Origin of the sequence: Arsukibacterium sp. MJ3 (assembly GCF_000987765.1) — a bacterium.
In the GTDB taxonomy this organism is placed as follows: domain Bacteria; phylum Pseudomonadota; class Gammaproteobacteria; order Enterobacterales; family Alteromonadaceae; genus Alishewanella.
Genome location: NZ_LAHP01000015.1, coordinates 57,672 through 104,086 on the forward strand (window position 1 = coordinate 57,672; position 46,415 = coordinate 104,086).

The window sequence follows — 46,415 nt, forward strand, 5'->3', positions numbered from 1 at the left end:
CGCCTCAGATCAATGTTTTCAGTCTTTGCCAGGGTATTGCCGTTGTCAGATATTGCGCAGTTTTAACAAGCAGGTATGATAAGGAAAATTATTATTATCAGGATTTAAACTATGTCACTATTTCGCCTAACTACTTTAGCTTATTACTGCGCTAATGCCCTGGTCGTAGGGGGGGTGTTACTCGCGTCGCCAACCTTGATAGCTCACCAAAAAGACCAGCCTCATCAGCATGAGCATCAGCATGAGCATGACGATGACTTTACCAGCCCTGGTACGCATGTGCATGGCTTGGCAACTTTAACCATAGTGCTGGAGGGCAACGAGGCGATGGTGGCGCTGCAGTCGGCTGCTTACAACATTGTGGGTTTTGAACATGCGCCTAATAATAACGAACAACACCAGGAAATAGCCGCTGCGCTAGACATATTGCGCGAGGGCAATTGGTTTACCATTAACCCGGAGGCGGGCTGTGAGTTAAGTGAAGCGGATGCTAATACCGACTTAACGGCTAAAGTTAGCAGCAAACATGCTGACTTTTACGCAAATATTAGTTTAATTTGTCAGCAGCCAGCACGTTTTAATGAACTGACAGTCGGGTTGTTTAATTTGGTGCCGAGCTTAGAAAAAATCACAGTGCAATGGGTTATTAATGGCCAGCAGGGCGCAACTGAACTGAGTTTGGCGGGTAATGCTGTTATCTTTTAAACTCATTATTTCTTATAAAAAAGCCCCAGCGGCCTGTGGCATAGCGGGGGCTTTTTTTATAATAACTACCGGTAATAATTAGTAGGTGTATTCTTCAATAACATCCGCTTTTAAACTATAGGCGGCATTAGCAAGATCATGACTCATCGACTGAGTAGTAATGGTGCCAATTATCCAAAAGGGTGAGTAAATCATGTCGGCTTTCAGATTTTTAGCGCCGCTGACAAAAATAATCTGGTTCGGTGGTGGTGGTGGTACATGAATACAGGCCCCAAAGTAGGGTACCAGGAAAAAACTGGTTACATTTTGCTCATCGTCAAATTCCAGCGGCACAATAAAGCCTGGAATACGTACTTTGGTGTTATTAAATTCTTCTTTCACTTTGGCTGATTGTAAAATTTGTTCCCACTGTCCAGCTGCAGGATCGTCACCGTTGTAGTTATCATCAAACGGCGAAGACTGACTATAATCATGCTGCACTTCTGGCATCGCCATCAGCAACGCTAAATCCTCTTCCGGCATTAAATCAGTCCATTCGATAGTTTTTACTTCGTTGGCACTAAGTAACAAGCTAAAACTTGCGACCAACAGCATAGATAACGTAACAGATAACTTATTAAGCATTGGAGCTTACCTTCTTTATTTTGCATAATAGACACCAACTGATTTTGTGATCATAACATGACCGGGAATAAACCTGTGACTGACAAGCCGAAAATTCCTGCTATTGAACTCAAAAACGTGCTGTTTTATTACCAGCCGACGGCTTGGCAACTTAGTCTGCCACAGCTGATATTACAGCCCGGGCAGCATTTGTTTATCAAAGGCGCATCGGGCAGCGGAAAAACCACCTTACTTAACTTACTGGCGGGTATTATTGCCCCCAAGCAAGGCGACATTATACTTGGTGGTGCGCCATTTAGTCGTTTATCCGCAGCTAAACGCGACACGTTACGAGCAAAAAATATTGGCGTGGTCTTTCAGCAGCTCAATCTGATTTCATATTTATCGGTATTGGATAATGTGCTGCTAAGTGCCCATTTCGCCGGTATCAAGCCAGCAAAAAGCCGGCAACGTGCCAAGGTTTTATTGCAAAGCTTGGGATTAACAGCAGACATGCTTACTCAAAAAGCCGCATTACTTAGTGTAGGACAGCAGCAACGGGTTGCTATTGCCCGTGCGTTGCTAACGCAACCGGCCTTGTTAATAGCAGACGAGCCAACCTCTGCGCTGGATGCAGATAATCGGGATAGCTTTATGCGAATATTACTGGAGCAAGCTAATGCTTGTCAGACTACCGTGATTTTTGTCAGTCATGATGCCAATTTACGTCACTATTTTAACTTACAACTGGATATGCAAAATCTGGCAGCAGGAGCACAGCCATGTTGATGAAACTTGCTCGGCAAAGTTTGTTAAATCGCCGTGGCACGGCGTTGATGACTATATTTTCATTGGCAATCAGTTTGGTATTGTTATTTGGGATAGACCACTTGCGCAAAGAGGCCCGGCAAAGCTTTACCAGTACTATTGCTGGCACAGACTTAATTGTCGGCGCCCGTTCTGGTCAGCTTAATTTATTACTGTACTCGGTATTTCGCATAGGGAATGCTACCGCCAATGTTAGTTGGGATACTTATCAGCGTATTAGCAAACATCCGCAAATTAGCTGGACTATTCCGTTATCGCTGGGCGATTCACACCGGGGGTACCGGGTACTGGGTACCAATCAGGATTACTTTGAGCATTATCGTTATGCCAATAAGCAAACGTTACAGTTTGCTCAAGGCCAGCCTTTTAGCCACGTTTATGACACCGTGCTTGGCGCAGAGGTTGCCAGTAAACTAGGCTACCAGTTAGGTGACAATATTACATTGGCCCACGGTATAGGTGTAGTGAGCTTTAGTGAACATAAAGATAAACCTTTTACGGTTACCGGTATTTTAGCGCCGACGGGTACTCCGCTTGATCAAACTGTTCACGTTAGCTTAGAGGGAATTGAAGCTATTCATCTGGATTGGCAGCAAGGTGCACCCATGCCCGGGCGAAAAGTAAGTGCAGAACAAGCGTTAACGCAAGATTTAACCCCTAAAGCCATTACCGCTTTTATGGTTGGGCTGCAATCCCGGATGGCAACTTTTGTAGTGCAACGGCAAATCAACGAGTTTCGTGGCGAGGCGTTATCGGCAATTTTACCGGGTGTGGCATTAGCTGAACTGTGGCAAATGCTTAGTATGGTAGAGAATTTATTGTTATTAATAACCTTGTTGGTATTGGTAGCCGGCTTAGTGGGTATGATGACAACATTACTGGCATCGATGAAAGAGCGGCAACGTGAAATGGCCATTTTACGTGCGGTAGGGGCGCATCCCTGGTATTTGTTTGTGCTTATCCAGTTAGAAGTATTGCTCTTAACGCTAACCGCTATGTTGCTGGCAGCCATTACCTTAGTGATCGCGTTATGGGGGTTGCAAGATACCCTGGCCAGCCAATATGGTTTGTTTATTAAAATTAATCCGTTTAGTTTGCAAACTCTTTACTGGGCCGGCGCTATTGTATTAGCCAGTGCGGTAATGGCTTGTATTCCGGCGTTTACTGCCTATCGGCGGGCACTAAATGATGGTTTAGCTATTCGGTTGTAAGCAAGGTTAATGGCCGCTAGCCGGTCATGATCAGTTGTTGCTGCATCCAGCGTAAGGTAGTGCCCATGTCATAAGCGCGTGGCAACGCTTTTGCAGGCATACTAGCATCGGCGGTTACCTGAAAAGTAAAGGCATAATTTTCGCGCAGTCCCATTCGCAAATCACTAAGGATTAAGTTGTCTCCTTGTTGCTCTAAACCATAGAAACCATGACTAAACGCGGCAATGCGCGCTATATCAGGGTGTGACGCATGGCGCTGCCGCAACTCGATGTTTTGTGGATAAAACTGATACTGAATATCCCGTGTACCATTAAGTAAACTGTAAAAACCTTCATAGTATCCGTGCTCCGTCATAATCAAAATACGCCACAGTAGCGTGTTGAAAGGGGTCGGCGTTACCAGCACACGCTGTGTTATGGGTAAGTTCTGAGAACTCTGCACTGTCGGCGCTGGCAGCAACGCCTTGGCGCGTTGCAGTACCATTTGCTGGGCACTAAAACTCCACAGTAAATACAGTGATGACACGGTAAGGCCCCATGCCGACGCTTTAATGCTCCGTTTGGGTTTGCTCATAGCGAAAATCAGGCCAGCCAATAGCGGTAAGGTGTATAACGGGTCAATAATAAAAATACTGCCAATCCCAAATGGGGTGTCAGTAAATGGCAAGCCAAGCCTTGTGCCATAAATGGTCATAACATCCAATAACGGGTGAGTGATTAGTACCAGGCTAATAGCCAGTAACCAACGCGGATAAAGTTGTTGTTGCCGCTGAAGAATACAGACTAACCAGGCAAGTAGCGGGCTGAACAAGGCTAAGTAAAAAGGGGCGTGGGTATGAGCACGATGGCTAACCATGTTAGCTATTGCATCACCAGCGTCGAACAAGACATCGAGATCAGGTAAGGTGCCAGCAACGGCTCCCCACAGCATTGCTTGTTTCAGCGGTACGCTACGACCCATAAACAATGTGCTTACTGCTGCACCTAAACAAATCTGACTTAATGAATCCATAACAGCTATCTGTTAATAAAAGATCAATAGTATACGCTGTGTATCAGGCGCTGGCCCACTGTACATCGGCATCGTCATTTAACTGTTTGGTTATAATCGCTTGTTCGGGCACAGTTAACAACTGGAGACTTAAGGTTTGCATAAGTTGCCGGTATTCAGGTTGTAAATTGGCAATAACTTGCCGGCCATCTAAATAATAAGGGGCTCGCTTACCATTAAACTCGATTATTTCACCAATAAGGGTAAAGTTAATACCAATTCGTTGCAGTATTCTGGCAAGGCTCGGCTCAATGCTGACAAAACCATGGTAATAACCTTTTTCTAAGCATAGTGCAGTTGCCATCAAATAAAGGCCTATAGCAATAAAACGGTTAAAAGGTTGACTGATACTATTTAAAGCGGGCAAATCTTTAGCTGTGGCGTCTTTCAGGCGGCGCCTAAACTTGGCAGCCACCGCTAATCGTGATATTTCACAGACATGTTGCCGTGGAAAACATTGCGGCATTAAATGGGGGGCAGTAAAGCGACCAGCAAAGTACTGTTCAATGGGCAACGGTGCCGGTTCTTGCTCTTGTTCGCAATGAATTAGCCTGACAGTGCCGGCTATTTCTCCGCTATGAGCTTCCGCCAGACTGCAATGTAATGCCCGTGTGTCAAAAGCATCCTGCTCCAAGCCGGAAGGTTGGCAAGGTTCAAAGCGAAGTTCTTCACAATACACTTTGTGGCGTAATTGAAAAACTTTATGCTTTTCCTGATGGCAAATGGCTTGAGAGGCTTTAAAAAAAGTACTGAACTCAGATAAGTCATGTTGTTGAACCGGACGCTCTGGTGATATTTTTGGTACAAAAATTTCTTGCTCCGGCTTTTTAGACGTCGGATTAAACCCTGTCATCGTTATGCCCTAAAAGTGATAGTGTTTTTAAGCCTATCAACTAAAGTTACGGTTTATGTTTATTTATGCTTTGCCTGATAAGACATAACAGTCCGTGCTAAAGTATCAGGGCACTTCATTGTGCTCAGGTGTAATAACTATGCAGATGATAAAGCGATGCGTCAAATCTGAAATACGCCAATTTGTTTCAATTACAGCTAATTTCGTAATAGTTATTTGATTTTACAGATGTTAATTTTGAATTTTTTTTTATTCATTCTAGGGTAATAAACTAAGTTTTAGCGTATCAAACATTACTTTAAGCAATAAATGGTAGGAAAACGTGGCAATTACAATATCAAGCAGTGTCAGCATCGCGGACAGCGAATTGGAGTGGCAATTTATCCGTGCCTCAGGCGCTGGCGGTCAGCATGTTAATAAGGTGGCGACTGCAGTGCAAATTATATTTGATATTGTGGCGTCTACACTGCCTGAATTTTATAAGCATCGGCTGCTAAACCGGAGTGATCACCGTATCAGCAAAAGCGGCAAAGTAATTATTAAGTGCCAGCAAAGCCGCAGCCAGGAGATGAACCGCGAGATGGCGCTGGCGCAATTTATTGAGTTGGTGCAGTCGGTTGCCAAGGTTCAGAAAAAACGGGTAGCAACTAAGCCCACCTTCGGCAGTATGCAACGCCGTTTAGAAGGAAAAAAACAGCGCAGTAAAACCAAAGCGTTGCGCCAAGGCAAGCCAGAGCAGTAAATTGCGTCTCATTTTTTAAAGCAGAAAAGACAAAGGCTACCTCGCAGTGGCCTATGGCTTTGTGTGGTGGCGCTATATGACTTGCGTAATTTAAAATGTTGTTAGTTGGCTTGATGCACAAATGGCACATCAGTGAAGGGTTTAATGCCAAATTCAGGATAAACTTGAGACGGAAAATAAATCTGTCCATCTTTAGATACCATTGATACGCTTTTAATTGCGCGTAAGTCGTCTAATGGATTGCCCGGTACTAAGAAAAAATCGGCTAGTTTGCCTACTTCAATACTACCTAATTGCTCACCGTAAGCTAAGTAGTTAGCCATGTCGTAAGAAGCTCGGCGTAAAACCTGCGCATTTGACATACCTATCTTTGAGAACAATTCTAACTCACGATGTAGCTCAAATGCGCCGCCTAAATCTGTGCCGGGAACGATAAAAATACCGCGTTTGTGCATTAGGCTTAAAGTAGCCAGGATTTTATCAAAAGCTGCTTTATAGGCTTTGTCTTCTGAGTCATCCGCTACATTCAACAGTGCTTGTTTGGCTGAGCGCTGCACACCAATAGGCATGTTATCAACGTAATCAACCATGCCAATTCTCGTTTCGCCGTTTCGGCCGGTGAGCCCAAATTCATGTATCACCATAGTTGGGTCGATGGCAATTTTTTTATCGACCATAATATCAAGAGAGGTTTTAACCGCTTCGCTATCAAGATCTAAATCTGCAAAGCGTTTCATGCCGGTGATCCGAAATAAGGTACGGGTGTCTTCTTCTCTATCCAGAACCCAGCTCAACATAAGCTGATTAATATGCGTTATTTCGTCGTAGCCGCTGAGCATCATTTCATCAACTTTGGAAAATGCTGGAATGTGACCTGCCACCCGCATGCCGTGTTTTTTAGCTTCAGCCACCATTGCTGGCACCCACTCACCTTTAATGGAGCTATAAATTTTAATCTGATGATAGCCGCCGCGTTCAGCATACATTTTAATTAGATCTACCGCTTCTTGTTCGGTTGAAGCCAGCTCGCCAGTGGCGTTAGAAAATGGGCTTTTACCTTCGATAAATGCACTTTTTGTGATGCGGGGACCAATTAAAATATGGCGTTCGATTTTATCTTCTAAGGCTTCAAGTACTTCCTTTTCATTGCCCATATCACGGACGGAGGTAATGCCGGCCATTACATTTAGCAATGCGTCATCGTCACTCATGTGAGCGTGCATTTCAAACAAACCTGGAATAAGTGTGCCACCATTGCCTTCAATTACTACTTCGTCCGGAGAAGGTGTTTGCACTATTGCCTCAATTGCAGCAATTTTGTTTTGGTTTAACAGCACTGATTTAGGCGGGGAAAGCGATAACGTCTGTGGTTCAAAAATCCGTACATTATTGATGCGCACCGGTTTATCAAATATATTGGTGGCGCGCTTTGCAATCTTTTCAAAGCGAGATGCATTTAAGTCTGCTGCCAGTTCACGTAGTTTCTGGTCTTCACTGAGCAAGTCATTTTGAAGAAGCGTGAAGCGAGGAGTCAAATATGCAAGCATTTGCCCTTCGCTATTAAGTGCAATATAGCTGGGGTCTAAGTTAATACCTGAAATTGCATAAATGCTGGCGTCGATAGGCGTGTCTGTTTTTGTGCTTTGTAAAGCAATCGTATCAAGTTTATCTATTCTAAGCTCTCCGCCAGGTAACGCTGGCAATGTATTGTCCTGTCTATTTAGCAGGGCATTCGCATAAATATAAAGCGAATAAGGGCTTGCATTTTGTGCGACATAAATCGAGTTACCTGAGAAGGTTGCTTTACCACCGCCAGCTGCATCTTGCCAGGATGCGCTAGCGTCACTGGCAACAAAAAATTCATCAACGGTATTACCAAACACGGTTTTGCCAGTAATTTTCCATTCTAAAGGTAATCCGTCGTCAGAAAGCCGAAGGGTCTCTACGCTACTGGCACCGCGACCGTTGTTGCTAAATCCATAATCAATACTTAGTTCATTATTCAATCTTTCTATTTTGAGTGCACCAACATTGTTGCCGCCAATTAACACAGCATAGTGTTCACTGCTTTGTTTTGACACTTGCGCACTGTCTTGCGCTACCGGCTTATTTGAAGGTGAGCAGCCAAATAAGCTAAAACACAATATGCTTAGCATAATGTACTTAAACATAAGAACAGCCTGTAGTAATGTTTATAATTGTCCAGTATTGCACAGCTTTTCAAAAAGACAATAAGCAGAATTAGCAATAAATTCACTACGATTCAATGCTTAAGCTATTTTTAGTTAGCAGATAATCGCTTGCTAAAATGGTTTTTTAAAAGCAGAAAAGCAAAGGCCACCTTGCGGTGGCCTTTGCTTTGTGTGGTGGAGCTGGGGGGAGTTGAACCCCCGTCCGAAAAACCTACATCGTCGGTACTACATGCTTAGCACATTCATTTAGTTAACCCTCTGAGCGCCGAATGGCAGGCTATCGTCGGGCGAGCCTGATTGGTTTTAACGTGTTGTCTCCAGGCGAAGACGCTACGCGATTCTGTTAGGGGTGATCTTCCAGAGTCTCAGCTTACAGACATGCATAAGGGGAAGAGCTCTCTACTGCCTATTAAGCAGCGAGTGCGTAGTTTTCGTCGTTTGCGACTAGTTTTTTGCGGTTTTTTTACGAGGCCTACCGCACCTCGGCATGCACCTAGGAGTTCGTGAATCCCGTCGAATCCAGTATCAGCCCCGAATTCTTTGGTGTTACACTTACACATTAGTGTTTCAAGATTATACGCTTGTTACCTGTTTATCACAAGGACCTATCGCATGGAACTGTTAAAAAGGTAAAAGCACTTTTACTCGTTATAATGTCATTAACACTGTAACACAGCCATTAGATGGGGTGGGGCAATAATAGTTTCAACCATAATATAAAAAATGTTTAACGCTTACTGTGTTTCATCATCCGTTCTTTTTCACGCGACCAATCACGGTCTTTAATATCATCGCGTTTATCATGCTGCTTTTTACCTTTGGCCAGATGAAACTCTACTTTAACCCAACAGGCTTTCCAATACATAGCAGTAGCAATCAGGGTGTAGCCATCACGTTCTTTCAAACCGATAAGCTTCATTAATTCACGTTTGTTAAGCAGTAGTTTGCGACTGCGATCCGGATCACAAATGACATGGCTGGAAGCGCTTTTTAACGCTTGAATTTGTGCACCAAACAGAAAGGCTTCGCCATCTTTAAGAATAACGTAAGCGTCAGACAAATTTACTTTGCCTTCGCGGATACTTTTTACTTCCCAGCCCTGCAAACTAATACCTGCCTCGTACCTGTCTTCCAGGAAATATTCATGGCGGGCTTTTTTGTTTTGCGCGATGGTGCCGTCTTTATTACTTGATTTTTTTTTGCTCATAATTCGCTATTTCTGCTCAGGCTAAAACCGGGTACGCTGCTCTATATCCCGATACGGCCATGCAATGCCGGCCTTGTTGCCTCGCGTTATTCTGTTACAATCAGCAGCGAGTTTAAGGGGAGTGAGTATGCCACAAATTGAGCGCAGTTCCTTGGTTTTTTACAGTGCGCAGCAAATGTTTGACCTGGTAAATGCCATACCAGATTACCCACAGTTTTTGCCTGGCTGTACATCAGCTGATATTTTAAGCCAGTCAGATAATGAGATGGTGGCGAAGTTGCAGGTTTCCAAGGCGGGTATTGGCCAATCTTTTACTACCCGCAATATTTTATACCCCCATGAACGAATTGAGTTACAGCTGGTCGATGGTCCTTTTAAGCGATTGCAGGGTAACTGGCACTTTTCGCCAATTAACGAACATTCTTGTAAAGTAATATTGCGTCTTGAATTTGAATTTACCAATGGGCTGGTGCAGTTTGCTTTTGGTAAAGTGTTTTCTGAACTGGCGGCGGCCATGGTGAATGCTTTTTCACAACGGGCGAAAGTGGTTTACGGGGCCAATCATGGCTGAACCGCTAACAATAGAAGTGGCTTACGCTCTGCCTGCACAGCAAAGTTTGCTTACCCTGGCAGTAATGCCTGGTAGCACGGTGCAGCAGGTTATTGAGCAGTCTGGTATTTGCCAGCAGTATCCTGAGATAGATTTAACCAGCCAGAAGGTGGGGGTGTGGAGCCGGCCGGTTAAGCTTGATGAGCAGGTTAAAGACGGTGATAGGATTGAAATTTACCGACCGTTAATTGCTGATCCAAAAGACTTACGTCGCCGCCGGGCTGAAAAAGCGAAAGATGAAGGCCGGGCAGACAAAGTGACGGGTGGGCGTAAGCAAGAACATTAATAAAGTTTACTAAATCAGATTACCCATAACGACACGTCTTAAGCCTTTCTATGGCGGCTCGCTTCAGCCCGTCAGCGGCTTCAACGGTCGTTTTAGGGTAAACTTATTCTTTGTTAGTGTTTTTGTAACGTAGATTTATTAAATGTCCAGTGGCGTGCTGAAATCGGCAGACTTTTCAAAATCACCAGATATATCAAGTAATTTATCGTCTTTAAACTCAACAACTAATTGTTTTTTGAAGTTATTACCACGGCCGCCTTTTAAAGAATAAAAATAATGCCAGGTATCATTATCAAAGGCATTTTCAGCAACCGGGCTACCTAGTACAAACTTAACTTGCTCTTTGGTCATCGCAACCCGCAATTTATTGATATCTTTTTGCTCCAGAAAATTACCCTGAGGCACATCAATCCGGTAAATCACGTTAGAGCATGCGCTTAGGCTGGTTAGCAAGCCTATTACTACTAAAAATTGTACTACTGTTTTCATCGTTTTCGTCTGTTAAGTCCGGTTATCGCTATCATACCCTATGACAGCCTTGCTGAAAAATCTTCTTTCAGACTGCCGGGGCGCATAAAAGTTCGCGGGCATTTGCTAACGCGCTGGCACTAATATTCTCTCCAGCCAGTAGGCGGGCTATTTCGCCAATACGTTGTTCATCATTTAAGCAGCGCATCCGGGTTTCGGTTGCCTGGCCATCGGTATATTTTTCAACGAATAACTGCTGATGACCCTGGCTGGCAACCTGAGGTAAATGTGTAACACAAATGATCTGGGTAGACTCACCTAGTTGGCGCAATAACTTACCTACTCCGGCTGCCACCGGGCCGCTGATGCCCACATCCACTTCATCAAAAATCAGCGTGGGCGTGGTAATTTTATCAGCCAGAATAACCTGTACTGCCAGGCTGATGCGTGACAGCTCTCCGCCTGAGGCCACTTTAGCCAGCGGCTGTAATGGTTGGCCCGGGTTAGTTGAAACACTAAAACTAATGTGGTCTGCGCCATGGCTACTGGCTTGCTCTAAGCTAAGCGCTTGCACGCTAATTTCAAAGCGGGAATTGGCCATGCTTAGCTCATGCATACTGCTAACAATTAACTGGCTCAGCTTAGTGGCCGCTACTTGCCGTTGCTGGTGTAGCTCAGCAGCAAACTGTTGGTAATGTTGCTCAGCTTCGGTTAACTCTGCTTCCAGTTGCACCAGTCGTTGGTCATTGCCAGTTAATTCGGCCAGTTGGGCAGATAATTGCTGATGAAACCCAGGCAGTTGTTCAAACGTAACCTGATGTTTGCGGCTAAGGTTTAGCCATTGGCCCATCCGCTCATCAATTGCTTCTAGCCGCTCCGGGTCAAGTTCAACTTTTTCGGCATAGCGGCGCAATTCACGGCTGGCTTCTTCGGTTTGCATTAATGCATCAGCCAGCATTAACTGTAGTGGGGTTAAGCTGGTATCCAGCAGGCATAGCTGCTGCAATTGTTGGTTAACCGCTGACAACGCCTGATAAATTGAACCGTCGTCATTGTCATATAGTTGATCAATACACTGTTGGCTCTGGCTAAGCAAAGTCTGGCCATGGCTTAAGCGGCTTTGCTCGACTTCAAGTTGGGCAAATTCATCGGTTACCGGTGCAAACTGATCCAGTTCTGCTACCTGATATTCCAGTAATTGGCGCTGTGCATCGCGTTGCTGCTGGCTTGTCTCAAGCTGCAGGTATTCCTGCTTTAATGTCTGCCATTGCTGATACTGCTGTTTTATGTTGCTGCGCAGCGGCGCATTGTCAGCAAAGGCATCCAGTAATTGACGTTGATAATCAGATTTTAATAGTTGCTGGTGGGCATGCTGGCCATGAATGCTCAGTAAATATTGCCCCAGTGCTTTTAATTGCTGCGCCGGAACCTGTACACCATTAATATAACCGCGCGAGCGACCTTCATTGTTGATTACCCGGCGCACTATACATTCGCTACCCATAGCTAAATCTTGTTGTTCAAGCCAGAGCTGTGCCTGTGGTAGCTTAGCAATATCAAAGGTGGCAACAATATCGGCTTTGTCTGCACCGGGGCGAACTACCGTGGCGTCGGCGCGTTCGCCTAAGCAAAGCGATAGGGCATCAATAGCGATAGACTTGCCGGCACCGGTTTCGCCGGTAATCGTTGACATACCGGTTTGCCAATCTATTTCTAATGCCCGCACAATAGCAAAATTACTGATATGAAGGTGGCTTAGCATGCTGTAACTCCTGTCAGGAAAAAGTACTGCTTAAACTGTTTTTATATACAGTGTAAATTTATACAGTAATTGTCCATTTTGCAAGCCTCGTTTTTATGTAAGGAAATATACCCTAGTAGAGTTTTGCGCCCCAACCGAGTTTATTGCGCAGCACATGGAAGTAACTGTAACCGGGGGGGTGCACTAATCGTAGTGGTGTCGGGTGTTTACGAATGTAAATTTCATCGCCAGGCATTACAGCCAGAATGACATGGCTGTCACAGCTGATCTGTAGTTGTGCATCATTACTTTCTGCTACTTTTAAACAAATTTCGCTATTACCAGCTACCACTAGCGGCCTGCTACTTAACGTATGAGGAAACATGGGCACCAGGCACATGGCGTCAAGATCCGGGGTAAGAATAGGCCCGCCACCGGATAACGAGTAAGCAGTAGAGCCGGTTGGCGTGCTAACAATTAACCCATCTGAGCGCTGGCTGTAGACAAACTCATTGTTGATGTAAGCTTCAAATTCAATCATATGAGCAACTTTGTCGGCGTGCAGTACCGCCTCGTTTACCGCACTGTTACTGCTTTTTATGCTGCCATGACGATGGACGGATATTTCCAGCAGGTTTCTTTTTTCTGTAACAAAATTTCCGTCTAACACATCGGCTAAAGGTTGTTCAAAAAACTCCGGCGCTAAATCGGTTAAAAAACCAAGATTGCCCCGGTTTACTCCCAGTACGGCAACGTCGAAGCGGGCCAATACTCTAGCGGCACCTAGCATATTGCCATCGCCGCCTACTACAATGGCGAGATCGCAGGTTTTACCCAGGTCAACTAAGTCGAGTATCTTAGCATCGGCCAGCGCCAGCGATTGCGCTACCCGTTCTTCAACAAATACGTCGAGGCCTTTGGCCGTAAGAAAATGATACAGACTTACCAGGGTATGATTAGCGCCTTGGTGGTTAGGTTTACCGATCAGTCCAATTTTCGTGAATGCATGGCTCATAGTGAGCTCCTTGGCTGGCATTGTTTGAGTATAGCGGTGTCGCAAGCTGGCGACCAGCATCTGCGCTATTTTACTGAGGTATCAACTTGATATTACTATTTTAACCCCCAGATCATTTAACAACACTGGACAAGGTATTACGCAGTATGGCGGTGGCGCTAAGCAGGGCAGAACTGATATTAAAGCTGATAGTAGAACAATACCTGGCCGATGGCTTGCCGGTATCCAGTAAACTTATTGCTGAAAATCAGGCGTTAGCCGTTAGCTCAGCGACGGTACGTAACACCATGGTGCAGTTAGAGCAGCGGGGTTTTATTCGTTCTCCTCATACTTCTGCCGGTCGGGTACCTACTACCAGCGGAATTAGATTGTTTATTGACAAAATGCTTACCATGCAGCCATTAAGTAGCCGCTGGCAAGCTGAAATACAGCGCCGCTTGGTACCTACTTTGCCGGTGTCATTGCTTTGCCAGCAAGCGGGCCAGTTGTTAACTAATCTTACCGGTTGTGTCGCTATTATCAGCCCGCCAAAAGCCAGCGGCCGTGAAGTGCGGCAAATTGATTTGGTTCGCCTTGCCAGCGACCGTTTATTATTAGTGGTTATTGATGAAGACGGCGATATTTTGCATCGGGTAATCGACTGCGCTCAAAGCATCGACAGCGCCACGCTGGGCAAGGTACTGTGTTTATTAAATGCGGCGTTGGCGAATGGCCAATGGCAAGACGGCATTGCCCGCCTAGCCAGTATTGTTAGAAGCGAAAGTGGCTGTAGCCAACTACTAATTAACACTGTGTTGGGGCAGCTTAGTCTGGATGAATTTCAGCAGCATCAACCGCTTATATTCGGTCAGCATCAATTGTTATTAAGCCCTGAGTATCAGAATAGCACAGCATTACAACAGGTTTCCCAGCTACTGGAGCAGCCAGCTGGCCTAATCAATTTGCTGCAGCAAGTGACTACCGATGATCACCCTAAACTTATTCTGGGTAAAGAGTCTGGTTTTGTTGAACTGGCACCGGTGAGCCTTATCAGTCAGCGTTATCAAACTCAGCCGCACCGTTTTATTGCGTTGTTAGGGCCGCGCCGGATGAACTATGCTAAATTAGTACCTCTGGTAGAAGCATGCGCTCATCGTTTAAATTTAAACTTGAATCGACAGAATCTATCCCCATAATAGTCCTACTTTCATTTGGAGTAGTTAGCATGACAGAGCAAGCAAAGCCGAACGAGCAGGCAGAAGATAGCAAACAAGATAATTCTTCAGCACAGCAGCATAACAACCATGCCGACACCGTTGAATTATCGGGTGAGCAGGCCATTATTTCGAAACTTGAAACAGAGTTAACCCAAGCTCAGGCTAAACTTGCTGAGCAGCAAGACGTAATGCTGCGCGTCAAAGCGGAAGCGGATAATGCCAGGCGACGTGCCAGTCAGGATGTAGAAAAAGCCCATAAATTTGCGCTGGAAAAATTCGCCGGTGATTTATTGCCGGTAGTAGACAACCTAGAGCGGGCACTGGCCTTTATTAACCGTGACGATGACGCTTTTACCGGCATTATTGAAGGGGTTGAATTAACCATGAAGAGCTTCCTGGATACGGTAGCTAAATATGGTGTGCAGCAAATTGATCCCCAAGGTCAACCATTTAATCCTGATCAGCATCAGGCAATGACTATTCAGCCATCGGCTGATGTGCCACCTAATACGGTTACTTTTGTGATGCAAAAAGGCTATGAATTAAATGGGCGTTTATTACGTCCGGCGATGGTGGGTGTGTCAAAAGTTCCTGAATAAGCTTATTGTGTAATACTAAAACCGGCGTAACGCCGGTTTTAGTATTTTAAGCAATGCATCCTCTGGCAGCAGGCATAGCCAAAACCCCTAAAATCTGTTACTACATAGCCATAGTCGTATCTTCAGGAAACCATGCCGTGACGTTACCTGTTGCCTTTAGTCAACGTGCCCGCCAGCTTATACCCACCGAGCGCTACTTTGACGACCCCATTGCTACGTTGGCCTATGGTAGCGACGCCAGCTTTTATCGTTTACTGCCTAAATTGGTACTTAGGGTAGAAAGCGAGGCAGAGGTGGTAGCACTGCTTAAATTAGCTAATCAGTACCACGTTGCCATTACTTTTCGGGCTGCCGGTACCAGTTTGTCAGGCCAAGCGGTAACCGATTCGGTATTGCTAATGCTAGGCGAGAACTGGCAACAACGTGAAGTGCGCGGTTTAGGTGAGCAAATCCGGCTGCAACCCGGCGTTATCGGTGCGGCCGCTAACAGCGTGCTAACAAAGTTTCAGCGAAAAATTGGCCCGGATCCGGCCTCTATTAATAGCTGCAAAATTGGCGGTATCGTTGCCAACAATGCCAGTGGCATGTGCTGCGGTACTGCCCACAATAGTTTTAATACCCTGGCGGCGATGCGGCTGGTGTTATTTGACGGCACGGTATTGGATACAGAAGATACAGAAAATGTGGCCGCTTTTCGGCAAAGCCATGCTTTACTGCTGGCAGAATTAGAACTGATTGGTCAGCAAACCCGCAATAACCTAGAACTTAGCGAAAAAATCCGCCATAAATATCGTTTAAAAAATACCACTGGTTTTTCGCTAAACGCCTTAACCGAATTTACCGATCCTATTGATATCCTAAGCCATTTAATGGTGGGTTCTGAAGGCTGTTTAGGCTTTATCAGCGCAATAACCTATAATACGGTTCCCGATTACCCACACCGGGCCAGTGGTTTACTGGTGTTTCCATCGGTGCAAAGCTGTTGTCAGGCCGTTACCTTGTTAAAACAGTTACCGGTATCAGCAGTGGAGTTACTAGACCGGCGCAGCCTGCGCTCGGTAGAGCATAAAACCGGTATGCCGGCTTGGGTAAAGCAAGTATCGGTAAACGCCTGCGCCTTGCTGATTGAGACCACGGCGGTGTCTGCCAGTGTCTTGCAACAGCAATTGGCTATGCTTCGTGCAGTGGTACAAGGTTTTACTTTAGAGCAACAGGTCGATTTTAGTACCGATCCTGTGGTATATAACCAGTTGTGGGCTATACGCAAAGGCACTTTCCCCGCGGTGGGTGCGCTGCGAAAAACCGGCACAACAGTAATCATAGAAGACGTGACTTTTCCGCTGGCGCAACTGGCCGAGGGCGTGGCACGGCTGCAACAACTTTTCAGTAAATATGCTTATGATGAAGCCATTATTTTTGGCCATGCGCTGGAAGGTAACCTGCATTTTGTCTTTACCCAGGGCTTTGACCAACCGGCTGAGGTTAGGCGCTACGATCATTTTATGCAGGACGTTGCACACTTGGTGGCGGTGGAGTTTGGTGGTTCATTAAAAGCAGAGCATGGCACTGGCCGCAATATGGCCCCCTTTGTTGAGCTGGAGTGGGGGGCTGAGGCTTACCAGCTAATGTGGCGCTTGAAAAAACTGCTTGATCCAAAACATATTTTAAACCCCGAGGTGGTGTTAAGCCATAACTCGCAGTTGCATTTGCAAAATTTGAAACCGCTGCCAGCGACTAACCCGTTGGTAGATAAATGCATTGAGTGTGGCTACTGTGAGCCGGTTTGCCCGTCCCGCACGTTAACGCTAACTCCGCGCCAGCGTATTGTTACCATGCGCGAAATTTCCCGTTTAAGTGCAAGTGCTGAGGATCCAAAACGGCTTAAAGCTCTTAACAACGCCTATCAGTATGCTGGCAATGATACCTGTGCGGCCTGCGGTATGTGCAGTACCGCCTGCCCGGTTGGCATAAATACCGGTGATTTAACCCGGCAGCTTCGGGCAGTAAATAATCAGCGTTGGCAGGGGCTGGCTGCTTTTACGGCGCGCCATTTCGCCGCAATAAGTGCCATGGCGCGTTTTGGTTTGAGTATGGGCCAGCGGTTTAGCAAGGTGTTACCAGGCTGGCATAGCGCTATGCCTACAGCCAACCGAGCCACGTTAACCGCTGCTGATATTACGTTAACCCCCATCATCTATCTGGCTAGCTGCAGCAGTCGGGTAATGGCACCACAGGCCAATAGCCATGATAGCCGCAGCGTATTGCAGGTAAGTACTGCTTTACTGGCTAAAGCGGGGTACCGTCTTATTGTGCCTGAGGGGATAGAGCACCAGTGCTGCGGTATGCCGTTTCAATCGAAAGGCCAGTTTGCGGCAGCTGATCAAAAACAACATGAATTAACACGTTGGTTGCTTAAAGTTAGTAATAATGGCCAAATCCCCATTTACTCTGATAGCAGCCCGTGCAGTTTAACTGTGAGCGGCAAGCTCGATCCGCGGCTGACGATTATCGACAGTGTCGATTTTTTGCATGACCACATTTTGCCAAAACTTATCTTTACTCCACTTAAGCAGCCCGTTGCTTTGCATGTTACCTGCAGTGCCAGCCAATTAGGCCAGAGCACTAAGTTGTCACGTTTAGCCAGCGCCTGCACTAAGCAGGTGGTGCGTCCAGAGGGCATAAGCTGTTGTGGTTTTGCCGGTGATAAAGGATTTATGCTGCCAGAGCTAAATGCTGCGGCGTTATCGGGTTTAAAAGCCCAGGTAAGTGGTTGTGTGCAGGGCATATCGACCAGCCGTACCTGTGAAATAGGTTTGTCGCACCACAGTGGCATTGAGTACCAGCATGTGGTGTATTTATTGGACCAATGCAGTACTAGCGTTGGCTAACCGGGCTGGCAGTAAACCATTTGGTTTGCTCCAGACTCGTGGGTTCAAGTGGTTTACTAAAATAATAGCCTTGAAAATACTGACATTTTTCTTGCTGAAGCAGCGCAAATTGCTGCGGTTGCTCAACGCCTTCGGCAGTAATCTGCAGGTTCAATTCGTGCGCCAGATGAATGATCGCCAAGGTCAGCCGGCGGGCCTTGGCATCATCCAGTTTATTGATAAAGCTGCGATCAATTTTCAGAATGTCTACCGGGTAGCGGTCTAAATAACTCAGCGATGAAAAGCCGGTTCCAAAGTCGTCCAGCGCAATGCTGGCGCCAAGCGCTTTTAGCCGGTTTAGTTGCTGGATCACCATCACGCTGTGTTCAAGCAAAATGCTTTCTGTAATTTCAATGGTTAAAGCTTGTGGTGGTAACTGATGTTGCAATAGCAAAGCTGTTAATTGGCCTATTAAGTCGGGGTTAGCAATATCGGGGGCGCTAAAATTTACGCTAAGCCGAAGCCGGGGCAGAGTGCGGCGCCATTTTGCTAATTGTGCAATACCTAATTCCAGCATTTGCTTGGTTAATAAGGTGATTAAGCCTTCTTCTTCTAACATGGGTATAAAAACAGTGGGGCTAATAAATCCTTGTACCGGGTGTTGCCAGCGGCTGAGCAGTTCAACACTGTATATTTCACCATTAGCATCAACAATGGGCTGATAAACCGGATAAAAGGTATTTTGTTGTAAGCCTTGCTTAATACTTTGCTGCAATTGATAACGTTGGCTTAGTGCAAATTGCATAGCGCTGTTATAACAACGGATCTGATAGCCGACCGCTTTTTTAGCGTCGTGTAACGCAATGTTGGCCTGTTGCATCAACGTATCGGCTGACTCCAGGTGTGTTTGCGGTTTACAAATACCAATACTGGCAGACAGCGCAATGTCAGTTTCTAAGGTTCTGGATTGTTTTAGTACTTGAGCGATAAGCCTTTCAGCCAGTTTTTGCACATGGTCAGCGTCGGTGTTTTGTAATAGTAACCAGAATTCATCGCCATTTTGCCGATAAAGTTTATCGGTTGCTTCCAGTTGCTGCGCCAAGGTCCAGGCAACAGTTTGTAATAACAAATCGCCGGTGCTGTGGCCATACACATCATTTACCAGGTGAAACTTATTTAAGTCCAACTTAAGCAGATAAAAAGATCGTGCTGTTTGTTGCAATGTGTTGATGTCATTATGCAGTTGCCACAGTGTGGGTAATGCCGTCAGGGTGTCTAAGTGTTGAACCAGTTCTGGCTGGCGCATCAATTGCTGCCGTTGCTGGTGCAACATTCTGCTGCGTTTTACTCGGGCCTCAACCACCATTAGTAAACGCCAGGGCGCAATAGGTTTATGAATAAACTCATCCCCGGCTAACCTTACTGCGGCTAGCTTTGCATCGATTCGTTCATCGGCTGACATAAATACCATGGGAGTATCAATCAACTCACTGTGCTGGCGAATAATTTGACCAAGTTCAAGGCCATGGCAATCGGGCATATCTAAATCAATCAGCACCAGTTCTGGTTGATGCTGCAACATCATCTGTAATGCTTGTTGGGGGTTGTTGCAGCAGTAAACCTGATAGCCGGCCATTTGCAATGCCTGACGATAAAAACGCAGCACGTCGTTGTCATTATCTATCAGCATTACCCGATAAGGGTCTTGTTCCGACTTTTGCAAAAAAGTTGACAAGATTTGACAAAGCATTTTTGAGCTAACCGGCTTAGCCAGAAAATGACTACTGCCCGCGCGCACTGCCGCCAGCCGGTTCTTAAAGCTATCTATAGTGGAAATAAACAACACTGGGAAAGCGGCGCCTTGCTGTTGTCTTACTTGTTGTAAAAAGTCAGCGCCGGCGGTTTCACCTTCAGGAAAGGCCATATCGCAAATTGCCGCCAGCGGTTGATGTTCAGCGACAGTGCTAGCTAAGGCTTTAATATCTTGTAACGGAATAACATCATAGCCTGCCTCTCGCAGTGCTTCGCTGTAATACAACAGCAAGTCAGCATCGTCATCGACAAACACAATTTTGTGTTTGGCGCTGGCAGATGCTATTGCCTTAATAGCAGTGTGTCGCAACGGTTGCGGCGTAGCGTGTTTTTTCCCAAGTTCATTTAGCAATGCGGTTAACGCAGACTGGATTGCCTCGTTGTGGGGCCCGTGCCGTGGCTCGTCAGTTTTTAACAGATAACTTAACATCCGGGCCAGTCGGGATACTTCCGGAAAACCATAAATGGCGCCAGAGCCGCTTAATTGATGACAAATTCGTGTAAATTCAGCAATGGCATCGGCATGGGTATCGTGGCAGAAAAGTAACCACAGTTGCTGCAATACCGATGCTTTATGGCTTAAATTCTGTCGATATTGCAATTGCATTGCACGCCATTTGTTGGTATCAGTGTTTTTCATTGCGCAAGGCTTACATAAGAACAGTATAGTGGAGTTACAGTAGCAAAAAACCGTAACATTTATAAGCGTCTTGATTAAATAAAGGAACATGGCAACGTCTTGAAAAGTTAGTACTGTCGGTAATAAAAGTCGTATAACAACTGAAGTGCTGGCAAGATGCCTAATATTATACAGTGATAACCATGGGGATATCTGATGCCATTGCAACGTATTATGCACGTAGAAGACGATGAATCGATTAGAGCTGTAGCTGAAATTGCCCTTACCGATGTTGCCGGGTTTGAATTGCTTAGCTGCGGCAGCGGCCAAAGTGCCATTAACCAGGTAGAAGCCTTTGCCCCGCAGCTTATTTTGCTGGATGTGATGATGCCGCAAATGGACGGTTTGCAAACCCTGGCGGCATTAAGGCAGTTGCCTGGAGTAAAAACTATACCTGTCGTATTTATGACGGCAAGGATCCAACAAGCAGAAAAGCAGCATTATCTGGATGCCGGTGCTATTGCGGTAATTGATAAACCATTTGATCCAATGCAACTTGGCGATACATTACACCGTTTGTATCAGCAACAATTAGACAATAACTAGTGTTGCATTACTGCACTTTGCAAAGCCAATAGGTTACATCAGAATTATAATTTGTGGAGAGTGTATGCAGCAGCCTTTAACCCCCGAAAATGAGGCAGAGCGTTTGCAGGCTTTGCTCGATACTGCCTTGCTTGATACGGCTGCTGAACCACGATTTGACCGCCTGACGTCTCTGGTGCAGCAATGTTTAAGCACTGACATTGTGCTGGTGTCACTTATCGACAGCAATCGGCAGTGGTTTAAATCACGCCAAGGTTTAAGCGCCTGCGAAACCGGTCGGGACATTTCCTTTTGTGGCCATGCCATTTTAGGCGCTGATATTTTTGAAATTTGTGATGCCAGTACAGATGCACGCTTTGCCGATAACCCGCTGGTAACCAGTGCGCCCTATATTCGTTTCTATGCCGGTGCACCGTTAACCATTGCCGGCCAACGAATTGGTACTTTGTGCCTTATCGACCCTAAGCCCAGACAGTTAGATAACAGAGAACGTCAGATATTGCGCCAGTTTGCGGATGCCATTGAGCAAGAAATTACTGACCGGTTACAGCAACAGGCTGAACGAGAACTTAAAGCCAGCCAAGATCAATTTCAAACGCTGGTGGCTAATATTCCGGGTATTACTTATCGTTGTAAGGCAGATAGTAACTGGACCATGCTGTACATGAGCAGCAGTATAGATCCCTTATCCGGTTATCCGGCCAGTGATTTTATAAATAATAGCGTGCGCAGCTACGCCAGTGTTATTCATCCTGACGATCGTGACTGGTTAGATAAGGACGTAGCCACATCGATTGAAACCAAGCAAAGCTGGCAGCTGAAATATCGGGTAATACATAAAAATGGTAACTTACGTTGGGTGGAGGAGCGAGGCCGGGCTCAGTATAACGATTTCGGCGAGGTTACCTTTTTAGACGGTTTTGTTCTGGACATTACGGAAGAGAAAAAACTGCGGCAACAGTTACTGACGTTAACATCGCAGTTACCCGGAGTGGTCTACCAATATCAGCAATGGCCAGACGGTCGGGCTGCTTTCCCTTATGCCAGTAATGCTTTTGAAAAAATTTACGGTGTAACAGCAGAGCAGGTGAAAGAACATGCCGGCGCGGCATTTGCCACCATTTACCCGGAAGATTTACCTGCCCTGGCTGAGAGTATTGCGGCATCCGCAAAAAACCTGTCGCTGTGGCAGCATCAGTACCGGGTGCAGCGTGATAATCAATTAGCCTGGCTGTCAGGCCGGGCGACGCCTGAGGCTATGCTAGACGGAAGCACCTTATGGCACGGTTATATCGAAGATATTACCAGTTCTAAACATTACTATCTTGAACTGGAGCGGGTGAATAAAACGCTGAAATTAACCCAGCAGCGGCTGGACATGGCCAGTGAAAATGCTTTAATAGGTTTTTGGCAGGCATCTTTAAAAAGTGGTGAGTTGTCATGGTCGCCGGTTATTTATCAGATTTTTGGTTTTAATGACAGTATTACTCCCAGTGTGGCTTTGTTTAAAAGCACTATTCATCCACTAGACCGGTTACTCGTTCAGCAAAGCGAACAACGCGCGATTGAAACCGGTTTACATGACGTGGTGCACCGGATAATTCGGCCCGATGGCAGTATTCGCTGGGTGCACGAACTGGCCAGAATGTTACCCGAGGCAGAAAACCCGGAGCAGGTGTTGATTGGTTCAGTACAGGATGTTACCGAACGCATGCAGCTGTCACAAATGAAAGATCAGTTTATCGCCACGGTCAGCCATGAGCTGCGCACCCCGCTTACCTCAATTAATGGCGCACTTGCCTTATTAAACTCCACTGCTTTAGGCCAGGTTCCTGCCAATATGCAACGCTTGTTACAGGTGGCTTTAAGTAACAGTGAGCGATTAACCCAGCTGGTAAATGACTTACTGGATATCGAAAAACTCAGTGCCGGCAAAATGCCATTTACTATTCAGCCACTGCCAGTAGAGGCAGAACTTTATAAAGCGGTTGAGAACCTGCAAGTTTTTGCCAACCAACATCAGGTGCAATTGCAGATTGTGCCGCCTGAAGCCCCGTTGGTGGTGCTGGCCGACAGTTTGCGTTTACAGCAAGTACTCACTAATTTGTTATCGAACGCGATTAAGTTTTCGATTAAAGACGGCATGGTCAGCCTTGGCGTCTGGCAAAAAGATAAGATGATTCGAATTGAGGTAAAAGATACCGGTAACGGCATACCGCTGCAATTTCAAAGTCGGGTGTTTGAACGATTTGCTCAGGCCGATGATTCAAATCAACGACAAAACCGTGGTACGGGTTTAGGCTTGGCGATTAGTAAGGAATTGTTGGAACAAATGCAAGGCGACATCGGCTTTACCAGCGAAGTAGGGCGAGGTACCACGTTTTATTTTGATTTGCCGCTTGCCTCAGTTATTATCGATAACAGTTAGCGCTAATATGCACATTAAGCTTATTAAAATAGTTGGTATGTGAACGTAATTCATTTTTTTTGTATTTGATGTATTTGATGTATTTGACGGTGACATAATGGAAAACAGCAAACTTAAAGTGAATTTGCCTGCGGCTTTTGGTGCAATAAGGCAACGCTTTGAACAAAACCTGGCCCAGCGCGTTATTGGCTTGCAACAAATACAAACGGTTGCTGATGTAAAAGCTTTAAGTTTACTGCCTGAGATTATCAGAGAAACCCATAAACTGGCGGGGGCTTGTGGCACTTTTGGCTTTGCCACACTGGGCACCATGGCAAGGCAAATTGAGCAGCTGACATCAGCAATACTGAATAAACCCGTGACAGAGCAACTGCACACCCTTACTGAATTAAAGCGTTTGCTGCAAGAATTTGACAGCGCGGTGAACGTGGTACTCAGTTCTGCTGATGCAACGCCAGCTGAGCAAATGCTACCGCAGCCTGAAAGTAACAGTGTGTGGTTGCTGTTAAATAATATGCCGTTAACCGCTGAGTTAACTGCGCAGTTAGCCGCATTTGGGCATGACGTAGTGCAGTTTACCGATTTTGACTCTTGCCTGAAAAAACTGCAGTTTACTGCACCAAAACTATTATTCAGCGCTACACAGCTTAGCAACGGCAGCGCGTTATTTAAACAGAAATTACTATTAGATTTGTTGATTAAAAAACACATCAGTTTAATGGTGTTTTCAGAAATCGATAACTTCGAGCTACGCATTCAGGCATCACAGTACCGGGCGCGGGAATTTTTTATTTCGCCGCTTGACGTGCCGAATATGCTTACTGCCAGCAGTGAACTGTTGGAGCAGCGTACGGGAAAGTCTGGCCGGGTATTTATTGTTGATGATGACAGATTACTGGCAGAGCATTACGCCTTAGTGCTAAACAGCGTTGGCATCGAGACCCAAATTATTGGTCGGATCCACAATATTATTGACGAGCTAACCCGCTTCCAGCCTGATCTAATTTTAATGGACATGTATATGCCTGAGTTCTCAGGCGCTGAGGTTGCGGGTTTAATCAGGCAGTACAAATCATTAAAACGGTTGCCCATAGTGTTTTTATCATCTGAAACCAATAAAACACTGCAAATAAGAGCAATGGCTCATGGTGCTGATGACTTTATTACTAAGCCTATCGATGATATTCAGCTAATTCAGGCGATAAAAATTCGGCTGGCTCGTAGTTTACAAATTAAAAACTTAATTGAAAAAGACAGTTTAACCTCGTTAATAAAACACAGTGCTATAAAAGAAGCGGCAGATCTGGAATATGAACGTAGTGAACGAACGGGCACCCCGCTTAGCGTGGTAATGTTGGATATTGACCATTTTAAAAACGTTAATGATAAATATGGTCATGCAGTCGGCGATTTGGTGATTACTTCGCTCGCAACCTTATTACGTAAGCGTATTCGTAAAACCGATCGGGCCGGGCGTTATGGCGGTGAAGAATTTATGCTGGTGTTGCCAGAGTGCTCGGCGGCGCAGTCTAGGTTGCTGGTAGAAAAAATACTGGCGGCATTTGCCAGTTTACAGTTTCAGGCAAATGACGCCCCCTTTGCCTGCACATTCTCGGCTGGAGTTGCCTGCACCGTGGATAACCACTTTACCAGCTCCACTCAATTAATTAACGCTGCTGATGGTGCATTATACCGCGCTAAGCATGCTGGACGAAACCAGGTTTGCTAATTTAGGCCGCAGGTTTGGTTTTTCAGCCGCCCTTCTTAAAATTTTTTAACTAATAACCTTGAATCGATTAGGGCTTATCCCCATTAATTGCTCAACGCAATTGTTAATTGTTCAGAATATAAGTGGAGAGCCGTAATGGGTAGAATAATCGGTATTGATTTGGGTACCACCAATTCATGTGTTGCTGTATTAGATGGTAACAAACCTCGGGTTTTAGAAAATGCAGAAGGTACACGTACCACGCCTTCAATTATTGCTTATGCTGAAGATGGCGAAGTATTAGTAGGTCAGCCGGCAAAACGGCAGGCGGTAACTAACCCTAAAAATACCCTGTATGCGATTAAGCGTTTAATTGGCCGTCGCTTTGAAGACGAAGAAGTACAGCGTGATATTAAAATTATGCCGTTTAAGATAATTAAAGCGGATAATGGCGATGCCTGGGTTGAAGTAAAAGACAAAAAACTGGCTGCACCACAAATTTCAGCTGAAGTGCTGAAGAAAATGAAGAAAACTGCTGAAGATTTCTTAGGCGAGCCGGTAACTGCTGCGGTAATTACCGTACCTGCCTATTTTAATGATGCGCAGCGCCAAGCCACTAAAGATGCAGGCCGCATTGCTGGTTTAGACGTAAAGCGTATTATTAACGAGCCAACCGCTGCGGCACTGGCTTATGGTATGGATAAAAAGAAAGGCGACACCAAGATTGCGGTATATGACTTGGGTGGTGGTACTTTTGATATCTCTATTATTGAAATTGATGATGTAGATGGCGAGCAAACATTTGAAGTGTTATCTACCAATGGTGATACTCATTTAGGTGGTGAAGACTTCGATAACCGGGTAATTAATTATTTGGTTGAAGAGTTTAAAAAAGAGCAAGGCATGGATCTGCGTAATGATCCATTAGCTATGCAACGGTTAAAAGAAGCAGCTGAAAAAGCCAAGATTGAGCTGTCATCTGCTTCGCAAACTGAAGTAAACCTGCCTTATATTACGGCAGATGCTTCAGGGCCAAAACACTTAAATATTAAAGTTACCCGCGCCAAACTTGAGGCGTTAGTAGAAGACTTAGTACAGCGTACCTTAGAGCCGCTGAAAAAAGCGTTAGCTGATGCTGATTTAAAAGTAACCGACATTGATGAAATTATTTTGGTAGGTGGGCAGACTCGGATGCCAAAAGTACAGGAAGCGGTAACGGCTTTCTTTGGCAAAGAACCTCGTAAAGACGTTAATCCTGATGAAGCGGTAGCGGTAGGTGCAGCAATTCAGGCTGGCGTACTGTCGGGCGAAGTGAAAGACGTCTTGTTGCTGGACGTAACGCCATTGTCTTTGGGTATTGAAACCATGGGTAGCGTGATGACCGCCCTTATTGAGCGTAACACCACGATACCAACTAAAAAGTCGCAAGTGTTTTCAACTGCGGATGACAACCAATCGGCAGTTACCATTCACGTGCTGCAAGGTGAGCGTAAACGCGCCACTGATAATAAATCGCTGGGCCAGTTTAATTTAGAAGGTATTCGCGGTGGTCGTCGTGGTGAGCCGCAAATTGAAGTGACTTTCGATTTAGACGCTGATGGTATTTTACATGTGTCTGCAAAAGATAAAGATACCGGTAAAGAGCAGAAAATTACCATTAAAGCGTCTTCAGGTTTGTCAGAAGATGAAATTTCGGCCATGGTGCGTGACGCTGAAGCCCATGCTGAAGATGACAAAAAGTTTGAAGAGCTGGTGCAAACCCGTAATCAGGCTGATGCCATGGTGCATGCCACCCGCAAGCAGTTAGAAGAAGTGGGTGACAGTTTAGCCAGCGAAGACAAAGTAGCCATCGAAACGGCGATTAACGAGCTGGAAACAGCGTTGAAAACCAGTGATAAAGCAGAAATTGATGCAAAATCACAGGCGTTAGTACAAGCGTCGCAAAAGCTGATGGAAGCAGCACAGGCTAAATCCCAACAGGGTGGTGCTGATGCTGGTCAGCAGCAAGCAGCTGGTGCAGATGATGTTGTCGACGCTGAGTTTGAAGAAGTAAAAGACGACAACAAATAAAATAGGCCCGGGCTGTAGTATACTGCAGCCCTTTGATTAAGAAGTAAGCACTAAATTTATGTCAAAGCGTGACTACTATGAAGTATTGGGTGTCGCTAAAGGCGCCGATGATAAAGACATCAAAAAGGCTTATAAACGCCTCGCTATGAAATTTCACCCTGACCGAACGCAGGGTGACAAAGGCATGGAAGAGAAGTTTAAAGAAGTCCAGGAAGCCTATGAGGTTTTATCAGACGAGCAAAAACGCGCTGCCTACGATCGTTTTGGCCATGCCGGGGTTGATCCTAACCGTGGTGGTGGCGGTGGTGCAGGCGGAGCGGGTGCTGGCGACTTTGGTGATATTTTCGGCGATGTATTTGGTGATATCTTTGGTGGCAACGGCCGCGGTGGTCAATCGCGGGCGCAGCGTGGCTCAGACTTACGTTATAATCTGGAATTACACTTAGAAGAAGCAGTGAAAGGTAAGTCGGTTGATATTAAAGTGCCTACTTATGTTAGCTGTGACAGTTGCGACGGTTCAGGTGCTAAAAAAGGCACTTCGGCAAAAAGCTGTAACACTTGTCGCGGTGCTGGGCAGGTAACCATGCGTCAAGGTTTCTTTGCAGTGCAACAAACCTGCCCAACCTGTAATGGTCGTGGCAAAATTATTCCAGAGCCGTGCAGTAAGTGTCATGGTGAAGGCCGGGTTGAAAAAACCAAAACCTTGTCGGTAAAAATTCCAGCAGGAGTCGACACCGGTGATCGTATTCGTTTAACCGGCGAAGGTGAAGCCGGTATGCATGGTGCGCCGGCGGGCGACCTTTATGTGCAGGTAAATGTAAAAGCGCACGCTATTTTTCAACGCGACGGCAATAACCTGTACTGCGATGTACCACTAAGTTTTGCCACCGCTGCACTGGGTGGTGAGATTGCTGTGCCAACGCTTGATGGCAGAATAAAACTGAAAATACCTGCCGAGACGCAAACTGAAAAAATGTTTCGTTTGCGTGGTAAAGGGGTGCAGTCGGTGCGTGGTGGCGGTGTTGGCGATCTGGTGTGTAAGGTTGTTATTGAAACCCCGGTTAACCTAAGCGATAAACAAAAAGAGTTGTTGCGTCAGCTGGATGACAGCATGGCTGGCGAAAGTGAAGCTAAGCATCGACCAAAGTCGAAAGGTTTTTTTGATGGTGTTAAAAAGTTCTTTGATGATTTAACCGGTTAAATACCTTAAAAACCACCTTCGGGTGGTTTTTTTTTCAGTTCCCGATACAATTAACCGCAAGGTTTTTCCTCCGTGGATTTATATTAATAAGGATTTTGTTATGCTGAAGACGTTTTCACTGGCGGCGGTTGCTGCAATGGTTTTAGTAGCGTGTGCGCAATCTCCCACCGGGCGCAATCAGATAATGCTATTTGATGATAGCCAACTAAGCAGCATGGGCGAGAAAACGTTCGACATCATGAAAGCTGAAACGCCCATTAGCAAAGATGCTAAAACCAATAATTACGTGCAATGCATAGCCAGTGCATTGCTCAGAGTAACCCCGGAGAAATACCTGACTAACCCTTGGGAAGTTGTGGTGTTTGATAGTGAGCAAGTAAATGCGTTTGCTTTGCCCGGTGGTAAGATAGGCGTGTACACTGGCCTGTTAAACGTAGCTGAAAATCAAGAGCAATTAGCCGCCGTAATTGGCCATGAAATTGCGCATGTGATTGCCGGTCACAGCAATGAGCGTTTATCCACTAACCAGTTTGTGCAGTCTGCTTTAGCGCTGGGTGATGCGGGTACCAAAGCCTATGGAGTACAGTATCAGCAAGAAATAATGACCGCGCTGGGATTAGGCGCTCAGTTAGGGGTAACACTGCCTTTTAGCCGTACGCATGAATCTGAAGCAGATATTGTAGGTTTAGATTTAATGGCAAAAGCTGGTTTCGAACCACGCCAGGCGGTGAACCTGTGGCAAAATATGGCGGCTGCTAGCAGCAATAGCATGCCACAATTTTTATCCAGTCACCCGATACCGCAAAACCGAATTACTGATTTACGGGCCAAAATGCCAGAGGCGATGGCCACGTTTAACGAGCGAAAAAAAGCTGGCCGTTTACCAAATTGTAGTCGATAATTAGTATAAATTATGGTGGTTGACGTCAGATTAATTTACAATTTTGCATTTTTTTGATGGTTTTACTTCTATATAATGTATTATTTCAATCGATTACAGCTTTGGTTTAAAATTTGCATATCATATTCATAATGCCTAGCAGTAAGCTGAACCAACAGGACAAGGGTGATAAAATTTATGGACAATAAGGATATTAATGCAACCAGTGGTCGCCGTAAATTTTTAGTGCGAGCGGGCATGGGCTCTTTACCCGTACTAATGGCGTTAAAAAGTAAAGGTGCCTGGGGCTATAGCACTCAAAACTGTAATTTAAGTGCCTCCATGTCAAAAATGCAATCGGTGCAAGCAGAGCAATTTGAAACCTGCCGGGCTGGTTTTTTATCGCATGGTGGAGGCAAACAATATTTTGATCTTGGCTCTGGTAACGAGCGCAAAGGTTATTTTAATTCAACGTCTACCAAATATCATAAGAATGGTGTTGAGACTTTCACCTATGCTGGCATAGTGATTAATGAAAATACCCGGTTTAATGATATTTTCGCTGGTGGTTATGGCGGTACTCTTAAAGAGGCTGTTAATCAGGGCGGAGATAACAATTTAATCCGAAATATTGCCAGCTCATTTCTGCATTCAATGTTTTACTATGGTCAGGGTTTATACCCGGATCCTGCTGCTTTTGTTGACGCATACAATACGGCAATGTTGAACGGTCAAACCGTCCAGTTGTCGAAGGTATTGAAAATGTATATAGACGGCACTAGCAACTAGTGTCTTTATTACTTACCTCTGGTTATGCAGCCTGGCTTAGCAAGGCCAGGCAAGCGCTTAGCATGCAGCAGCAGTATAATAGTTATGTATTTTTGACTGATAATACTACTGTGTGTTTCGATAACATCAGTTATGCTACTTCCAAAATTTTACCGGAAAACCTGACTAAGCCGGAGTAACGTTGTCGCTTATTTCATTACATACGCCGCCCTTTACCGTGCGTATTGCCACCGATAGCTCCACCTTATTTAATAATTTAGCGGCCTTGTATCCGCTTACAATATTGCAAAAAGCCCCTGTTGCTGAGCATATTTACGATTTTCATATCGATTACACCCGACGTTTTAGCGGCAAAAGTCGACCTTATCATTTTCGTACCGGTACTGAACATTTTCGAATGGCTGATGCTCATCAACTGATCCCAACCTTTGAATGGGGCTTAAATTGGTGTGTGTCTGCTTATCAGCAACAGTATTTGGCTATTCATGCTGCGGTACTGGAGAAAGACGGTAAGGCACTGATTATGCCGGCGCCGCCCGGAAGTGGTAAAAGTACCTTGTGTGCGTTGTTAATGTTACAAGGCTGGCGCTTATTGTCGGATGAAATGTGTCTGATCGATCCTCTTAGCGGCAGGTTACAGCCCTATGTGCGGCCAGTCAGCTTAAAAAACGCCTCAATTGATGTTATTCAGCACTATTATCCCGACGTGGCAGTATTGCATCGCACCCCTGATACAGAAAAAGGTACTGTTGCCTATTTACGACCAACAGACAGTAGCTGGCAGCAAGCGAATAGTAGCGCCAAACCGTATTGGATAATTTTTCCAGCTTACCAGGCCAGTAGTGAGCCGGTAGCGGCATTTACCATGCCAAAAGCAGATACCTTGCTTTATTTGGCGCAGAACAGTTTTAATTATGCGGTATTTGGCGCTGATGGCTTTAACTTGTTGTGTCAGTTAGTGGAGAACACCCAAAATTATCGGTTGGAATACAGTGATACTAAACAAATGCTGCAATTACTGGAGCAGTTATTATGTTAATACCGCTGCCCATTCGTTGTTTTGCTAACCCGCAAGCGTTTTTAGCCAGTGCCAGTGCTGCTGATTGGACTGATTTGTTACAACAGGCGCGAAGCCTTGGTTTAACGGCGCAGCTACGGGCGTTATTTGTTCGCCATTCGTTATTCCAGCAGTTGCCAGCGACGGTGCAGCGACATTGTGACTGGGGCTGGCGCTATTATCAGAAACAGCAAGCCAGCTTATTTAACGAATTATTACAATTGGAACCTTGCTTAGCGCAAGCCAGCTATCCTTGTGTATTATTAAAAGGCGCCGCTTATCAGGCGTTAGGTTTGGCCGTTAGCGAAGGTCGGCTTTATTCTGATATCGACTTACTGGTAAACCGGCAACAGTTAAATGACTGCAAGGCTAAATTATTTTTCGCGGGTTTTTTTGAACCCGTAATGTCAGCTTACGATAAACACTTTTATCTGGAATTGTCGCATGAAAATCCGCCGCTTTATCATGTTAAACGCGGCACGGCGATAGATCTACATTTTGCACTTTTTCCGCTGGCCGGCCAAAAAAAATTGGCCACCGAGCAGGTGTTTCAACACGCTAACCCCATTGCCGGTTCTTGTCTGCAGACGCCAAGCCTCAGCTATTTATATATCCATGCCGCTATTCATTTTTTCTGGCAGGAAGAACAGCACAAGCTGGTAAAAGACTTAATTGATCTGGACTTACTCTGCAGCGAACTTGCCGGGCAACAGCGATTAACGCAATTACTCTGTGACAGTGAGCAGTTTGGTGCGCTAGAGCCAGTAGTGAATACGTTGCTGCTAGTTCAGCGCTTGTTTGGTCGGGAGTTTCCAGTTGATATTGCAGCAATATTAGCACACAGCTCTAAGCGGCGAACGGTAGCCAGGGCATTGGTGCTGGCCCAGTTACATTTTGGCATTAAAGCCAGGCTGGCCGGGGCCCTTTGGTACTTGCGTGGTTACCGTCATAAAATGCATTGGCGGGCGCTAACCCGCCATGTCTGGGTGAAAAGCAAGCTAGCCTGGCAACAACGTAGCAAAAAATACACTAGCTAAATTCGTTGGCAGGTATTGCTTGCTCTGGCCGGCGCAACAGAATAATGCTGCTGGCAACGACTAATAAAATTAAACAATAGTAGCTATGGCTAACCACCTGCCAGGGTGAAATACCAAAGCTGGCGCCTAACAACAATGCCTGCGCGCCATAGGGCACCAAACCCTGGCTAATGCAGGCAAAAATGTCTAATAAGCTGGCACTGCGCCTGGGGGTGATCTGGTGTTGTTGAGCCAAGGTTTTGCTGACGTCACCGGTTAATACTATCGCCACGGTATTATTGGCAATACACAGGTTACTGAAAAAAGCGAGTGCGGCTATCGCCAATTGCTGAGCTTTGTTCCCTGCCAGTGCTAATTTACCAGTGATGTTTTGAATTTTAGCGGCAATCCAGCTTAGGCCGCCTTGTTGCTTAATAAACTCACTTAAGCCACTGACCAGCATAGCCAACAGAAAAATTTCCTGCACACTGGCAAAACCTGCGGCAATATCCTGGCCAATGCCGGTGAGTTGATAGTCGGCAAACAGGCTGCCTTGCAGTGCTGCCAGCACTATGCCCAGTAACAGCACAACAAACACATTTAAGCCCATTACCGCCAGCACTAAAATTGCTGCATAGGGCAGTACGCCACTCCAGCTAAAGTCGGCGGCTGTTACCGGCGTAGTAGCGCTGGTTAACAAGCTGTACAGCAGTAAAGTAAGCAAAGCTGCTGGCAAAGCAATTTTTATATTTTCTTTAAACTTATCTGCCATCTTTGCCCCCTGGGTGCGGGTTGCGGCAATAGTAGTATCAGAAATAATAGACAGGTTGTCACCAAACATCGCGCCGCTTAGCAACACTCCGGCCACCAGCGCATTATCCAGGCTAGCCTGAGAGGCTAAGCCGGCTGCTATGGGGGCCAGCGCGCCAATGGTGCCCATTGACGTGCCCATTGCAGTAGAAATGAGTGCGGCAATAATAAACAAGCCGGGTAACAGCCAGGCCGCAGGTACGATGCTCAGGCCGGCATTCACTGCGGCATCTACGCCGCCGGTAGCGGTTGCTACACTGGCAAATGCGCCAGCCAGCAAGTAAATCATACACATGGTAATAATATTGTGGTTGCCGGCCCCTTTAATTAGCACCTCAATTGATTGTTGTAATGGTGCACGGTGCAGCCAGATAGCCAGGATGAGTGCCGGAATAATCGCCACATGCCCCGGTAATTGATAAAAAGCATAATCAACATTCTGGGCTTGAAAATATAAGCCACTGCCTAAAAACAATAGCACGAACAGCCCCAGTGGCAGCAGTGAACGCTTGGCGCCGGGTGGGCTTGCAGAATTTAGCATGGTTAACCTCATTTAAATGGGGTGCAAACTATATAGATGGCCAGACGGCCTGTCAATGAGTGCACTATTTGCTGGCGTCAAGCCACTAACTTAGGGTAGTTTGTGGGAAAATCCTATCGTTTTAACAGGCTAAGGTTTTGCACTTAGCTAAAATAAGTTGGTTAAGCAGGAATAACTATGTCAAACCGCAACATTATTTCCAGTCGCCGTTTTTTACCCTTTTTTTTGACGCAGGCGCTGGGCGCTTTTAACGATAATGTCTTTAAAAACTCACTAATGCTACTGCTGGCATTTACCGCTGCCAGCGCTTTACCCTGGAGTACCGATTTAACCATGAACCTGGCAGCAGGTTTGTTTATTTTGCCGTTTTTATTGTTTTCAGCCACAGCAGGCGCGCTGGCCGACAGCATGTGTAAAACCCGCTTGATCCGGCTGTTAAAGTTAACCGAAATTGTATTAATGCTCGGCGCGGCGTTAGCCTTTTATTTTCAGCAGTACCTGTTGCTGCTGGGCTTGTTGTTTTTAATGGGTAGCCAGTCGGCTTTTTTTGGTCCGGCAAAATATGCCATTTTACCGCAATTACTTAGTGATAAAGCGCTGTTATCCGGCAATGCCTGGGTAGAAATGGGCACCTTTGTTGCTATTTTACTCGGTACTATTGTCGGTGGTTTACTGGCAGGAAACGCGCATGCTCCATTATGGATTGGCGCCCTGGTGGTGTTTTTTGCTGTACTGGGTTATCTGAGTAGCCGGGCTATTCCTGAAGTAGGCCAGGTTCAGCAGGCTGAACCCTTTACCTTTGCACCGGTAAAACAAACGCTGCAAACCATTAAAATTAGTTACGCCAACCGCACCTTGTATTTAGCCATTATGGCCATTAGTTGGTTTTGGTTTTTGGGTGCAAGTTATTTAACACAATTTCCTAATTTCACTAAAACCATGCTGGCAGGCGACAATACCGTGGTTACCGCTCTGCTGGTGGCTTTTTCGGTCGGGGTGGGGCTTGGCTCAATGCTCTGTGAGCGTTTGTCTGGTAACCAGGTCGAGTTGGGGTTGGTGCCGTTGGGCTCTATTGGGTTAACCGTGTTTGGTTGTAGTTTGTATTTTAGTACGCCAGAGAGTGCGCCAGCTCAACTGCAGGCAATAGGGGCCTTTTTACAAACCAGCTATGGTTGGTGGATTTTACTTGATTTGACCCTAATTGGGGTGTCGGGTGGTTTATTTATTGTGCCATTGTATGCCTTGTTACAAAAGCGTGCACAGCCAAGCCAGCGCGCCAGAATGATCGCTGCTAATAATATTTTTAATGCCTTGTTTATGGTGGTTAGTGCCATTGCCGGCATCGTGTTTTTAGCGGTACTGGGGTTAACTATTCCACAGTATTTTTTAATTTTGGCCATTATGAATGCGGTAGTCGCCTTATATGTTTACAGTCAGGTACCAGAGTTTGCGCTGCGCTTTGTTATTTACCTGCTTAGCCATACTTTATATCGGGTGCAAAGCCTTGGCCTGGATAACATTCCAGAGCAGGGCGCTGCGGTGCTGGTGGCCAACCATGTTAGCTATGTAGATGCTATGCTGATCGCCGGTGCCGTGCGCCGTCCGGTGCGGTTTGTTATGGAAAAAGCCATTTACGATATGCCGGTAGCTAATTGGTTATTTCGCGCCGCTCGCACTATTCCTATTTGCAGCAAACAAAAAAATGAACAGGTGTATGACGCAGCGTTTGCCGCTATTCGCCGTGAACTGGCTGACGGTAACTTGGTGTGTATTTTTCCGGAGGGCCGTTTGACCAAAACCGGCGACATCGACAGTTTTCGGCCAGGCATAGAGCGGATAATTGCAGAATACCCGGTACCGGTGGTGCCAATGGCTTTGCAAGGTCTGTGGGGATCATTTTTTAGTCATTACGGTAAAGGTGCGTTTAAAGTAAAAAGCCGCTGGTGGTCTAAGGTATCGTTAATTGCCGAAACACCGATAGCGGCAACCGCCGTCAGTGCTGCTGATTTGGAATTACGGGTTCGCGCCTTGCGGGGCGAGCATCGTTGATGGCTGCTAAAGCGTCAGGTTTATTTACAAATACTAAATTGGTAATAGCGAGGCGTATTTTAGCTTAGCAAGCATTGCCGTTCTGGCACTGGCTTGGCTGTTGCGGTTTAATAATAGGCATATATATTGCTTTTGATTTTGTTGTGACCAGCCCTGGTTGCTAACAACAATAACAAAAGACAAGGATAATCCTATGACAATTGTTCAACCAATGCGTTGGCTAAAGTATGTTGTGCTGAGTTTAAGTTTTACTCTACTTGCTTTACCTGCTTCGGCATCACTTTTTTCTAATATTTATATTTTTGGCGATAGCCTATCTGACACCGGTAATACTGCACAAGCAACGGGTAATCTTCTTGGTGGTCCAGTCGGTTACGGCAATAACCGGCGGTTCTCGAATGGCATTTTGTGGCACGAGTATTTGTCGAATGAACTTGAGTTACCCACGACAAGTTCGGCTTTTGGCGGCAATAATTACGCTTTTGGTGGTGCTCAAATTAATAATACGGGTGGCTTTTCTGCAGGAGTTTTAACCCAATATGACCAATATCTGGGTCAGCTTGGCGCTAATCCTTTTGATGCTGATGCGCTTTATATAGCCTGGGCAGGGGGTAACGATATGCGGGGATTGGTTCGTACGGCTAATCCGTTAACAGCCATCGCCAATGTTATCTCAGTATTTCAAGGTGTGCTCAGTGATATGATTTACCGCGGAGCGACAACGTTATTAGTGCCCAACTTACCAAATTTGGGTGCAATCCCTGAGTTTCGCACTACAATTAATGCCTCAAATGCTGTTTTTGTAAGTGTTACCTGGAACCAGTTACTTGAACAAATGTTGGTTGATTTAGCCAGACAAACTCGCGCTGATATATACATGTTAGATGTATTTGGCTTATTTACTGATATTTTGGCTGATCCGCAGTCTGAAGGTTTTACTAACACCACCGGCCAGTGCCGCTCGTTGCTTTTTGGCATTATCGAACGCTCTTGTGCTCAGCCTGGTCAGTTTGTGTTTTGGGATAATATTCACCCTACCACGGCTGCTCACGCCGTATTAGGCCGGGAAGCGGCATTGTTGCTGCAAAGTGGTCAAACGGTATATCAGCAAGTGCCAGAGCCTGCGACGCTGGCGTTATTTTTGTTGGCATCACTTTGGTTTGTCCGGCGGCGGCGCGCGTTATAATTTACGTCGGTAGGTTGTTGTAACACCAGACAACATGAATATTGTCTGGTGTTTTTGTTGGATCGTCTGATGTTTTACCATAAGTAACTTGAACTAGCCAAGGTTGCCCTCATAACCAGATACTGCCTGTGAATTAGCAGTGGCTTACTTTGGAGTTGTAGATGCTTAACTTTTCTTTTCAAAATCCTACCCGAATTGTCTTTGGTAAAGGCCAACTGCAGCAGTTGGCTACCTTAATTCCGGCCGGTAGCAAGGTATTGTTGCTATATGGTGGCGGCTCTATTAAGCAAAATGGTGTTTATCAGCAAGTCGTTGCTGCGCTGGACGGTTTTGATTGGCAGGAATTTAAAGGCATTGAGCCCAACCCCAGTTTTGAAACGCTGATGCGCGCTGCTGATTTAGTGCGCCAGAAAAAAATTGATTTCTTGCTACCCGTTGGTGGCGGCAGCGTGATTGATGGTGCTAAATTTGTGGCCGCAGCGGCAGTATACTCAGGTGATGCCTGGGATATTCTGGCGAACGGTGGCAAGGTAGAATCGGCAGTGGCGCTGGGTTGTGTGCTAACTTTGCCGGCAACCGGCACTGAAAGTAACGGCAACTCGGTTGTTACCCGCTATGAAACTCAGCAAAAACTGGCGTTTTCCAGCCCACAGGTGTTCCCGCAATTTGCCATTTTAGACCCTAGCGTTACCTTTAGTTTGCCGCCACGGCAAGTGGCCAATGGCGTGGTCGATGCCTTTGTGCATGTAATAGAGCAATATTTAACGTATCCGGTAAATGCACCGGTACAAGACCGCTTTGCAGAAGGCTTGTTGCAAACGTTAATAGAGCAGGGCCCTAAGGCGCTGAGTGATCCTGACGACTACGACGTGCGGGCCAATATTATGTGGGCTGCTACCATGGCGCTGAATGGCCTGATTGGCCAGGGTGTGCCACAAGACTGGGCTACTCATATGATTGGCCATGAAATAACCGCGTTATATGGCCTGGATCATGCGCAAACGCTGGCCATAGTATTACCCGCGTTGATGCAACAGCAACGCCAGCAAAAACGGGAAAAGTTGCTGCAGTTTGGCCGGCGGGTGTGGCAATTACATCATCAGGACGAAGAGCGCCTAATTGATGACACCATTGCTCACACCCGGGGGTTTTTTGAACAAATGGGCGTGCCTACCCGGCTAGCCGATTATGGCATTGCTGCCGATGCTGTGGAGCAACTGCTGGCCAAGCTGGAAGCGCATGGTATGGTTAAGTTGGGCGAGCATGGCGACATTACCCTCGACGTGTCACGGCAGATTTTGCAAAAAGCGATTTAAGACACTAATAACACTTAGAAAGAAAGGTTATGGCGTCTGTTGTTAATTATGGTAAACAAATAGCCATTAAGATGGCTATTTTGCTTCCACCTATTGGCTGCTTTTGCTTTAATAGCCGCCATCGTTATTTATACAGGGTAAGCTTATGCCTGCTATCGGAATATTCGGCGCTAACGGCCGTATGGGTCGTGCTTTAACCACTGTTGCCAAAGAGCAACAGTTAAACCTTACCGCTGCCACAGTGCGGCCAGGCTCGGCATTGCTGGGGGTTGATGCCGGCGAGCTGGCTGGTTGCGGTAAACTGGGGCTGGCGTTGACGGCCACCGGCAGTGCCAGCATTAGCAGCGCCGATATTTGGGTTGACTTTACTATGCCCGAGCCGATGCTGGCGCATGTAGCGTTGGCGGTGGCAGCCAAAAAAGCCATGGTAATTGGGGTAACCGGTTTAACCGACAGCCAATATCAACAGCTGCAGCAAGCCAGCAAGCACATTGCTATTGTTTGGGCACCTAATATGAGTGTCGGTATAAATTTAATGCTGCATTTGGTGCAAACTGCCGCCAAAGTAATGGGGCAAACCGCCGATATTGAAATAATTGAAGCGCATCATCGCTTTAAAAAAGACGCCCCCTCAGGCACCGCTATGGCCATTGGTGCCAGTATTGCCAAAGTACTAGAGCGCAATTTGGCGGAAGTGGCGGTGTATGGCCGTGAGGGAATAACGGGTGAGCGACCCGCGCAAACTATAGGCTTTGCTACGGTGCGCGGCGGTGATATTGTTGGTGATCATACCGCCTTGTTTGCAGATTTAGGCGAAAGACTGGAAATAACCCACAAAGCCTCCAGCAGAAACACCTTCGCCCAAGGCGCCATGCGTGCTGCTTTGTGGTTGCAAAATAAACAGCCCGGACTTTATTCTATGCAGCAAGTGCTAGGTTTAGCTGACTTAACCTAAGCTTTTAAGCAACTAAACTCAATAACCAGCGAAAGCAGCTAAATCTGAATAAAACCAAATTAGCCGTAGCCAAAATTGTGCTTTTCGCCTAGAATATGCAGGTTTGCCCGGTTACTAACTTGGGCGAATACGCAGATTAGAATTTTGGGTCAAAACGGGAGGTAAAATACAGTTGGTTTTTCCCCGTTTTTTGCTGTTTGGAGGTTATTTTGACTAAGTCCGCCCTGCTCGTACTGGAAGACGGCACCGTATTTCACGGTACAGCCATTGGCGCTGAAGGAGTGTCTGTAGGTGAGGTGGTGTTTAACACCTCGATGACCGGGTATCAGGAAATATTAACTGATCCCTCATATGCAGAGCAAATAGTAACACTCACTTACCCCCATATTGGTAACACCGGCACCAATAGCGAAGACGAAGAATCTGGACAAGTTTGGGCCAAGGGCCTGATTATTCGCGATCTGCCGCTGTTAGCGAGTAATTTTCGTAATCAACTTTCACTTTCTGACTATCTTTCGCAGCATAATATTTTGGGCATCGCCGATATTGATACCCGTAAGTTAACCCGTATTTTACGGCAAAAAGGCGCCCAGAACGGTTGCATCATGGCCGGTGATAAGCTGGATCAGGCAAAGGCGTTGCAGCTGGCAAAAGATTTTACGGGCTTAGCGGGCATGGATTTAGCCAAAGAAGTCAGCGTAAAAGCGCCTTATCAATGGACTGAAGGCAGCTGGGTACTGGGCGAAGGCTATCAGCCTGCTGCACCACAGCAGTTTCATGTAGTAGCATACGATTTTGGTGTTAAGCGCAATATTCTGCGCATGTTAGCAGACCGTGGTTGCAAGCTAACCGTGGTGCCGGCACAAACACCGGCCAGTGAGGTATTGGCACTGCAACCCGACGGCATCTTTTTATCCAATGGCCCGGGCGATCCAGCACCCTGCACCTATGCGATTGCTGCCATTAAAAGCTTTCTTGAAACAGACATTCCGCTGTTTGGCATTTGTTTGGGCCATCAGTTACTGGCGTTGGCCAGTGGTGCCAACACCTTAAAAATGAAGTTTGGCCATCATGGTGCTAACCACCCGGTACAAAATCTTGACACTTCAAAAGTGCTGATCACCGCCCAGAACCATGGCTTTGCCGTAGACGAAGCCACCTTGCCTGCCACATTACGTGTTACCCATAAGTCGTTGTTTGATGGTTCATTGCAGGGCATTCATCGTACTGACAAGCCGGCATTTAGCTTTCAGGGCCACCCTGAAGCCAGCCCCGGCCCGCATGAAGCCTCTGAGCTATTCGACCACTTTATTACGCTGATGCAACAGCATAAAGCCTAAAACACGAATTACGGAGAGACTGACCCAATGCCAAAACGTACCGACATAAAAAGCATTCTGATTATAGGCGCCGGCCCCATCGTGATTGGCCAGGCGTGTGAATTCGACTATTCAGGCGCGCAGGCGTGTAAAGCGCTGCGCGAGGAAGGCTACCGGGTTATTCTGGTAAATTCTAATCCGGCGACCATAATGACCGATCCGGATATGGCCGATGCCACTTATATCGAGCCTATACATTGGCAGGTAGTAGAGAAAATTATTCAAAAAGAGCGGCCGTGTGCGGTGCTGCCAACCATGGGCGGCCAAACTGCACTGAACTGTGCGCTGGAACTAGAGCGCCATGGCGTGTTGGCGAAATACAATGTTGAAATGATTGGCGCCACCGCCGATGCTATTGACAAGGCAGAAGACAGAAGCCGCTTTGATAAAGCCATGCGCTCTATTGGTTTAGCGTGTCCGCGCGCGGGCTTTGCGCACTCGATGGAAGAAGCGTATCAGGTACTGGACGACATTGGCTTTCCGTGTATTATCCGGCCGTCTTTTACCATGGGAGGCTCGGGTGGCGGCATTGCTTATAACCGCGAAGAGTTTGAAGAAATTTGTACCGGTGGCCTCGATTTGTCGCCAACCAAAGAGTTGTTAATTGATGAGTCGTTAATTGGCTGGAAAGAATATGAAATGGAAGTGGTGCGCGATAAAAACGATAACTGCATTATCGTTTGTGCCATTGAAAACTTTGATCCGATGGGCGTGCACACCGGTGACTCTATTACCGTGGCCCCGGCGCAAACCTTAACCGACAAAGAATACCAGATTATGCGTAATGCCTCTTTGGCGATACTGCGTGAAATTGGGGTTGAAACCGGCGGCTCAAATGTGCAATTCGGTATTAATCCGGTTGACGGCCGGATGGTAATCATCGAAATGAACCCACGGGTATCACGCTCTTCTGCACTAGCCTCTAAAGCCACTGGTTTTCCGATTGCTAAAGTGGCAGCAAAGTTAGCAGTGGGGTATACCCTAGACGAGCTGGCAAATGACATTACCGGTGGCCGCACACCAGCCTCGTTTGAGCCAAGTATCGACTATGTAGTTACTAAGGTGCCGCGTTTTAATTTTGAAAAGTTTGCCGGTGCCAACGATCGTCTTACTACCCAGATGAAATCGGTGGGCGAGGTAATGGCCATTGGCCGTAACCAGCAGGAGTCGTTGCAAAAAGCACTGCGTGGCCTGGAAATTGGCGTGTCTGGTCTGGATCCGATTATTGATATTAACCAGCCGGAAGCCAAAGATAAACTTACCCGCGAATTGCGTGAGCCAGGTTCACACCGTATTTGGTACATTGCCGATGCTTTCCGTTTTGGTATGAGCATGGACGATATCTATACCCTTACCAACATCGACCGCTGGTTCTTAGCGCAAATTGAAGACTTAGTAAAAGAAGAGCAAGCACTGGCAAAAGATGGTTTTGCGGCCTTAGATGAAGCCCGTTTGAAAAGGCTAAAACGCAAAGGTTTTGCCGATAGCCGTATTGCTGACGTATTAGGTGTTAGTGAAAACGAAGTACGCAAAAAACGTTATGGCTATAAATTGCACCCGGTGTATAAGCGGGTTGATACCTGCGCCGCCGAATTTGCCTCAGACACGGCCTACCTTTACAGCACCTATGATGAAGAGTGTGAAGCGGCGCCGACTACTCGCGATAAAATTATGATTATTGGCGGTGGCCCAAACCGAATTGGTCAGGGTATCGAGTTTGATTACTGTTGTGTACATGCAGCACTGGCGCTGCGTGAAGACGGTTATGAAACCATTATGGTTAACTGTAACCCTGAAACTGTATCAACCGATTACGACACGTCTGACCGTTTATACTTTGAACCGATAACGCTAGAAGACGTGCTAGAAATTGTGCGGATAGAACAACCTAAAGGCGTAATTGTACAATACGGTGGCCAAACCCCATTAAAATTAGCGCGGGCGCTGGAAGCAAATGGCGTGCCAATTATAGGCACGTCGCCAGATGCCATTGACCGCGCAGAAGACCGTGAGCGCTTTCAACAGGCGGTAGACCGCTTAGGCTTAAAACAGCCGCAAAATGCTACGGTAACCAGTGTAGAAGAAGCCTTAGCGCGCGCCCATGAAATTGGTTTTCCCATGGTGGTTCGTCCGTCCTATGTGCTGGGTGGCCGCGCCATGGAAATTGTTTATGATGACCAAGATTTACGCCGTTACATGACCGAAGCGGTAAGCGTGTCAAACGACTCACCCGTGCTACTAGATAACTTCCTCGATGATGCCATTGAAGTTGATATTGACGCTATATGTGATGGCAAAGAGGTAATTATCGGCGGCATTATGGAGCATATTGAGCAAGCCGGTGTTCACTCAGGCGACTCTGCTTGTTCTTTACCACCGCACAGCCTAAGCAAAGAAATTCAGGATGTAATGCGTGAGCAAGTGAAAAAGCTGGCATTAGAGCTTGGGGTAGTAGGCTTAATGAACACCCAGTTTGCGGTAAAAGATAACGAAGTGTATTTAATTGAAGTAAACCCGCGTGCAGCCCGAACCGTACCCTTTGTGTCTAAAGCAACCGGTGTGGCGATAGCCAAAGTAGGTGCCCGCTGCATGGTTGGTCAGTCGCTGGCCTCGCAGGGCATTACCCGCGAAATTATTCCACCGTACTTTTCGGTAAAAGAAGTGGTGATCCCGTTTAACAAGTTCCCGGGCGTTGACCCAATTCTTGGCCCGGAAATGCGTTCAACCGGTGAAGTAATGGGTATTGCCGACACCTTTGAAGAAGCGTTTGCTAAAGGTGAGTTAGGTGCAGGTAGCGTGATCCCAACCGGTGGCAGAGCCTTGCTTTCGGTACGAGACAGCGATAAAGTGCGGGTTGTGGCGTTGGCAAAAGAAATGGTGGCAATCGGTTTCGAACTGGATGCCACTGGTGGCACCGCTAGGGCCTTGGCTGCTGCCGGCGTACCATGTCGTACTGTTAACAAAGTATTCGAAGGCCGGCCACATATTTTGGATCGGATTAAAAATGGCGAATACAGTTACATTGTTAACACTACCGAAGGGCGCCAGGCTATTGAAGACTCTAAAGTTTTACGCCGTGGTGCACTGCAACATAAAGCCAACTATACTACAACGCTAAACGCAGCATTCGCTACCTGTAAGGCGAATACTGCCAGTGCTTTTAACAACGTCAATTCTATTCAAGAATTACATAAGAGAGTGAACGGATGAGTCCAATTCCGATGACAATTCAAGGCGCAGAAGCATTGCGTGTTGAACTGCATGAGCTTAAATCGGTAAAACGGCCTGTCATTATCCAGGCTATCGCTGAGGCCCGTGCCCATGGCGATTTAAAAGAAAATGCGGAATACCATGCTGCTCGCGAGCAGCAAGGATTTTGTGAAGGCCGTATTCAGGATATCGAAGGCAAATTGTCTAATGTGCAAATTATCGATATCAGTAAAATGCCTAACAACGGCAAAGTGATATTTGGTGCCACGGTGTCTATTTTAAACCTGGTTACTGAAGAAGAAGTAACCTACCGTATCGTAGGCGATGACGAAGCTGACATTAAAAACAATTTAATTTCGGTTAATTCACCCATTGCCCGCGGTTTAATCGGTAAATCAGTAGATGACGTGGCTAATATTACAACTCCAAAAGGCGTGGTTGAGTTTGAAATTATTAACGTTAAATACATTTAGTTGCTAGCCTTTATCTAATCTAAAAACGCCAGGCTAGCCTTGGCGTTTTTTTTAGCCCCAAAACCAGCGGCTACTGCGCATCAAACCGATGATTAAGCCACCAAAACCGGCCATGGCGCCACCCAGTGTACCAATCCAACACCACAACCGGTTGCGTTGATAGCGTTTTTTTGCCTGGGTGTCATGTTTTGCTTTAGCCAGCAATCGCGGTTTAATGGTTTGCCATACCCCATGCTGCAGGTAGCCAAGCCCGGCCATAAACAGGCTAAAAGCCAATATCGGCGCCACCGCACCGGCGGTAAACTGATAAGCCAGCGCCAACAGGATACCGCTTAGCAGCACCCAGCCAATGCTTATATTGCGGTATTTCAATAATTGCTGGCGCTCCTGGATGCTTTCGGCCCGCTTCAATGGCTGGCGCATACCCAAAATAACCCCAAGCACTCCACCCAAAGCACCTAACATCGCGCCACCCAATAACCAGCTTATTTTGGCCAGACCCGTGCTGTTTGCCGCCAATGCACTGGCTGAGGCTGCGGCCACTGGCGGGCTGGCGAGGGTCAGAGCGCTGCAAATGGCGGTGGTTAACCCCAGCCCCGGTGCGGTGCTTAAAATAAGCTTGCCATATTTGGCCAGCAACTGCTGTTTTAACAGCTCACGCACCCGCTGCAGTTTTTTCCTGACATTGCTCTCGTTTAAGCCGAGTAGTTGTGCGACATGCTGGCTATTTTGCTCTTCCCGGTAAAACAACAGCACTATTTCGCGGCTTTCAGCGGGCAGCTCTGCTAAAAACTCGCGTATAATCGCAATGTGCTCTGCGCGTATAAAATCGGTGACAGGATCACTGTCGCTGGCAAAGGTAGCCAGTAAGGCTTCGGCGTGCTCTCCGCGCTCCGTGAGTTTTTCATGGCTGTCTCGTAAATAGTTATAAGCACGGTAGCGGGTAATTTGCCGCACCCAGGGTAAAAAGCTGTCGGGGTTTTGCAGGCTATGCAGTTGCTGCCAGGCGGCTATAAACACTTGCTGGCAAATTTCTTCACTGGCATCCAAATCTTTAACAATCGCCAGTGCAATACTGCTAACACTATTCTGGCAACGCCGGATAAGCCGGCTAAAAGCTTGCATATCACCGGCCATTGCCGCGCTTACATCAGGTTGTATTTGCTGGGCAATAGTAAAGGTGACATTGGCTGTTAACGAGTGGCTTGGCATAGCGGCGTTACTCCTGTAATGCCAAGCGAAGCGTAGTAATAAACCATTCGGGTTCATCCAGCATCATAAAATGGCGGCTGTTAGTATTCATTAGCAAGTGGGCATTAGCAATAGTGGTAATTTGCTGCTGATACAAGGCTTCAGCTTGCGGCTGTTGTGCCTCTGGCAGTGCACCGCTGGCGCCGAGCAACCATACTTTACTTTTAATAGCGCCAACCTGTGGCCGTAAGTCAGTGGTTAATAGTTCATACAGTGCTTGCCCTACGCTGTGGCTATCCGATGCTGCAGCCATCGCTAACACCAATTGCTGATGTTCGGCCGAGCGTGCCTGAATGTAAATACCCTGGGTTGCTGTTGCAAGCAGCTGCTCACGATTTAAACGTTGATAATATTGCTTTAACTGTAGCGCCTGTTGCTGCATATCACTGACCTGGGTTGCGTTATTGCGGCTAAATAGTGGCGCAATATACGGCAGGCCATCTACGGCTACCACCGTGCCTATCTGCTTTGGCGCAGCGCTTGCTAAAGCAAAAGCCAGAAACGCCCCTAAACTGTGTCCCACAATGGCCGGTTGCTGCAATTGCTGCTGTTGAATATAACGTAGTAAGTCTTGCTTAACGGTAGGTAGCAATTCGCCCGCAATAGCGGGGGTGCCAGCAAAACCAGCAATGCTAATTACATGCAGCTGATAATCGTTTTGCAGTGCGGTGACGGTGTCTTGCCAAATGCGGCTATCTGACATTAGGCCAGGGATAACTATAACCGGCTTACCCGCACCAACCACGTCCACATTAAAGCTTTGGTATGTTTCAGTTTTAGGCGCAGCGTTTAATTGCGGCACAATAACACCGACTACCAAGGTTAAGCTGATGGCCAGATAAGTCCAGCAGCTGGGTTTGGTTTTTTTCGGCGTGCTGTTTATGT

37 protein-coding genes and 1 other RNA gene are annotated in these 46,415 nt (G+C 46.5%); 25 read left to right on the plus strand and 13 right to left on the minus strand.

Annotated features, from left to right (window positions below; all coding sequences use genetic code 11):
* The first annotated feature begins 111 nt into the window (after window positions 1-111).
* Window positions 112-705: a DUF2796 domain-containing protein gene (locus VT06_RS11965; RefSeq protein ID WP_046554544.1), complete on the plus strand. Its 594-nt coding sequence runs from the start codon at window positions 112-114 to the stop codon at window positions 703-705.
* A 78-nt stretch (window positions 706-783) separates the two neighbouring features.
* Here the strand turns inward: VT06_RS11965 and VT06_RS11970 are convergent, their stop codons facing one another.
* Window positions 784-1,329, minus strand: coding sequence for a DUF3299 domain-containing protein (locus VT06_RS11970; RefSeq protein ID WP_046554545.1), 546 nt, complete (start codon window positions 1,327-1,329; stop codon window positions 784-786).
* Window positions 1,330-1,404: 75 nt separating this feature from the next.
* On the opposite strand from VT06_RS11970, the gene VT06_RS11975 reads away from it, so the two are divergent.
* Both VT06_RS11975 and VT06_RS11980 read left to right on the plus strand, forming a co-directional pair.
* On the plus strand, window positions 1,405-2,097 hold the full coding sequence (locus tag VT06_RS11975) for an ABC transporter ATP-binding protein (RefSeq protein ID WP_046554587.1): 693 nt from the start codon (window positions 1,405-1,407) through the stop codon (window positions 2,095-2,097).
* Window positions 2,091-3,347: an ABC transporter permease gene (locus VT06_RS11980; RefSeq protein ID WP_046554546.1), complete on the plus strand. Its 1,257-nt coding sequence runs from the start codon at window positions 2,091-2,093 to the stop codon at window positions 3,345-3,347. Before VT06_RS11975 ends, VT06_RS11980 begins: the two co-directional genes overlap by 7 nt.
* Before the next feature lie 16 nt (window positions 3,348-3,363).
* Here the strand turns inward: VT06_RS11980 and VT06_RS11985 are convergent, their stop codons facing one another.
* Together VT06_RS11985 and VT06_RS11990 are read right to left on the minus strand one after the other, a co-directional pair.
* Complete coding sequence (locus tag VT06_RS11985; protein WP_046554547.1) at window positions 3,364-4,359, minus strand: metal-dependent hydrolase; 996 nt, start codon at window positions 4,357-4,359, stop codon at window positions 3,364-3,366.
* Window positions 4,360-4,402: 43 nt separating this feature from the next.
* On the minus strand, window positions 4,403-5,251 hold the full coding sequence (locus tag VT06_RS11990; protein ID WP_052750246.1) for a PEP-CTERM/exosortase system-associated acyltransferase: 849 nt from the start codon (window positions 5,249-5,251) through the stop codon (window positions 4,403-4,405).
* 322 nt (window positions 5,252-5,573) lie between these two features.
* On the opposite strand from VT06_RS11990, the gene arfB reads away from it, so the two are divergent.
* Window positions 5,574-5,993, plus strand: a complete 420-nt coding sequence (gene arfB, locus VT06_RS11995; RefSeq protein WP_046554548.1) for an alternative ribosome rescue aminoacyl-tRNA hydrolase ArfB — start codon at window positions 5,574-5,576, stop codon at window positions 5,991-5,993.
* 101 nt (window positions 5,994-6,094) lie between these two features.
* Here arfB and VT06_RS12000 read toward each other — a convergent pair whose 3' ends face one another.
* The 3 genes from VT06_RS12000 to smpB form a co-directional block, all read right to left on the minus strand.
* Window positions 6,095-8,164, minus strand: coding sequence for an amidohydrolase family protein (locus VT06_RS12000; RefSeq protein WP_052750247.1), 2,070 nt, complete (start codon window positions 8,162-8,164; stop codon window positions 6,095-6,097).
* A 193-nt stretch (window positions 8,165-8,357) separates the two neighbouring features.
* Window positions 8,358-8,718, minus strand: a transfer-messenger RNA (tmRNA) gene (ssrA, locus tag VT06_RS17835).
* 194 nt (window positions 8,719-8,912) lie between these two features.
* Window positions 8,913-9,392, minus strand: a complete 480-nt coding sequence (smpB, locus tag VT06_RS12005; protein ID WP_046554549.1) for an SsrA-binding protein SmpB — start codon at window positions 9,390-9,392, stop codon at window positions 8,913-8,915.
* Window positions 9,393-9,519: 127 nt separating this feature from the next.
* On the opposite strand from smpB, the gene VT06_RS12010 reads away from it, so the two are divergent.
* On the plus strand, window positions 9,520-9,963 hold the full coding sequence (locus tag VT06_RS12010) for a type II toxin-antitoxin system RatA family toxin (RefSeq protein ID WP_046554550.1): 444 nt from the start codon (window positions 9,520-9,522) through the stop codon (window positions 9,961-9,963).
* A complete protein-coding gene (locus VT06_RS12015; protein WP_046554551.1) occupies window positions 9,956-10,288 on the plus strand; it encodes an RnfH family protein in 333 nt (110 codons plus the stop codon). The genes VT06_RS12010 and VT06_RS12015 overlap by 8 nt, the downstream gene beginning before the upstream one ends.
* 138 nt (window positions 10,289-10,426) lie before the next feature.
* On the opposite strand, the gene VT06_RS12020 is transcribed toward VT06_RS12015, so the two are convergent.
* The 3 genes from VT06_RS12020 to nadK all read right to left on the minus strand — a co-directional run bounded on the left by VT06_RS12020 (window position 10,427) and on the right by nadK (window position 13,512).
* The gene (locus tag VT06_RS12020) at window positions 10,427-10,777 is read right to left on the minus strand and encodes an outer membrane protein assembly factor BamE (RefSeq protein WP_046554552.1); all 351 of its coding nucleotides are present in this window, start codon (window positions 10,775-10,777) and stop codon (window positions 10,427-10,429) included.
* 67 nt (window positions 10,778-10,844) lie between these two features.
* The gene (gene recN / locus VT06_RS12025) at window positions 10,845-12,518 is read right to left on the minus strand and encodes a DNA repair protein RecN (RefSeq protein WP_046554553.1); all 1,674 of its coding nucleotides are present in this window, start codon (window positions 12,516-12,518) and stop codon (window positions 10,845-10,847) included.
* Window positions 12,519-12,630: 112 nt separating this feature from the next.
* The gene (nadK, locus tag VT06_RS12030; RefSeq protein ID WP_046554554.1) at window positions 12,631-13,512 is read right to left on the minus strand and encodes an NAD(+) kinase; all 882 of its coding nucleotides are present in this window, start codon (window positions 13,510-13,512) and stop codon (window positions 12,631-12,633) included.
* Between the two features lie 146 nt (window positions 13,513-13,658).
* Here nadK and hrcA point away from each other — a divergent pair, with 146 nt between their 5' ends.
* From hrcA to VT06_RS12045, 3 genes are all read left to right on the plus strand, one after another.
* On the plus strand, window positions 13,659-14,687 hold the full coding sequence (hrcA, locus tag VT06_RS12035) for a heat-inducible transcriptional repressor HrcA (protein ID WP_046554555.1): 1,029 nt from the start codon (window positions 13,659-13,661) through the stop codon (window positions 14,685-14,687).
* A 29-nt stretch (window positions 14,688-14,716) separates the two neighbouring features.
* On the plus strand, window positions 14,717-15,307 hold the full coding sequence (grpE, locus tag VT06_RS12040; RefSeq protein WP_046554556.1) for a nucleotide exchange factor GrpE: 591 nt from the start codon (window positions 14,717-14,719) through the stop codon (window positions 15,305-15,307).
* 137 nt (window positions 15,308-15,444) lie between these two features.
* Window positions 15,445-18,195, plus strand: a complete 2,751-nt coding sequence (locus VT06_RS12045) for an FAD-binding and (Fe-S)-binding domain-containing protein (RefSeq protein WP_046554557.1) — start codon at window positions 15,445-15,447, stop codon at window positions 18,193-18,195.
* Here the strand turns inward: VT06_RS12045 and VT06_RS12050 are convergent.
* Window positions 18,182-20,626, minus strand: coding sequence for an EAL domain-containing response regulator (locus tag VT06_RS12050; RefSeq protein WP_052750248.1), 2,445 nt, complete (start codon window positions 20,624-20,626; stop codon window positions 18,182-18,184). The two genes, VT06_RS12045 and VT06_RS12050, sit on opposite strands and share 14 nt — an antisense overlap.
* 195 nt (window positions 20,627-20,821) lie before the next feature.
* Between VT06_RS12050 and VT06_RS12055 the strand changes: the two genes are divergently transcribed.
* The 9 genes from VT06_RS12055 to VT06_RS12100 all read left to right on the plus strand — a co-directional run bounded on the left by VT06_RS12055 (window position 20,822) and on the right by VT06_RS12100 (window position 32,381).
* The gene (locus VT06_RS12055; protein ID WP_046554558.1) at window positions 20,822-21,211 is read left to right on the plus strand and encodes a response regulator; all 390 of its coding nucleotides are present in this window, start codon (window positions 20,822-20,824) and stop codon (window positions 21,209-21,211) included.
* 64 nt (window positions 21,212-21,275) lie between these two features.
* Complete coding sequence (locus VT06_RS12060; protein ID WP_046554559.1) at window positions 21,276-23,639, plus strand: PAS domain-containing protein; 2,364 nt, start codon at window positions 21,276-21,278, stop codon at window positions 23,637-23,639.
* A gap of 97 nt (window positions 23,640-23,736) precedes the next feature.
* A complete protein-coding gene (locus VT06_RS12065; RefSeq protein WP_046554560.1) occupies window positions 23,737-25,368 on the plus strand; it encodes a diguanylate cyclase in 1,632 nt (543 codons plus the stop codon).
* 135 nt (window positions 25,369-25,503) lie between these two features.
* Window positions 25,504-27,417 carry a molecular chaperone DnaK gene (gene dnaK, locus VT06_RS12070; protein WP_046554561.1) on the plus strand — a complete coding sequence of 638 codons (1,914 nt, stop codon included), beginning with the start codon at window positions 25,504-25,506 and terminating at the stop codon, window positions 27,415-27,417.
* Between the two features lie 58 nt (window positions 27,418-27,475).
* The gene (gene dnaJ, locus VT06_RS12075) at window positions 27,476-28,618 is read left to right on the plus strand and encodes a molecular chaperone DnaJ (protein WP_046554562.1); all 1,143 of its coding nucleotides are present in this window, start codon (window positions 27,476-27,478) and stop codon (window positions 28,616-28,618) included.
* 100 nt (window positions 28,619-28,718) lie between these two features.
* Window positions 28,719-29,519, plus strand: a complete 801-nt coding sequence (locus VT06_RS12080; protein WP_046554563.1) for a M48 family metallopeptidase — start codon at window positions 28,719-28,721, stop codon at window positions 29,517-29,519.
* A gap of 177 nt (window positions 29,520-29,696) precedes the next feature.
* Entirely contained in the window at window positions 29,697-30,287 is a 591-nt protein-coding gene (locus VT06_RS12085; RefSeq protein WP_046554564.1) for a hypothetical protein, read from the plus strand.
* A gap of 181 nt (window positions 30,288-30,468) precedes the next feature.
* Window positions 30,469-31,326 carry an HprK-related kinase A gene (locus VT06_RS12095; RefSeq protein WP_046554566.1) on the plus strand — a complete coding sequence of 286 codons (858 nt, stop codon included), beginning with the start codon at window positions 30,469-30,471 and terminating at the stop codon, window positions 31,324-31,326.
* Complete coding sequence (locus VT06_RS12100; protein ID WP_046554567.1) at window positions 31,320-32,381, plus strand: nucleotidyltransferase family protein; 1,062 nt, start codon at window positions 31,320-31,322, stop codon at window positions 32,379-32,381. Before VT06_RS12095 ends, VT06_RS12100 begins: the two co-directional genes overlap by 7 nt.
* On the opposite strand, the gene VT06_RS12105 is transcribed toward VT06_RS12100, so the two are convergent.
* Window positions 32,374-33,711 carry a Na+/H+ antiporter NhaC family protein gene (locus tag VT06_RS12105; RefSeq protein ID WP_046554568.1) on the minus strand — a complete coding sequence of 446 codons (1,338 nt, stop codon included), beginning with the start codon at window positions 33,709-33,711 and terminating at the stop codon, window positions 32,374-32,376. The genes VT06_RS12100 and VT06_RS12105 overlap by 8 nt on opposite strands.
* A 177-nt stretch (window positions 33,712-33,888) precedes the next feature.
* Here VT06_RS12105 and VT06_RS12110 point away from each other — a divergent pair, with 177 nt between their 5' ends.
* From VT06_RS12110 to greA, 7 genes are all read left to right on the plus strand, one after another.
* Window positions 33,889-35,760 carry an MFS transporter gene (locus VT06_RS12110; RefSeq protein WP_046554569.1) on the plus strand — a complete coding sequence of 624 codons (1,872 nt, stop codon included), beginning with the start codon at window positions 33,889-33,891 and terminating at the stop codon, window positions 35,758-35,760.
* Window positions 35,761-35,953: 193 nt separating this feature from the next.
* Window positions 35,954-36,946: an SGNH/GDSL hydrolase family protein gene (locus VT06_RS12115; RefSeq protein WP_046554570.1), complete on the plus strand. Its 993-nt coding sequence runs from the start codon at window positions 35,954-35,956 to the stop codon at window positions 36,944-36,946.
* 161 nt (window positions 36,947-37,107) lie between these two features.
* A complete protein-coding gene (locus tag VT06_RS12120; RefSeq protein WP_046554571.1) occupies window positions 37,108-38,262 on the plus strand; it encodes an iron-containing alcohol dehydrogenase in 1,155 nt (384 codons plus the stop codon).
* Window positions 38,263-38,407: 145 nt separating this feature from the next.
* A complete protein-coding gene (gene dapB / locus VT06_RS12125; RefSeq protein WP_046554572.1) occupies window positions 38,408-39,217 on the plus strand; it encodes a 4-hydroxy-tetrahydrodipicolinate reductase in 810 nt (269 codons plus the stop codon).
* 209 nt (window positions 39,218-39,426) lie between these two features.
* A complete protein-coding gene (gene carA / locus VT06_RS12130; RefSeq protein WP_046554573.1) occupies window positions 39,427-40,557 on the plus strand; it encodes a glutamine-hydrolyzing carbamoyl-phosphate synthase small subunit in 1,131 nt (376 codons plus the stop codon).
* 27 nt (window positions 40,558-40,584) lie between these two features.
* A complete protein-coding gene (gene carB / locus VT06_RS12135) occupies window positions 40,585-43,806 on the plus strand; it encodes a carbamoyl-phosphate synthase large subunit (RefSeq protein WP_046554574.1) in 3,222 nt (1,073 codons plus the stop codon).
* Window positions 43,803-44,279 (plus strand): transcription elongation factor GreA, encoded by a 477-nt coding sequence (gene greA, locus VT06_RS12140; RefSeq protein WP_046554575.1) that lies wholly within the window; start codon window positions 43,803-43,805, stop codon window positions 44,277-44,279. The genes carB and greA overlap by 4 nt, the downstream gene beginning before the upstream one ends.
* Window positions 44,280-44,330: 51 nt before the next feature.
* Here the strand turns inward: greA and VT06_RS12145 are convergent, their stop codons facing one another.
* Together VT06_RS12145 and VT06_RS12150 are read right to left on the minus strand one after the other, a co-directional pair.
* Window positions 44,331-45,491 carry an RNA polymerase sigma factor gene (locus tag VT06_RS12145; RefSeq protein ID WP_046554576.1) on the minus strand — a complete coding sequence of 387 codons (1,161 nt, stop codon included), beginning with the start codon at window positions 45,489-45,491 and terminating at the stop codon, window positions 44,331-44,333.
* 7 nt (window positions 45,492-45,498) lie between these two features.
* The coding region (locus VT06_RS12150) for an alpha/beta fold hydrolase (RefSeq protein WP_369796913.1) at window positions 45,499-46,415 on the minus strand (917 nt) is incomplete at its 5' end.

Coding starts and splice junctions, on each gene's coding strand:
- hrcA (WP_046554555.1), top strand. CDS start 13,659: ATGGCGGTGGCGCTAAGCAGGGCAGAACTGATATTAAAGCTGATAGTA.
- VT06_RS11965 (WP_046554544.1), top strand. CDS start 112: ATGTCACTATTTCGCCTAACTACTTTAGCTTATTACTGCGCTAATGCC.
- greA (WP_046554575.1), top strand. CDS start 43,803: ATGAGTCCAATTCCGATGACAATTCAAGGCGCAGAAGCATTGCGTGTT.
- VT06_RS12115 (WP_046554570.1), top strand. CDS start 35,954: ATGACAATTGTTCAACCAATGCGTTGGCTAAAGTATGTTGTGCTGAGT.
- VT06_RS12145 (WP_046554576.1), bottom strand. CDS start 45,491: ATGCCAAGCCACTCGTTAACAGCCAATGTCACCTTTACTATTGCCCAG.
- VT06_RS11985 (WP_046554547.1), bottom strand. CDS start 4,359: ATGGATTCATTAAGTCAGATTTGTTTAGGTGCAGCAGTAAGCACATTG.
- VT06_RS12120 (WP_046554571.1), top strand. CDS start 37,108: ATGCTTAACTTTTCTTTTCAAAATCCTACCCGAATTGTCTTTGGTAAA.
- VT06_RS12010 (WP_046554550.1), top strand. CDS start 9,520: ATGCCACAAATTGAGCGCAGTTCCTTGGTTTTTTACAGTGCGCAGCAA.
- VT06_RS12000 (WP_052750247.1), bottom strand. CDS start 8,164: ATGTTTAAGTACATTATGCTAAGCATATTGTGTTTTAGCTTATTTGGC.
- carB (WP_046554574.1), top strand. CDS start 40,585: ATGCCAAAACGTACCGACATAAAAAGCATTCTGATTATAGGCGCCGGC.
- VT06_RS12110 (WP_046554569.1), top strand. CDS start 33,889: ATGTCAAACCGCAACATTATTTCCAGTCGCCGTTTTTTACCCTTTTTT.
- dapB (WP_046554572.1), top strand. CDS start 38,408: ATGCCTGCTATCGGAATATTCGGCGCTAACGGCCGTATGGGTCGTGCT.
- VT06_RS12085 (WP_046554564.1), top strand. CDS start 29,697: ATGGACAATAAGGATATTAATGCAACCAGTGGTCGCCGTAAATTTTTA.
- VT06_RS12080 (WP_046554563.1), top strand. CDS start 28,719: ATGCTGAAGACGTTTTCACTGGCGGCGGTTGCTGCAATGGTTTTAGTA.
- VT06_RS12100 (WP_046554567.1), top strand. CDS start 31,320: ATGTTAATACCGCTGCCCATTCGTTGTTTTGCTAACCCGCAAGCGTTT.
- dnaK (WP_046554561.1), top strand. CDS start 25,504: ATGGGTAGAATAATCGGTATTGATTTGGGTACCACCAATTCATGTGTT.
- VT06_RS12055 (WP_046554558.1), top strand. CDS start 20,822: ATGCCATTGCAACGTATTATGCACGTAGAAGACGATGAATCGATTAGA.
- VT06_RS11990 (WP_052750246.1), bottom strand. CDS start 5,251: ATGACAGGGTTTAATCCGACGTCTAAAAAGCCGGAGCAAGAAATTTTT.
- VT06_RS11970 (WP_046554545.1), bottom strand. CDS start 1,329: ATGCTTAATAAGTTATCTGTTACGTTATCTATGCTGTTGGTCGCAAGT.
- VT06_RS12050 (WP_052750248.1), bottom strand. CDS start 20,626: ATGAAAAACACTGATACCAACAAATGGCGTGCAATGCAATTGCAATAT.
- dnaJ (WP_046554562.1), top strand. CDS start 27,476: ATGTCAAAGCGTGACTACTATGAAGTATTGGGTGTCGCTAAAGGCGCC.
- VT06_RS12065 (WP_046554560.1), top strand. CDS start 23,737: ATGGAAAACAGCAAACTTAAAGTGAATTTGCCTGCGGCTTTTGGTGCA.
- nadK (WP_046554554.1), bottom strand. CDS start 13,512: ATGAGCCATGCATTCACGAAAATTGGACTGATCGGTAAACCTAACCAC.
- recN (WP_046554553.1), bottom strand. CDS start 12,518: ATGCTAAGCCACCTTCATATCAGTAATTTTGCTATTGTGCGGGCATTA.
- VT06_RS12060 (WP_046554559.1), top strand. CDS start 21,276: ATGCAGCAGCCTTTAACCCCCGAAAATGAGGCAGAGCGTTTGCAGGCT.
- VT06_RS12020 (WP_046554552.1), bottom strand. CDS start 10,777: ATGAAAACAGTAGTACAATTTTTAGTAGTAATAGGCTTGCTAACCAGC.
- VT06_RS11980 (WP_046554546.1), top strand. CDS start 2,091: ATGTTGATGAAACTTGCTCGGCAAAGTTTGTTAAATCGCCGTGGCACG.
- VT06_RS12105 (WP_046554568.1), bottom strand. CDS start 33,711: ATGCTAAATTCTGCAAGCCCACCCGGCGCCAAGCGTTCACTGCTGCCA.
- smpB (WP_046554549.1), bottom strand. CDS start 9,392: ATGAGCAAAAAAAAATCAAGTAATAAAGACGGCACCATCGCGCAAAAC.
- grpE (WP_046554556.1), top strand. CDS start 14,717: ATGACAGAGCAAGCAAAGCCGAACGAGCAGGCAGAAGATAGCAAACAA.
- VT06_RS12015 (WP_046554551.1), top strand. CDS start 9,956: ATGGCTGAACCGCTAACAATAGAAGTGGCTTACGCTCTGCCTGCACAG.